Raw genomic sequence first — 57,671 nt, 5'->3', positions numbered from 1 at the left:
CAAAAATCATCCCGAATGGTTTAAGATTCGCCCTGACGGAACGATTCAATATGCCGAAAATCCACCAAAAAAATACCAAGATATTTATCCCATCAATTTCGAAACGGAAGCTTGGGAAAGCTTATGGTTGGAGCTTCGTCGCATTATTTTTGTGTGGGCTGAGTGGGGCGTGCGTATTATTCGGGTGGATAATCCCCACACAAAAGCGTTTGCGTTTTGGGATTGGGTAATTGCCGAAACCAAGAAAAAATATCCTGATATGATATTTTTGGCTGAAGCGTTTACGCGTCCGAAAGTAATGCAACGGTTGGCTAAAGGTGGTTATAATCAGTCTTATACGTACTACACTTGGCGAACGTCGAAGGAGGAGTTAGTAGCGTACATGACCGAGCTAACGCAAACGGAAATGAAACACTATTTCCGCCCCAATTTCTGGCCTAATACCCACGACATCAACCCGCCGTTGTTGCAGTCGGGACATGAGCCAAATTTCTTGATTCGCTATTTTATGGCCGCGACGTTGTCGTCGAACTACGGAATTTTTGGCCCTACCTATGAATTTATGGTACATGAGGCTTTTCCAGGAAAAGAAGAATACTGGAACTCCGAAAAATACGAAATCAAACACTGGGATTGGAACCATACCAACAAACTTACTTACGTCATAACGCAAGTAAACCGCGCCCGAAAAGAGAATGCGGCTTTACAACAAACCAATAACATTACGTTTTGTGACATCAATGACGACCAACTTTTGGCCTATCTCAAAACGCACCGCGATGGCAATCGTATTTTGTGCGTGGTGAATTTGGACGGGTACAACCGTCGAGGCAACACTGTGCGGATTCCGTTGCATAAAATTGGGAAAGCAGGTTGGGAAGATTTCATTGTCCACGATTTGCTAACGGGTTCCAAGTACGTTTGGAAAGGGGAGTATAACTACATCGAACTTGACCCGTATCTATTACCTTTTCATTTATTCCGAATTGAAGATTTATAGAAAATTTAATGAGCACATTAAAAGACAAGCTACTAAGATATTGCTCCAGAGGAGCAACATCTTAGTAGAAAGACAGGTTAAACTTATTAAAAAAAGTAGCCTCAGCGAGGCTAAATCTTAGTAGAAAAAAGGGGGTAAAAGCAATTCAAAAGCCCCATCGGGGTGACATCTTTCACCGAATGTCGACCGCCCAGATGGGGCTTTGTGGGGGATTTGATTCATTTTCCTACTAAGATTTAGCTCCTCTGGAGCAATCAATAGCTACTCTATATTTTAATGCATTCATTCAATTTGAAAATTTGTTAATTTACTCAATACAATCATAATTCACCGCGACAGAGAACTGTGCAAAGCTATTACTCACCCTGATTTCTTTGCGTCTTAGCAACTCTGCGTGATAGCCTATTCCCCAAATGCGTTTACAAGAGGCGTATTCTTCCGAGCATTTCCGAAAAGAAGCTCATCAATTAGTTGATCAACTGGCCGACTATTTAGCGGCAGTGCAAAGCCAAGAAGTCGAAACCGTCATTCCCTATCAAGCCCCCGAAGATAGCCTGCTTTTTTGGCAAGAAAACTTTGAAAACGGAGTGGGCGATGCGGCCGATTTTTTTGACGAAGTCATTAAAAAATCGACGCACCTACACCATCCACGGTACATGGGGCACCAAGTGTCGCCGCCGTTGCCGATGGCAGCCATGGCGGGAATGCTGACTAGCTTGTTGAACAACGGCATGGCAGTCTATGAAATGGGACTGGTGTCCAACCCCCTTGAGCGCATTTTGAGCGAATTGTTGACTCAAAAAATCGGGTTTGGGGCGGAGGCCAGCGGGCTATTGACTTCGGGAGGGACGTTGGCGAACCTCACCGCGCTGCTCACCGCTCGCGCTACCCAGACAGAGGTGTGGGAAAATGGCCACGAACAACCTTTGGCGGTATTGGTGTCAGAAGAAGCACATTACTGCATCGACCGCGCGGCAAGAACCATGGGGATGGGGAGTGATGGCATTATTAAAATCCCGACCAACGCACGTTTTCAGATGCGAACAGAGTTGTTGGAAGATTATTACCAAAAAGCGGTTCAAAGTGGTCGAAAAGTGATTGCGGTCGTTGGAAGTGCTTGCTCGACCTCAACAGGCGCTTACGACGACTTAGTAGCCATTGCCGATTTTTGTAAAAAACACCAATTATGGTTTCATGTGGACGGAGCACACGGCGGGGCAGTGGTTTTTTCTGAACGCTATAAACCATTGGTAAAGGGCATCGAGCGAGCGGATTCGGTGGTGATTGATTGGCACAAAATGTTATTAACACCCGCCTTGGCAACGGCTTTGCTTTTTAAAAGAAACCAAGATTCGTTTCAGACATTTCACCAAAAAGCGCAGTATTTGTGGGCAAATCAAGGCTCGCAAGAATGGTTTAACTCAGGCAAGCGGACTTTTGAGTGTACGAAACTGATGATGAGTGTAAAAATATACGCCATTCTTAAAACCTACGGAGAGGAGATTTTTACCGAAAATGTAGAGACATTACACGACCTTTCCATTCGTTTTGCGCAAATCGTAAACGAACGGAAAGGTTTTGAATTGGCCTTAGCGCCCGAAAGCAACATCGTGTGTTTTCGGTTTGTGGGAGAAGGGCGCACAGCGGAGCAAATCCAAACGTTGAATGCCGCCATTCGCCAAAAATTACTGGAAGAAGGAGCTTTTTATATTGTTCAAACAACGCTTCGCGATAAATTGTATTTGCGGGTTTCGTTGATGAATCCACTGACGACTGATGCTGATTTGACGACATTGCTGGATGCGATTGAGCGCTTGGCGATGAAAATGTAGGGTAGCTTTTGTAAAGAAAGAAAATATTGTCGTATTTTTCTGAAAACCAACGATATGGACTCAAATTCTTACGACAATATTGCCAACGAATACCGTGATTCGAAGCAATTAGATTTCCGAAAATACATTGAAGAATATACCCTTCACCAACTGCTTGGAGAAGCGACAGGGCTGAATATTCTTGACGTAGCTTGTGGAGAGGGCATCTACACCCGCAAGCTTAAAAAACGTGGGGCTGCCACTATTTTGGGCGTGGATGTATCGACTCGGATGATTGAACTTGCACAAGAAGCAGAAGCCAAAGAGCCTTTGGGCTGCGACTATTTGGTGCAGGATGCACTCACGATGAACCTTGGACGGCAATTTGACGCGGTGGTGGGCATGTATTTGCTGAATTACGCGCAATCGGCCGATGACTTACAGCGGTTTTGCCAAGTAGTGTACGAACACCTCCCACCTTCTGGCCGATTTGTAGGTTTTAATGACAATCCTCATAACCAACTCCATCATTATCCCAATTATCGCAAGTACGGTTTTGTCAAAGAATCGACCAGTCAACGAAACGAAGGCGATTTTGTCAGGTACCGAATGTTCAATTTAGACGGGACGGAGTTCAGCTTCAATAATTTCTATTTTCATCCACACACCTACGAACGTGCCTTTGCCAAGGCAGGTTTTCGAGATTTTCAATGGCAAGGTCCTTTTTTAGACCCGTCACAAGCCTCGTCGGATTACTGGTACGAATTTATGACTCATCCGCCATTAATTGGTTTCACGGCGGTGAAATAGGATCAAGAGCAAAAGTTGTGGAGCAACTTGGACTGCAAGTAGCAAAAAAAAGCACTTAACATTTCTGCTAAGTGCTTTTTTTTGAGGCTCTCGAAGCTGGGCTCGAACCAGCGACCCTCTGATTAACAGTCAGATGCTCTAACCGACTGAGCTATTCGAGAGTTTGACCGTTATCGTTTCCGATTTTGGTGGTGCAAAAGTAGTAGCTTCTGCAATTAGACGCAAGAGTTTTTTGATATTTTTTTGCTGTTTTTTTGATTAAACAGCCTTTTGCTCTTAAAATCAGTTAATTATACTCGCTCCAAAATCAGTTCTTTGATGCGTTGAGCATCCCCTTTGGTGAAGTTCTCAATCACAATTTCGGGCCTTGCGCGTGGAATGACGCGTATTGTTGCGAAAAACATACCGCTGTCAATCTCTACGCCTGAGATGTCGCTGTAAAACACAAACTGCTCAGTACCCCCAATGAGCTTCTTTAATTTAAAGCTTACTCCTTTGTCGGTTAGGTGTACTTCGTTGGGACGAACAGGATCTTTGATGCTACTTGATTTGAATATTTCGTTCATAGTGTATGAGAAATTTATGGTGTTGAACAAGTTTAGTTGGGAACGTAAACGATCTTTTTGGTTTCAAAAAAATCTTCCTCAAAAAAGTCTTGTAAGTTGTAGATTTTGTATTTGCGCTTGAGCTCGCTCATTTCTTCGTCTAAATCGCCCCCTTTTAAAGCTAATACGCCGTTGGAGATTGAATGAACGTGGTTGCGACTAATTTTATTTTTGACCCAACTGTGTAAAGGTGTAATTCGGGCTACAGCGCGCGTAACAACAAAATCATAGTCGCTATCGGCCTGTTCGGCGCGGCAGTGCTGGGCACGGACATTGGTGATGTTAAGTGCTTCGGCCACTGCTTCTACCACTTTTATTTTTTTCCCAATGCTGTCAACCAAATGAAATTCAGCTTCTGGAAACATAATGGCCAACGGAATGCCAGGGAAGCCACCTCCTGTACCGACGTCTAGGATGCTGGCAAATTCGGCAAATTGCACCACTTTGGCAATCGCCAGCGAATGCAAAACATGGCGCTCATAAAGATTTTCAACGTCTTGCCGTGAGATAACGTTGATTTGGGCGTTCCAAAGAGCGTATAATTCCTTCAAACGTGCAAAACGGTCGTGTTGAGAAGGAGTGAGATGGGGAAAATATTTTTCGATGATTTCCATGATCAAATGGCTTTACCGCCAGCGTACTTTTTTGCGTCGATTGGTCCACATCACCACCGACATAACGATGTAATAAATAAATAAAACAAAATCCATGAATGGAATCGCAAACCAGCCTACAGATTTGTACAGCTTACGCGAAGCAATTCCTAAAACAATCCATTGGGATAATAAGCGTATTCCAAAAATAGCGGCAATGATGATAAGATAGCCTAATTGCAAAGGTGGAAACGATACGCCTCCCCAGATTCCTAAACCAATAAAGAACACCCAACTGAGCACATGTGTTCCCGATAAAACTGATAGCCGAACTTTATTGGGAAATTTGTAGTACTTACTTACGGAGAGGTGACGTTTCTTTTGCCAGTACCACGCCGACCAAGTACTTTTGGGAATAGACACCATAAAGGCGTCGGGGTCAAGGCAAACAGCGGTGTTTTGGGCAGTTGCTATTTCGTTCATCAAAAGGTCATCGTCTCCTCCCGTTACCCGCAAGTGACTATAAAAGCCTTTGTTTTGAAGAAATAGTGACTTACGGTACATCAAATTCCGACCAACGCCCATGTAGGGTTTTCCTGCCAAGGCCAAGGATAGGTACTGAACCGCCACGTAAAATGTCTCAAAGCGAATAAGTCGATTGAGAAACCCTGGTTGCTTTTCGTAAGGTGAAAAACCTACAACGATTTGTTTGTCCGAAGTCAAACACGCAACCATCCCCTTGATCCACTGGTCGGTGGTAGGGCGACAGTCGGCATCGGTCAGTAAAATAATGTCATGTTTGGCACTGCGTATGGCCGTCGTGATGGCGTATTTTTTAGGAGTGACGTGGTCGTATTCCTGCTCGATATGTAAAAAACGAACACGTTTCCACGTTTGGGCTTCTGTTTCGGCAAGATCAACCGTGCCATCCCAGGAGCGATCATCCATGACAATCACTTCATAGTTGGGATAGTCCTGCTCATTAAGCATTGGGAGCAATGCACGTAAATTTTCGAGTTCGTTGTGCGCACATACTACAACAGACACCGCAGGAAGCTGGGTAGGAGGCTCGGTAGAGCGCCTAAAGAGCAGTCTTGAAAAAACGCCCAAAATGTAATAAAGCTGAACGACGACCACGGCGCCGAATATGCCTAACGATAGATTAACAACGGGATGTGAAGACCAATCAGGGAAATAAAGTATATCCATGCATTCTCAATAAGTGCGCAAATATAACGGGGTATTTTGGCATACAGAAAGTTGCGGGACTAGATAAACCAATATTGACCTTTATTTTTGCAGAAAAAGTGCATCAAGTGCGCAAAAAATTAATTAAACGAACACGGATGAAATTTGACTTAGTGACCAACGACCCGCATTCAAAAGCCCGCGCAGGGGTTGTTCATACTGACCACGGGGCGATTCAGACGCCTATTTTTATGCCAGTAGGTACGGCGGGAACTGTAAAGGCGGTACACCAACGTGAATTAAAAGAAGACATCAAGGCGCAAATAATTTTGGGAAATACCTACCACTTGTATTTGCGTCCAGGACTGGATATACTCGAAAAAGCAGGAGGACTACATAAATTTAACGGTTGGGATTTTCCTATTTTGACCGATAGTGGGGGCTATCAAGTGTATTCGTTGGCAGGGACGGGGCGAAAGATTACCGAAGAAGGGGTGAAATTTAAGTCGCACATCGACGGGTCTTTGCACTTTTTTACGCCTGAAAGCGTCATGGATATTCAGCGGCGAATCGGAGCCGATATTATCATGGCGTTTGATGAATGTACCCCTTATCCGTGTGACTTCTCGTACGCAAGGAAGTCTATGGAAATGACGCACCGCTGGCTGGCACGCTGCTGCGAGCGATTTGATGCTACGGAGTCGATGTATGGTTATAGCCAGACATTGTTCCCGATTGTCCAAGGAAGTACGTACAAAGACTTGCGACGCCAATCGGCCGAATTTATTGCGAGCATGGGGCGAGAAGGAAACGCCATTGGTGGGCTTTCGGTAGGAGAGCCCGCCGAAGATATGTACGAAATGACGGAGTTGGTGTGTGATATTTTACCCAAAGACAAGCCTCGGTATTTGATGGGTGTAGGAACCCCCGAAAATATATTAGAGTGTATAGCCCTTGGTATTGACATGTTCGACTGTGTACTTCCTACACGCAACGCCCGCCACGGTATTTTGTACACCACGCAGGGAGTGATTAACATCCGAAATGAGAAATGGAAGGATGATTTTAGTCCAATTGATGAAACATTGGGAGGTTATGTGAGTTCTTTTTATTCAAAGAGTTACCTGCGCCACCTGATTAAATCAGAAGAAATCTTAGGTTCGCAAATTGCCAGTGTTCACAACCTAACTTTCTACTTGTGGCTTGTGGGTCAGGCTCGTGAGCAGATTTTGGCAGGTACCTTTGCCCAGTGGAAGAACGAAATTTTAAAGAAAATCAACCAGCGGCTTTGAAAATTGGGCAAAAAGAATTTTCTTTAGAAAGCCAAAACATTTTTGAAATAAAAATTGAATCTCTACTTTTGTTGTCGAATTTGGTTCGGAAAGACTATTTTTGCCGTAGTAGAAGTCATTAAGATAAAGATAAACGTATCCCCCTTATTCAACATTACAAAAAGGTTTATTATGAAAAAAGTATTTCTGCTTGTCACGTTCTTAGTGTTGGGAACATGCTTGCTTGAGGCTCAAGCACAGTATAATCCGAAAGCTCCTTATGAAGGTCCCTACAAAATGAACACTTGGTCATTAGGAGTCTATGCGGGTCCAAGTCAGTTCTATGGTGACTTGCGTGAGTATGACTTTTGGTCCGTTGGGACGAACAATTTCGATAGCCAGTCGGAACGTGGAACCATGCACGTGGGTCTAACACTTGGCAAACAACTTACCTACCTTTTTGGAGCACGCCTCGATGTAGGCGGAGGTAACCTCAAGGGAATGAAGCGCCGTATTTACCAATCGTACTTCAACGCCAACTATTTCCAAGCGGATGTAGCTGCAACTGTTAACTTGAAAGGGTTGCTCTTTGGCCCTACCAAGATGAAGCGTTGGAAAATGGACGTTTATGGTGGTGTGGGTCAAATCTGGTTCCGTTCAACGGCTTATCAGTTAGGCTCAGGTCGTTTGCAACGCCGTTCGGATGATTCTCCGACTTTGCGTAACGACATTACAGCGTTGAACAAAAAAGCTTCTGCCTATACGCAGGAGTGGGTGATTCCTGTCGGGTTCACTACTTCGTATGAACTGACGAAAAACCTTGATTTAGGTTTGGATTTCCGTTTGAACAACGTAAATACTGAAAAATTAGACGCTACCGTAGGTGGTGATCCATCGGCCATATATGATGGTGGAGAAGGTGGCCGCTTGTACCAAGGAGGAACTGCTACCAGTTTCTTAGGAACTCCTAAAGGCAACTCGGCGCTTGATAAGTATGGCTTCTTTGCTATTAGCTTGACCTACAAATTGGGCAAAAACCCACTTCGCGTAGAAAAGAAAAATGGCAAATGGGCGTATGATTTCAATGCTTTGGATGCTGGAAAAGGCTTTTACCATTTGCGTTATACCGATCCTAAGTTGTTGGTTAAACCACCAAAAATCCTTTCATTGGCCGAAATCGATTCGATTGCTAAAGCCAACAAGCCAAAAGAAATCGACCCTCGTTTGTTGATAGATACCGACAACGACGGTGTGTCTGATTACTTCGATAAAGAGCCAAATACCCCTGCTGGAAGTATCGTAACGGGTGCTGGTCAGAAAATTGATTTCGACAAATACGTGAAAGATGCCTTGCCAGGTATGGCTTGTTCAGAAATTTTTGCCAACGTATTGTTTGATACTGACAAAGCCATCATCAAACCAGAATTCTACGACTTGTTGAACAAAGTAGTAGAGTTGATGAACAAAACACAATGCCGCCTCCAAATGGCTGGTCACGCCGACCGTCGTGCATCTGACCGCTACAATGTAGCTTTGTCTGAGCGCCGCGTAAATGCCGTGAAACAGTACTTGTCACAAGCAGGTTTGAAAGATCCAAACCGCATTGTGGTGGACGCTTACGGTGCATTCAAGCCAATCGCTGACAACGGTACAGTAGATGGATTGAAGAAAAACCGTCGCGTTGAATTGAAATTGATGCCATAGGCACTCAAAATAGCATAATTTGAAACGGCCCTGACCCCAAATGTCAGGGCCGTTTCATTTGGTACTCAGTGGAGTAGTATGCTATATTTGTGGATTCATTAAAGAACAAAATGTATCAACAACTCCTCAGGAAAGAAAATCAGATAGCTGTCATTGGTTTGGGGTATGTAGGTTTGCCTATTGCCCTAGAATTTGCAAAGTATTTTCGGGTCATTGGTTTTGACATTAACCATAGCCGTGTTGAGCTGATGCAACGTGGTATTGATCCTTCACAAGAAGTAGAGGCGTCGGTGTTTGATGGGAAGGATATTGTTTTTACCTCAAATATGGAAGATTTGCGGCAAGCCCAATTTTTTGTGGTAGCTGTTCCGACCCCCGTTGATGATTACAAAGTGCCTGACCTGAAACCATTGATAGGCGCATCGCACACCATTGGTAAAGTTCTAAAAAAGGGAGACTACGTGATTTATGAATCAACCGTCTATCCAGGGTGTACTGAGGAAGATTGTTTGCCGATTCTAGAGAAAGAATCTGGTTTGAAACTTGGAGAGGATTTTAAAATAGGCTACTCACCCGAGCGAATTAACCCAGGAGATAAAGACCGTACCATTGACAAAATTCTAAAAATTGTGTCGGGGAGTGATGCCGAGGCGTTAGAAGAAATTGCCCAAGTCTATGGCCAAATTATTTCAGCGGGAATTTATAAAGCCCCGACAATTAAGGTTGCCGAAGCGGCTAAAGTGATTGAGAATACCCAACGAGATTTGAACATTTCGCTGATGAACGAATTGGCGATTATCTTTGACCGTATGGGGATAGATACCAAAGATGTGATAGAGGCGGCAGGGACGAAATGGAATTTTATCAAATTTTACCCAGGCTTGGTAGGAGGACATTGCATTGGCGTTGACCCTTATTATTTACTTTATAAAGCCAAAAAATTAGGTTACGACCCACAAGTTATTCATAGCGGGCGCCGGATCAATGATGGAATGCCTGCCTTTATCGCCAAGCGTTTGATACAAATGCTGATTCAGAAAAGTAAGAGCCCACAAAACGCCAAGGTGCTGGTGATGGGAATTACCTTCAAAGAAAATGTGTCAGACATCCGTAATTCGAAAATAGCGGACTTAATCAAAGAATTGATGAGCTTTTCGGTCAATGTTCACATCGTTGACCCGTATGCTTCTCCCAATGAAGTAGCGCACGAATATGGCCTTACGCTGATGGACAAGCCTTCAAACGATTATGATGCAGTGATTGTGTCGGTGGGGCATAATGAATACAAAGCACTAGATATTGATTACTTTAAACAAATCATGAAAGAAGCCCCCATTCTGATGGATTTGAAAGGAATGTATCGAAATACGGACGAGAAAATAACTTATTGGAGACTTTAACTTCAGTCGATAGTCGGTAGTTGATAGTCCATAGTTCATGGTTTATAGCCTACAGTGATTTTCTGTTGGCTGCTGACCATCGACCATTGACCATCGACCATTGACCATTAACTGCCAACTTTAAACAAAATGTACGATTATCTAATTGTTGGTGCTGGATTGTTTGGAAACATTTGGGCGCACGAAGCCACTAAACGCGGGAAAAAATGCTTGGTCATCGACCGCCGAAACCACATCGGTGGGAACACTTACTGCGAAAATGTAGAAGGAATCAATGTGCACTACTACGGCGCGCATATTTTCCACACCAACGACAAAGAGATTTGGGACTACGTAAATTCGTTTGTGGAGTTTAATCGCTACACCAATTCGCCCATTGCTAATTACTACGGGGAGTTGTACAATTTGCCGTTTAATATGAACACCTTTTACCAAATGTGGAAGGTGAAAACGCCTGAAGAAGCAAAAGCTAAAATTCAGGAGCAAATTGAAGCGGCGAATATCAAAGACCCTCAAAACTTGGAAGAACAAGCCATTTCGTTGGTAGGAACAGACATCTACGAAAAACTTATTAAAAGCTATACCGAAAAGCAATGGGGGCGTAAATGCGTTGATTTGCCAGCATTTATTATCAAGCGTTTGCCCGTTCGCTTTACGTTTGACAATAACTATTTTAACGACCGCTACCAAGGAATCCCGATTGGTGGATACAACAAGTTGAACGAAGCCTTGCTTGAAGGAACGGATGTGCGTTTGGGCGTAGATTTTTTTCAGAATCGTGCTGAATTAGAGGCGTTGGCGAAACAAGTCGTCTATACGGGGCAACTGGATGAATACTTCGGTTTTCAATTAGGGTATTTGGAGTACCGTAGCTTGCGTTTTGAGCACCAAACGCTGGATACTGCTAACCACCAAGGAAATGCCGTGGTGAACTATACCGACGGCGAAACAGCGTTTACGAGAATCATCGAACACAAGCATTTTGAGTTTGGAACGCAAGAGAAAACGGTGATTACGCACGAGTATCCGCAAGAGTGGACGCCAGGACAGGAGCCTTATTATCCTGTCAATGACGATAAAAACGACCGTTTGTTGAGAGAATACCGCAAATTGGCGGAAGCTGAAACCAACGTGATTTTCGGAGGGCGCCTAGCAGAATACCGCTACTACGATATGCACCAAGTGATTGGCTCGGCTTTAGTGAAAGTACGTAAACATTTCGGCGAATAAAACAGGGAAGTTTTACCCAACAAAAAAGCGGAGCAAATACTTGTTCCGCTTTTTTGTTGGACAATTTTCTGACTATAGAAAAGTAAGTTGCTGATATTCAGGATGGCGTTGGATGTAGGTTTTGATAAAGGGACAAAGCACGCGCACTTTTAAATGGTGCTTCTGGGCGTAATCCAATACGTGTTTAGCCAAACCCGACCCTATCCCTTGCCCTTCCAACGATGGAGGTACTTCTGTATGATAAAAGGTGATTTGCTCGTCTTCGGTTTGGGCATAATCGACAAAAGCCACTTGTCCATCAATCCACCATTCAAAGCGATTTTCTTCGGTATTATTTACAATAGGGACGTTCATTTGTTGTTATTTTAAGTTATCAGTCCAGTTGAAGCGGTCACTTGGTGAAAACTTCCACGGAGCCTGATTGGTTTCAAGGTTGTTAAACATGGCGTTCCATGAGCTTGGTGCTTGGGCTTCGTCCATGATTTTATAACGGCGTAATTGAAGAATAATGTCTAACGGACTAATAAGAACGGGGCATTCCTGGACGCAGGCGTTGCAGGTTGTGCAGGCCAAAATCTCCTCTTCGGAGATATAATCACCGAGCAAACTTTTGCCGTCGTCTTTAAATTCGCCACCGTTGGCCAGCATGATTTTGCCTACATCTTCCAAACGGTCGCGGGTATCCATCATGATTTTGCGCGGTGAAAGGGCTTTACCTGTAATATTGGCGGGGCAAGAAGATGTACAGCGCCCACATTCGGTACAAGAATAGGCGTCCATCAAGTTTTTCCAACTCAAATCGGTAACGTCTTTTGCGCCAAAACGACCAATTTCGGCGGGAGCCTCAGTGGCATCAGGTTGGTCTAAACCGAGCATGATTTTTACCTCTTTGGTGATTTCTGGCATATTTTGCATTTCTCCTTTGGAGGTAAGATTGGCAAAATAGGTATTGGGAAAAGCCAAAAAGATGTGGAGGTGCTTTGAGTACGTTACGTATAAGGCAAAGGCGAAAATTCCTAAAATATGGAACCACCACGCCCCCCGCTCAATGGCAATGAGGACGCCGTCTGATAAACCTGAATATAAAGGTTGCAAAAAAGTACTAAAGAAGAAACCACCTACCAGTGGATAATGCTCCGCGCCACGTTCTTGCAACAAGGCATCGGCCGCATTCATGCTCAAAATAGCGAACATCAAGACAATTTCCGTTACTAAAATAACGTTGGCATCCAGCGCAGGAAAACCATTTAACTCGCGGTGACGCGAGGGTTGTAAGCGTTCTACGTTGGTGATATTGCGGCGAATCAAGAAAATAACGCAGACGGCAAGGACGCCAACGGCCAAAAACTCGAAGAAATTGATAAGTGTGTGGTAAAAACTTCCAAGTACGGGAGCAAACAAACGGTGCGTACCCAAAAGCCCATCTAAGACAATTTCAAGCACTTCGAGGTTGATGAGTAGGAACCCCGCATAAACGACAAAGTGCATGATTCCAACAATGGGTCGGTCAAACATTTTCTTTTGGCCAAACGCTACGCGTATCATGGTACTCAGACGTTCGTTGGGGCGGTCAGTGCGGTCGTCGGATTTGCCTAGCTGAATCGTTTTTTTGATGATTCCTACCCGTTTTGACATAAGCCATGCCGTTACTCCTAACGCCACGGCAAAAAGAACTTGTTGAGCTATCTGCATTTCGGTTTTTAGGGTTGATTATATTTTGTCATTTCGTCGGTGGTCTGCAAGCATACCATTGACAAATATCGTGAAAGTTTACTGAACTCAAACAAGGAGGTGTATATTTGTTTTACGCCCTATTTCTCCCTCAAAGAATGAATTTGACTCCTGATATTCTTAAAAAATACCTGCGCCGTTTGACCAATCTGAGCAGTCGAAACCGTTCGTTGTTGTTATCAACGCTTTCGGCTGACCAGTTTTTGGATTGGAAGGCGTTGGATTTTGTGGACAATCGCTCGGCATTTGATGTTTTGAGCGACCTGATTGCCCAGAAAAAAACGGTTCGGTTGGGACAAGTGATTGACCCGCGTTCGGAAAAAGGCAATGAAGTGAGCAAGCGGTTGCGGAAATTGGCCCGTACGGAGCGATTTATCGAGGAAGAACGTGGTTCGGAAGATTTGTACGTGGGCTATCCGTTTGTGAGAGGAAAATTGATGGACGGAACAGTGATACATGCGCCTTTGGTATATTTTCCCGTAACGCTTCAAAAAAACGAAGAAAATGTCGCCTACTGGGAGCTTCGTCGTCGCCCCGAACCAACCTTGCTCAATCGTAGTTTTTTGTTGGCCTATGGGTATTTTAATCAGATAAATATTCCCGATGAGTTGTTGGAAAAAAACCTAGAAGAACTAAGCCGAGACTCGTTGGTATTTCGGACGGAGTTGTACGAACTGCTCAAAGAAAGCGCGCTTAAACTCAACTTCAACCAAGCTATTTTTCAGGATACGTTGCAGTATTTTGATGAATGTTCAAAAGCAGATTTGGAGCTTTTGGAACAAAATGGCGAACTAAAACTCTTTCCTGAGGCAGTTCTGGGGATTTTTCCGCAAGCGGGGAGTTATTTAGCCCCCGACTACGAAGCGCTTATTTCGCAAGAGGGACAACTGGGTAATGATGAAGAGGCAAAGGTTTTTTTAGCCCCAATTAAAGAAGCCAATACGTTTACGGCTTTTCCGCAGGATGCGTCGCAAGAACAGGCGCTGCTGAGGGTAAAGCAGGGGGAGTCTTTGGTGGTAGAAGGGCCGCCAGGGACGGGTAAGTCGCAGTTGATTGCAAACCTCATGACCGATTTTGCTGCGCGTGGTAAACGTGTACTTTTGGTATGTCAAAAACGGGTTGCGTTGGATGTGGTGTACGAACGACTTCGACAAGTGGGCGTAGCGCCTTTTGCGGCGCTTATTCACGATTTTAAAAACGACCGAGCGGATTTGTACGCCCAACTTGATGCCCAAATTGGCCAAGTCGATGAGTACCAAAAGCAGAATTATGCGCTGGATTCGATTGTGTTAGATAGGCAGTTTTTGCAAGTAAGTCGCTCGATGGAACAGCTTTGTAGTGAGCTCAATGCCTTCAAAGAGGCGCTTTTTGATGCTAATGAATGTAGTTTGTCGCCCAAAGAATTGTACCTCACCAGTTCGTCGCAGGCAGTCAATATTCCCGTTCCTCAGTTTCGACAGTTTCGGTTTGACGATCGCTTGGAAGCATTTTTACAAAAACTGCGCCGCTTGGAACAATATCACCGTTTTTTGCCTTCACCGCATCCTTGGGAAGAACGAGTTGACTTTTCACGCATTGGTTTTCAAGAAATAACAGGGGTAAAAAATACCATTGAAGAAGCGGTTCAAACCTATGAATATACCCAAAAATCGACCAGCGAGTGGTTGGGACAAACACTAAATGCGGCTCATTTATGGCAACTTCATCGGCTAGATACCCAAGTAAGAACATGGCAAGAACGATTGCAATTCCCCCTGAATTGGGATTTTTTTGAGCGTAGCGTCAGCGGAAAAATGCCCAAATCGCTCACACAATGGTTAGCTAAGGCACACAAAAGTGAGCAAAAATTAGTGGGAGGGTCAGTTTTAATGGATGAACTTTCAACATCCGAACTGCCTCGTTTTGAACACCGCCTTGAGGCATTGATACAGGCCCGTCAGTCGGTAGTAAAATGGCTATTTTATTCGGATAAAGACTATTTTCGAGACCTTACGGCTTCTCTTGGTTTAACCCTAGAGCTGACTGATTTGTACCAACTGCGGCAACGACTCGAAAACCGAAAAGCATTGGAGCAGTGGGTGGACGAGGTTGAAAATAAGTTAGCGATTTCGATACGAGAAAGAAGTATGAGTCAGACCCTGCTTCGGTGGGAGGAAGTGGTAGCTGCAATGGAACAAACGGCACAGCTACAGTTTGAAATCCAACAAAATGCCCCTTTTCTGGACAATTTGGCTTTAAAAGGAAAAGAAGAATGGGAGAGCGTGACAAAGCAGTTATTGACTTTGGCCTCGGAATTTTCGGGTAAGTACCAACGTTGGCAACGTTATTTGACCGAAGATCAGTTGTCGCGGTTGGAGGAGTCGGCTGCGTACGGAGCAGAACTAAAAAAAGCGCTTGAGGCAAATTTTGATGCTTTGGTAGAAATGGATTCGTTGAAAAATGAATTGTCCGAATCAGAACGAGAAATATACGAAAGGCTGCAAACCGAAACATCGCATTCTTGGATAGATGTACTTCAAAATTCGCTACGGCTGGCTTGGCTGGCGTATTTGGAAGAAAAAAATCCTGTGCTTAGGGCGGTTTCATCCTTAAAAATGAGTCAGTGGGAAGAAGAACTCCAGCAGCTTATTGAACAAAAACAAGCGCTGAGTAGAGAGATATTGGGGATGCAACTGCGTGAGCAAACCTACAAAGAAATTAGCTTTAATCGCTTGCAAAACCGCACAACCTACCGCGAATTGCAGCACCAAGTGACCAAAAAGCGGAAGATTTGGCCCGTACGAAAATTGATGGAACACCAGGCCGAAGAGGTTTTTCACTTGATACCGTGTTGGATGGCGTCGCCTGAAACAGTTTCGGCGGTTTTTCCGCTTCAGAAAGGGCTGTTTGATGTGGTGATTTTTGACGAAGCCTCTCAATGTTACGCCGAATATGGCATTCCCGCGATTTATCGGGCAAAGCAGGCCGTGATTGTGGGCGATAGCAAGCAATTGGCACCGTACGATTTGTATCGAGCCCGTTATGAAGACGAAACCGAAGAAGAGCACGTTGCATTGGAAGTGGAGTCGTTGTTGGATTTGGCCAAACATTTCTATTCGGATACGTTGCTACAAGGGCATTACCGAAGCCGTTCTTTGGATTTGATTGATTTTTCAAACCAACATTTTTACAAAAACAAACTTCGGCTACTGCCTCATTTTCAGGATATAAACGAAAACATCCCAGCGATTGAATACGCCAAAGTAGATGGAGTTTGGGAACAAAACCGCAATACGACAGAGGCTGAGAGGGTGGTAGAGTTGGTGAAAATGTTGCAAAATGAGCAACCGAACGCGTCGGTGGGTGTAGTGACGTTTAACTATCCGCAGCAACAGTTGATTGAACAGCTCCTGCAAGAAACGATCGAACAAGGCGAGGTAGGATGGAAGAAGTCATTTTTTGTCAAAAACATTGAGAATGTACAAGGAGATGAGCGTGATATTATTATTTTTTCGGTGGGATATGCGCCTGACGCTCGCGGACGATTTCGTGCTCAATTTGGGAGTTTGAATGCCCGTGGTGGAGAAAACCGATTGAATGTGGCGGTCACTCGGGCGCGGCAAAAGGTGTATGTGGTGACGAGCATTTGGCCCGACCAGCTTCAGGTAGAAACAGCGGTGCATTCGGGACCTAAACTGTTGAAGTCGTACTTAGCGTATGCGCTGAATGTGTCTTCGGGGGCCTACCGTCCACGGCCATTAGAACTTAATAAACGACCGTCGAGCTGGCTTTTGAAACATCGTTTGCAGCAAACTGCATTGGAAAAAGGGGACACTTTGTTAGAAGAGCTTCCTTTTGCGGATTTGACGGTGAAAAGAGGAGAGAGCTACGAAAAAGTTGTTTTGACTGACGATGAGTTGTACCAACAAGCGATTTCGGTCAAAGAATCACATGCTTACATCCCGTTGCTGCTGCGAGCCAAAGGATGGGGTTTTGAACGTCGTTGGAGCCGCGAGTGGTGGCGGGGAAAATAATTTTTCACGCAGATGTTCTGTGTGCCAGAATTTTTTATTTGAGTTCCAACGCAATAGCACAGAAAAGCGTCATTGGGGTATAAACACCTTAAACCCCCACGCTTGCCATGAGACGTTTACTTTTACCTATTCTTTTTATTGTTGGTCTTGCGCAATGGTCGTGTACCGACCGCTGTACCGAAACGCGTAAGTACAAACGCTTCACGCCCGTGACCATTTCATTGGCCGAAATTCGTCAAGGCGTACGTACCGAAACGGCGCACGCACTGGAAACGCCAGGGAAAATCTACACCAAAGGGAATTATCTATTTATCAACGAGCAAAAAAAAGGCTTACACATCATTGATAATTCTAACCCTGCCGCACCCAAAATCATTTCATTCATTACCATTCCAGGCAATGGCGACATGGCCGTTCGTGGGAATATTTTATACGCCGACAGCTATTCTGATTTGGTGGCGTTGGATATTTCTAATCCATTGGAGGTGAAAGAAATAAGCCGTCAAAAAGATGTGTTTCAGACGGGTCAATTCGATGGCGCTTGGTGGTCGCTCAACACAACCACGGGAGCGATTCACGACCAAAAGATGCAGATTGTCACCGAAACCATTCAAACCAACTGTGAAAATAGCAACGGTTCGTGGTGGGGAGGTACATTTTTGGCGATGGATAGCCGCAGTGCCGCTCTTCAGTCTAGCACTGTTCCGTCGAACTCAAATGCGCAAGGACAAGCAGGGTCGATGGCGCGTTTTGCTTTATATGACAAGTATTTATACACGGTAAGCCAAAGCGATATGCAGCTTTTTGACATTGGCATACCGTCGCAGCCCAAAGCTTCAACAAAAATCAGATTGGGTTGGGGAATCGAAACTATTTTCCCGTACCGCGACAAGCTTTTTATTGGTTCTACGACAGGAATGTTTATCTATGACAACAGCAATCCTGAAAACCCGCAGCACATGTCAACCTTCCAACACGCCATGTCGTGCGACCCTGTCGTGGTGACTGACAACCGTGCTTACGTCACGTTGCGTTCGGGAACTAATTGCAACCGTGGGCTAAATCAACTCGACGTGATTGATATTACTGATTTGCGGACTCCTCGCTTGTTGAAATCGTACCCGATGCAAAATCCACACGGTTTGGGGGTTGATTACCCTAATTTATACTTGTGTGAAGGCACGCACGGACTTAAATCATTGAACATTGCCAATGATTTTGACGTCAAGCAATTACAACATTTGAAAGACATGGACGCGTACGACGTGATTCCGTTGTCTAACAAGACACTTTTGATGATTGGCAAAGATGGACTTTATCAGTTTGACGTTTCAAACCCGTCGGGACTTCGTGAAATCAGTAAGATTCCAGTAAAACGGGTTGAAATTTAAACCAACTCCTGAAAACATGAAAAAAATACGGATTGCTTTGATATTCAGCTATTTACTGACTTGTGCATTCGTCGCATCCGCCCAGTTTAAACCGCATTATGTCAACATGACGGAAGTGGGAGGGTTGTTTGGGCGAGTGGTGTATGATATTCCGTGGAGGGTTCCCGTTCAGCAACAAGTCGAAAATCGCCTTAGTTTAACGTTACAAACATTCAACGGTGTCCAACTAAAGCCACGCATGGCCGTGGGACTGACAACGGGGTTGGATTGGTACCAATCGGCCTTATTGATGCCCGTTGCGGCAGGCATCCGCTACGATTTAGCCAAAAGTAAAAACAACGTGACCTTGTTGGGAATGCTGGATGCGGGCTACGGGTTTCAGTGGCTACATGCCGATGCAACGGGCTACAAGACCGACGGCGGAATGATGATTAGTCCAGGGTTAGGTTTAAAGTTTGGTTTAAAATCAGGAAGTGCGTTGGTGCTTTCCCTCAGTTACAAGCGACAGCACGCCAAATCCACCGAGCCTTTGGGTTGGGGAGAAATAGAGAAGTGGGAAAACCGCGTCTATAACCGAATGGCCGTGCGATTTGGCTTCGTATTTTAAAAATATGGATGGCGCGGGCGTCCTGCGCTCGCTCTCAGTAGTCGCTCGTGTCCCACGAGTGACTACTATTTCAAGGCTTCCAGCCTGTGACCTCAAAGACCATCCCATCGAATTTTCACTCCACCCCGCGAATAGGTTGCAAACATGACAGGAGGGTCAAAGGATAGCATTGAAACCGCTGTTACTCCACCGCCTGCATCCTTTTCAGTATAACCCCACATCAGGTATTTCTTCAATTTTTTCGTAATGTGTTTGGGAAATTGCTCATTTCCTTGGAACATACGGCCTACCCCGTTATCAATCAAAAAATAGTAGCCTTTGTGCTCGAATAAAAAAAAGGGCTTATAATAATCCGTAATTGCTTCAAAAGTGGCAACAGCTTCAAAACGGTAATAAATCGTGTCTTTGACCGCACCAATAGATACGTGAACCACTTTTTCTTTTTCCTTCTGTACTTTATCAATGTACTCATTGAAAATAGATAAGGTAGCACTGTCTTTAATGGTTACTTCCCGAGAAAAACGGGAGGCTTTACTATTTTTCTGGGCAAAGCCATTTTGAATCATCAAGAAGCTGATAGAGAGAAAGATAATTATTTTCATGCTGTAAATTGTAGTCGTTACCGATGGCGCGAGTGTTTCGCTCGTGTCGCTTATTCCAAGGCTTCCAGCCTATTTATAATAAAAGTTAGCCAGTAGCTTCAATCAAGAGCAGGTACTTATTGTAAAGTAGTAGTAAGAGAGGAGTACTTAGGGGAGGATAGAATCTTTTACTGGATTCTTGGTATTTAGTATTATATTTTCTTTTTGAGTTTTGGGGCCATAAATTGCTTGAGCATTCTTTTGGCTTAAAATCTCAAAAACTTCTAAATCAGAAAAATTTATATTTTTTAAATTTTTGATTTTTTCACTTGGTACTTCTATTCCGTTGTATATGAATAGCTTATCTTGAGAATGCTCATACTCAGAGATTTTTTGCTTTAAAAGCGAGAGGTTTGATTTTTGCTTTTTTTCGTGATAAGCTTTGGTCTCAATTATAAGAATACTATTCTTGGTGAGATTGGTGTATTTACCAGGGATAAACTCCCCCAAAAACCTATGTTCAGAGTGTATTTGGTCTTGATTTAAAGATAAAAAATCTAATTCTGAACTTACTTTTTCATCTATGACAATCACAGACTTATTATAGCATGATAAAATGAAGAAGACCATTAAACTATATATGAGTAATTTTAAATGATGGATCATATATAATTGCGGTAAGAGGTTACTTCAACTCCAAAATCTCGCAAGCTTTTTCGGCGGCAGATTGTTCCGCTTTTTTCTTAGAATAGCCATTTCCTGTGGCAAACACTTCACCATCAAGGGTAACCTGTGAAATAAACTCGCGGAAGTGACGGCTGCCGTTCTCTTGGACAATCGAAAAACGCACTTCTTTACCTTCACGTTGCGCCCATTCGATGAGGCGGCTCTTGAAGTTGGCGTTGTTATTGATAAGAGCGTCTAGGTCGTAGTGAGTAAGGAGCTCTTTGGTAATGAATTTCTTGGTAAACCGAAATCCTTTGTCCAAATATACCGCTCCGACGAGTGCCTCAAGGGCATCGCCATACATAGAAGAGTTGGGGGGCATTCCCCGACGGTTGCCGTCAAATTCAATCAGACGGTCGAGGCCGATTTTACGGGCAATGCCATTGAGCGTCTCACGATTTACGATGCGTGAGCGAATTTCAGTAAGGAATCCTTCGTCTTTGTAAGGGAATTTTTTGAAGAGATATTCCGCAATGACCATGCCCAAGACCGAATCGCCGAGGTACTCAAGACGCTCGTTCGATTCTCTAAATCCCTTAATCGACGTCTCCTTAGACGCGGAAGTATGGCGAAAAGCTAACTGGTAAACCTCTATATTAGAAGGTTTTGCGCCGATGATTAGCTCCACGGCCTTTTTAAACTTCTTATCTGGGGATAAGTTCCCAGGCTTGAAGAAATCAATTATGGGATTTAATACCGTAGGCAATTGGGATGAATTTTATCCTTCAAATTTACGAAATATGACGCAAGTATTATGTCCACCGAAGCCAAAAGTGTTACTAAGTGCAATTTTCACTTCGCGTTCTTGCGCTTTATTGAATGTCAAGTTTAAGCGAGGGTTGATGTCTGGGTCATCCGTAAAGTGGTTGATGGTTGGCGGGATAATTCCGTGCTGAATAGCCAGAATCGATGCCACCGCTTCTACCGCTCCTGCTCCGCCCAACAAGTGCCCAATCATTGATTTGGTTGAGCTAATGTTGAGTTTGTAAGCGTGTTCTCCAAAAAGTCGTTCAATCGCTTTAATCTCTTGAGGGTCTCCAATCGGTGTCGATGTTCCGTGGGTATTTACATAGTCCACGTCCTCAGGGTTGATACCAGCGTCTTCAAGGGCATTTTTCATGCACAAGTAAGCGCCGATACCATCAGGGTGGGGAGCAGTGATGTGATACGCGTCCGAAGACATACCACCACCGATAAGTTCCGCGTAGATTTTAGCTCCACGGGCAATCGCATGGTCATAATCTTCGAGAATCAATCCTGCACCACCTTCGCCCAACACAAAACCGTCGCGGTCTTGGTCATACGGGCGAGATGCCGTTAAATAATCGTCGTTACGTTCCGAAAGGGCTTTGAGGGAGTTGAATCCACCCACGCCTGCTTGCGTAACGGCTGCTTCTGACCCACCCGTCAAGCAAAAATCAATTTTGCCCAAACGAATGTAGTTAAAAGCATCGATGATAGCGTTGTTAGAAGAAGCACAGGCCGAAACGGTTACGTAAGTAGGCCCACGGAATCCGTGACGCATCGAAAGAATCCCCGAAGCACTGTCGGCAATCATTTTAGGGATAAAGAATGGATTAAAACGAGGAGTACCGTCGCCTTTCCCAAAAGAAAGCACTTCTTCTTCAAACGTTTTAAGACCTCCAATTCCTGAACCCCAAATAACGCCAGCACGGTCGAGATTTTCCTTTTCAAGGTCTAGCCCGCTATCTTTTACCGCCTCATCGCCAACGACGACAGCAAATTGTGTAAAAAGATCCATTTTACGAGCTTCTTGACGAGGAATAAACTGGGCCATGTCAAGTCCCTTCACTTCGCAAGCGAAGCGGGTTTTGAATTTGGTCGCATCAAATCGGGTGATGGGGCCAGCTCCGCTGACACCGTTAAACAACCCTTCCTTGTATTCCGATAGTGTGTTACCGATGGGAGTCAACGCCCCCATACCTGTCACTACCACTCGCTTTAGAATCATAAAATGGATCTATAAGTTACAAAAAATATGCTTATTTGACGTTTTCTTCGAGGTATTTTACTGCTTGACCTACAGTGCCGATGTTTTCAGCTTGGTCATCAGGAATTGATACGTTGAATTCTTTTTCGAATTCCATGATCAATTCTACCGTGTCAAGCGAATCCGCACCAAGATCGTTTGTGAAGCTTGCTTCATCAGTCACTTCGGCTGCATCTACGCCTAATTTGTCAACAATAATCTGTTTTACTTTGCTTGCAATCTCTGACATTTTTGTGAGAAGTTTGGTTCAAAATCGCTGCAAAGTAATGTATTTCAAAGCATATTGTCAAATATAAAATTTCTTCCTTGAAATCATTTCTTCGACAATGTCAGGCACCATGTACCGAATAGAACGATTGTTTTTGATACAATCACGAATATATGTTGCGGATATGTCGAGTAGCGGGGCCGAAATGAATTGTACGGCAGGGTGATTGCCAAATTCGTGAGGAGCCGAATTTGGACGTGGATAAACGTATAAACCGTAGTACTGAAGGATGGCTTCGTGGTTTTTCCAGTTCTTAAATTGCTCCAAATTGTCTTCTCCGATGATTAATTTGAAGGTATGCTGCGGGAATTTTTCTTGCAATTTCGTCAGAGTATCAATGGTATAGCTCGGGCGAGGCATCGAAAATTCTATGTCGGTTACTTTTAATTTAGGGTTGTCCGAAATCGCGCGGTCCACCATGTCAAAACGGTCAAACTCGTGCAGCAGACTCTTGTTTTTTTTGAACGGATTTTGGGGCGAAACCACAAACCATATTTGTTCGAGGTCGGTTGCCGTGGCCATGGTATTGGCAATGATGAGGTGTCCCATGTGAATGGGATTAAATGAGCCGAAGAATAGTCCGATTTTCATGCGTCAGCGTATAGAAAAATAGAATTTATCTGCGAAAATCGCCCGTATTTGCGTCTTCCGATGTTCTATTTTGTAGTTTTGTCTGGTCAAAGTTAAGACTAATTACCATGTTAGAAAAAATCAAAGCCTTGTCGAAGGCCTACGCCGCAGCTACCGTGGCTAACCGACATTACTTACATACAAATCCAGAGTTATCGTTTCAAGAGTACAATACGGCAAAATTTGTGGCCAATGAATTGAAACAAATAGGAATTACGCCCCAAGAAGGTGTTGCTGCGACGGGGGTAGTAGCCCTTGTTGAAGGCCGCAACCCAAGTAGCCGAGTGGTGGCACTACGGGCCGACATGGACGCCCTTCCGATTGTTGAAGCAAACGACGTTCCTTATAAATCACAAAATCCTGGCGTGATGCACGCTTGTGGGCATGATGTGCATACGTCGTCGTTGTTGGCAACAGCACGTATTTTGCACGAACTCCGCGACGAATTTGAAGGGTCGGTAAAGCTGATTTTTCAGCCTGGCGAAGAAAAAATTCCTGGAGGTGCCTCGTTGATGATCAAAGAAGGAGTGCTTCAAAACCCTAGTCCAGCAAGTATTTTAGGACAACACGTTGCGCCTAATATTCCCGTGGGAAAAATTGGTTTCCGTGAAGGTATGTACATGGCCAGTACGGATGAATTGTACTTGACCGTCAAAGGAAAGGGTGGCCACGGCGCGATGCCCGATACCCTTATCGACCCCGTGTTGATTGCTTCGCACGTTATTGTTGGGTTGCAACAAGTCATTAGTCGTAACCGTAAACCCGCCGCGCCGTCGGTCTTGTCGTTTGGAAAAGTGATTGCCAACGGTGCAACCAACGTCATTCCGAACGAAGTATATATAGAAGGTACGTTCCGTTGTATGGATGAAGAATGGCGCGAAGAAGGCTGGAAGCGTATTACCAAAATTGCGCAAGGATTGGCCGAAGCCATGGGCGGAAGCTGCGACGTGGAAGTGCGTAAAGGCTATCCATTCCTCAAAAACCACCCCGAACTCACGCGCCGTACCAAAGCAGCGGCGGTGTCGTACATGGGAGCTGAGAACGTAATTGACCTCGATTTGTGGTTGGCAGGCGAAGATTTTGCATTTTATTCGCAAGTAACTGATGCTTGTTTTTACCGTTTAGGAACGCGTAACGAGGCAAGAGGAATTATTTCGGGCGTACACACGCCTACGTTTGACATTGACGAATCGGCATTGGAAATAGGGCCAGGCTTAATGGCATGGTTGGCGTTAGAGGAATTGAAACTCAGCTAAATTTATGAAGCAGTTATTGATTATAGTCATTTTGATTGTGGGGGTAATTTCGGTGGCTTTGGGACAAGAAACGCCACCGAAACCGACGCCTTTTGCCGTGTCAAAACACCCCTTTACGTATGAAGGTCAGCAGTTGATTGTGGGTCAAAGCATCGGAAATTTAGAAAAAGAATACCGTTTGTTGGAAGACGGAGGGATTTATCGCCGCATCAATTCTGCCAAAGAATTGGAGGTATTGGGTGGACAAACACCCAAAAATGTAGCCACGGCGTTTCAATCGTTGAAAGACATTGATTTTGAAAAAATAGCCTTTCAACACCCAAGCCGTATTTCGTATTTCCTGATTTACAAAAAAGGAAAAAAAGAACACAAAGTAAGCTGGGGCGACCCCAAACACCCCGCACCTGAGGGTGTGGTACGGGTCTATAAAGCATTTATGGGAATGATTCCTAAAGAAATGCGCTTGTGATTTAAGTACGCAATTAAATCGAAACAAATAATCAGTGCCTTAGCATTCTACTTCATCAATGAATCTTTTTTTACGTTTTGCCCTGCTTTTATGGAGTGTTGGTAGCTTTCATTCGCTCTACGCACAGAAAGTAACTTTTACCGTCGCAGTTGATGACCCAGCAACGCACTTGTTTCAGGTTGAAATGAAATACACAGGAACAAAGGCAGGAAAAATTGATTTTAAAATGCCGATATGGTCACCTGGGTATTATCAACGAATGAACTATGCTGAAAAGCTCTTGCACTTTAGTGCGACTACCGCCGACGGTAAGCCGCTGGCCTGGCAAAAGAAAAGTACTACAACGTGGGAAGTAGATGCTCCCAAAGGTGAAATTCGTTTAAAATACGCCATTTTAGCCGATCGTAAATTTGTGGCCAATAGCTACTTAGATGAAGAACGAGGCTACATTGTTCCGACAAGCGTTTTTTTGTACCCTGCTGGAGCGTTGAATTTGCCAAGCACTGTGAACATCTTGCCTTGGGCTAAGTGGAATAAAGTAGCGACAGGGCTAGAACCTGTTGACGGTCGGCTACACTCTTTTTATGCTGCCAACTACGATGTTTTGTATGACAGCCCGATTTTAATGGGGAATTTAGAAGAATTGCCTTCGTTCAAAGTAAAAGGCATTGCGCATCGATTCATTGGGTACAAGCTTGGGGAGTTTGACCGAGCGAAGTTTGTCGATGATTTGAGTAAAATCATTGACAAAGCCTCCGATATTATTGGGGATATTCCGTATAAACATTATACTTTTTTAGCCATTGGGCCAGGACAGGGAGGAATTGAGCACGCTAACTCAACGGCCATAAGTTTTGATGGCTCGGCTCTTAACAGTCCAGAAGGGCGAGTGCGGATGCTGAATTTTTTGGCTCACGAATATTTTCATCATTACAATGTTAAACGCATTCGCCCTGTGGAGTTGGGGCCGTTTGATTACGAAAATGGCAATCGCACCAAAATGTTATGGGTATCGGAAGGATTGACGGTGTATTATGAATACCTGATTCTAAAAAGGGCAGGAATTACGGACGAAAAACAACTCCTGCAGTCGCTTCGAACCAATATCCTTGCTTTTGAAAACAAACCTGGGCGAATGTATCAGTCGCTGGCCGAAGCAAGTTTTGAAACATGGTCGGATGGGCCTTTTGGACGAACTGGTGAGGAGGTAAACAAAACCATTTCCTACTATGACAAAGGCCCCGTAGTGGGGTGGTTGCTGGACTTGAAAATAAGGCACGAAACCCAAAACAAGAAGTCGCTTGATGATGTCATGCAGGCATTGTATCGGCGGTATTATCAGTCAAAAAAGCGTGGTTTCACCGAAACAGAGTTTAAAGATGTGGCGGAGAAAATAGCAGGTACGTCCATAGATGATATTCTTAGGTACGTTACTACTACCCAAGAATTGAAATACCCTAGTTATTTGCATTATGCGGGTTTAGAAATAGATACCACAACCAAAACACTGCCAGGGGCATGGCTTGGGGTATCGACACGGATGCGAAACGATACGGTGATTGTGTCAAATGTTGAGTGGCCATCGCCCGCGTGGGATGCAAAGTTGCGCCGACAAACAGTCTTGCTAGAAATAGACGGACGTCCAGCACGATTGTGGAACGAGGTAATTGCTCAAAAGAAGCCAACCGAGTCCGTTAAGATCGTGTACCTACAAAAAGAAGAGCGAAAAGAAGTAATCGTGCCATTGGGAATAAAAAAAGAAAAAGAGTATCCCATTAGGCGCACTACCAATCCTACGCCTTTGCAAAAAGCAATTTATGAGGATTGGGCGCGATAGAAGGCGCTAAGAATTCCATACCGAATCTATTTTTGTTATATAACACCAATTTAAAATCATCTGTACAACATGCGCTTAAAAGACAAAGTAGCCCTTATTACTGGAGGAAGTAGCGGAATTGGCCGTGAGACGGCATTATTGTTTGCTCAAGAAGGAGCAGCAGTAGTGGTAGCTGACGTAAATGATACCGCAGGGCAAGAAACTGCTGACCTCATCAAAGCTCAAGGCGGTCAAGCGGTCTATGTACGTGCCGACGTATCGAAAGCGGCAGACTGTGAAAACATGGTCGCGGTTGCTGAACAAACATTCGGCAAATTGAATGTTGTTTTCAACAACGCTGGTATCATGCACAGCGACGACGACAACGCCGTTACGACCGAAGAATCAGTTTGGGACTTGACCATGAATATCAACGTAAAAGGGGTGTTCTTTGGTTGTAAATACGCCATCCCAGCGCTTCGTCGCGCGGGTGGAGGAAGCATCATCAATACGGCGTCATTTGTAGCGTTGTTGGGTGCTGCTACACCACAAGTAGCTTATACGGCAAGCAAAGGAGCGGTTCTTTCGATGAGTCGCGAGTTGGCAGTGATTCACGCCCGTGAGAACATCCGCGTAAACGCACTTTGCCCAGGGCCACTACGCACTGAATTGTTGATGAAGTTTTTGAGTACTGAAGAGAAAAAACAACGCCGTTTGGTACATATCCCAATGGGACGTTTTGGCGAAGCCAAAGAAATGGCGTACGCTGTCTTGTACTTAGCGTCGGACGAATCTTCGTACGTAACAGGTACTGAGTTTCTTGTAGATGGAGGTATCACAGCGGCGTACGTAACGCCTGAATAATATCAAAGCTATGAGGTCTGATTACTACGATAAACAGACCTCATAGGTTTAAGAGGTTATCAAAACCTATAAGGTCTGACTGCTTTAATAATTAGACCTTATAGGTTTAAAAAATTATATCACCTGAAACCCGTGTGCATACGGGTCATCTTCGTCGTCGATGGTGATGGTATTGAGGCCATATACTTTGGCCCAACCTTGAATACCAGGCACAATAGCCTCAAAATTACCTACTTTGGCCGTGTCTTCTACCGTGCCAATGAATTTACTTCCAATGATGCTTTCGTGGACGAACGTATCACCTTTTTTTAGTTTACCCTGAGCAGCCCACTGCGCCATACGAGCCGACGTACCTGTACCGCAAGGAGAGCGGTCGATTGCCTTATCGCCGTAGAAAACGGCATTTCTGGCTGATGAAGTAGGGTCGATGACTGCGCCTGTCCACTCAATGTGGCTTAGTCCGTTGATGGTAGGGTCGTTGGGGTGAACAAACGTGTGGTTTTCGTTGATACGTTGACGTAAAACCCGTGCCCAAGCTACCAGTTGTTCGGCCTTGAAGTGTTCAAGCCCTGGGAAGTTTTCTTGCACATCCACAATGGCGTAAAAATTTCCTCCGTAGGCAACATCCACTTTCAATAGCCCCAAATCGGGACATTCGACTTCGATTCCCTCAGCGGCAAGATACGCTGGGACGTTGACCAGTTTTACCCATTTTACTTTGTTACCTACTTGTTCGTAGCTAATAAGTACCAAGCCCGCAGGTGCTTCCATACGCACGATTCCTGGGGTTTTGGGTTTAATGAGCCCGTGTTCGATGGCAATGGTGATGGTGCCAATCGTTCCGTGACCACACATGGGAAGGCAGCCGCTGGTTTCGATAAAAAGCACCGCAACGTCATTTTCGGGGTCGTGAGGTGGGTACAAAATACTTCCCGACATCATATCGTGGCCGCGCGGCTCAAACATTAAGCCTTTACGAATCCAGTCGTATTCACGAAGAAAGTGTTGGCGTTTTTCGCTCATACTGCGTCCTTCCAATAAAGGACCGCCCCCCGCAACTAAGCGTACGGGGTTGCCGCAGGTGTGGGCATCAATGCAGAAAAAGGTTTTTGAAGACACAGCGTAACAGAAATAGTAGTAAAATACTTAAATAAATGTTTGTGTATGAGACGATCATACGAAGCCATAAAAGTAGCTAAAAAACACGACCTAGGCTGCTACAATTGCCACAAAGGTTCATCTTGCCAATGGGGCTTCATCCCTAAGGCATTAGGATCGACAGAGGGGTATTGGCCGAACAAATCGCGTAGTTTGGTAGAAAAAGAATTTTCAGGAGCGATTAGGTTCAATAAGTACCTCATAATACACAAGTGTAAATACAGTTTTTGAGTATCAGAGGGGACATCTTTGACCCACTTGTGCGGAGGACGTGGCAATATTTTAGGCGTTCCTGGTAAATTTCTGTTCCACAAACGGCTATGATGAGCGCAGTGATTTCGAATTTGAGCGATTGATTGTAACCAGCTAGGTAAGTAAGTGTGATTGACAGCTCCCAGCTCTTGGGCAATGGTGTCTTTTGCGCGAACAGTATTTTTTAAATTTCCATAAAGTTTGGATAACGAACCAAAACTGGTTAATTCAAGCGTTTTCCAAGCGGGGGGGAGTCTTGAATCATCCTTGTACTTTTTCTTGTGTTCTTTAATGAAAATGTCTTTCGACCGATCTAATTCCTCTTTGATGCTTGCTAACGTTTCGATAAGCGCTCCTGTATCTTGGAAAATTGCGGTATTTTGGAACCACCAAGGGTCAAACTCATGAGACAAGTGATAGATTAATTTGGTTCTCAAACTAATCTCAATTTTTTCAATGGCATCAAAAAGAATAATTCTCAATTCTCGGTCAAAATTGTACAAATGTACTACGTCTTCAAACTTACTATTTGGTTTAAAGAGGTGGGTTTCTTTGTCACTCTGCATCGGCCACCAGTATCCTGCAAGGCGGTAGTAACTTACTTGAGAAAGGTAATGCTTGGCATAGTCATCGTCATTAAATGTTAGTCCTCTTTCTTTTAACTGAGCGATGTGTTGTTCTATTGTTAGGGCATTTTTATCGTAAATCATAAATAAAATACATCGAAAAATAAGATAAAAACCGAAGCTAGCGATTTAGAAAAACCAAAAATGATAGAGGTGAAGAGACGAACTGAATGGTTATAAAAACAAAAGACTCGCCCTGGTACGCAGTCTTGGAAGACTTTAGCGTGGCGAGTACTGTTGATACAAAGGTACTATAGTTCTTCGATTTTAAAAACTTTAAACCTCGCCTCAAAACTATTCAAATACGATGGCTGTTACTTATCTATTGAAACAAACCAATCTTTAGAACGTATGGCCTACCGCGATTTAAAGCCCAAACAGCTTCTCCAGCTCCACACGCTTGGCGAACTGAAAGCTGCGGGCTACCAGCCCAAATCCATTAAGCAAGAACTCCGCGACAACCTTATTGAGAAATTACGGGCAAAAGAAACTGTTTTTCCAGGCATTTGGGGATACGAAGATACGGTCATCCCTGACGTAGAACGGGCAATTTTGTCGATGCACCATATCAACCTTTTGGGGCTACGGGGACAGGCTAAAACCCGCATTGCGCGATTGATGGTAAACCTCCTCGACGAGTACATTCCTGTGGTGGCAGGCTCTGAACTAAACGACGACCCATTGCAGCCACTATCGCGTTTTGCGCGCGATCTTGTGGACGAGAAAGGTGACCACACGCCGATTGCGTGGGTACACCGTCAGGAGCGATATGCTGAAAAACTAGCCACCCCCGACGTATCGGTAGCCGACCTTATTGGGGACGTTGACCCCATCAAAGCGGCTACGCTCAAATTGCCTTATTCCGACGAACGCGTGATTCACTTCGGACTCATTCCGCGTTCGCATCGTTGTATTTTTGTTATCAACGAATTGCCTGATTTACAGGCGCGTATTCAGGTATCCTTATTTAATATTTTGCAGGAAGGCGACATCCAAATTCGTGGATTTAAACTGCGTTTTCCTCTTGATATTCAGTTTGTTTTCACGGCAAATCCCGAAGATTATACCAACCGTGGAAGCATTGTGACGCCGTTGAAAGACCGTATCGACAGCCAAATTGTGACGCACTATCCTAAGACGCTAGAAATCGGGAAGAAGATTACGGCGCAAGAGGCGGTGGTGAAAACTGAGCAGAAGGGCATGGTCAAAATCAATGAAATCATTAAAGACCTTGTGGAGCAAGTTGCTTTTGAAGCACGTGAAAGTGAATACGTGGATTCGAAAAGTGGGGTGTCGGCACGTTTGACGATTGCGGCTTACGAGAACTTACTTTCAGCCGCCGAACGTCGGGTGTTACTCAACGGTGAAAAAGAAACCTACGTGCGTATTTCGGATTTGTACGGAGCTGTACCTGCGATATGTGGAAAAGTAGAATTGGTCTATGAAGGCGAAGTAGAAGGTCCTGTCATTGTGGCGCAGAACCTGATTGGCAAGGCGATTCGTACGCAGTTTTTGACGTATTTTCCCAATCCTGAATCTCTAAAAAAGAGAAAAGGAGCTAAGAATCCGTTCCAAAAAGTGCAACAGTGGTTTGGAGAAAACGAAATGGATATTTTGAGCGAACTCACCAACCGCGAATACGAAGCCCGTTTAAAGACAATTGAAGGATTAGACGATTTGGTGGATGATTTTCACCGTGGCTTGAGTCGCGAAGAAAAGCTATTCATGATGGAATTTGCATTGCACGGAATGGCCGAACATTCACTCATCGGTAAACAAATGCTCGACCGTGGATTGCACTTCAAAGACTTGTTGAGTAGTATGTTCTCGGGCCCCGACCAAGAAGATGACGAGGACGATGATGTGTTTTAACGTGTCCGTGGATTCTCAAATCCACGGGAATAAGCTTTATTAAATCTTTAAAACAACAGGCCGAAAGTGTAAAAACTTTCGGCCTGTTTGTTTTAACACGAATATGTTGGTGCATTCGGTTTTGAGAAACCGCTGGGTTGGGTATGAGTACCCAACCACACAGGTTTTTTTCGTGCTCGTGGATTCTTTTCGTGTTCGTGGATTCTCAAATCCACGAAGGAGGTTTCTCAAAACCTCATGATGTCTTAGTATTTTGATTCATTCGGTTTTGAGAAACCGCTGGGTTGGGTATGAGTACCCAACCTCACAGGTGAGTACCCAACCACACACGTTTTTTCGTGCTCGTGGCTTCTTTTGGTGCTCGTGGATTCTCAAATCCACGAAGGAGGTTTCTCAAAACCTCGTGATGGCTCAGAATTTGGTCACAGCACTTACGATGGGGATAATTCCGTTTTCGTAACGCTGTTGAAGAAAACTCTGACGTAAGTACGAAGGCAATTCCTCAATCCACTGTTGATAGGCTTTTAAACCCATTACTTTGGCCACATAACATTCGTGGATAAAGTTGAGGTACTTCACAATATTGAGCAATGACTGATGAAACTTTGGCACGTCGATGTCAGCTTCCACAAAACGCTCAATTTCTCGCTGGGTACCCGAAATTTTCAACCGACTCATGAGGTCAAAATAGGTCGTTGGCCCCGTGTGTTTGGCGATTTCTTCCCAGTGTGTTGCACCAAATTTGGTGATAATTTTTCCCGTTTTTGAGCGCAATGCTTTTTCTGGGTTTGCTTGTAAACGGCGGCGGTAAGCCCGTAAGCGTAAGTCACGCGTTGTCTTTAAAAACTGAGCAATGTGCGCTTCGGCTTGTTTCGGCGTTTCGAGCGGTTGGAGCAATGCTTGTTCGGTAGTTTGCGGTAATTGATGATAGGTATAGTGTCCTAGCGGCCCATCGACATAAAATCCAATGGATTCGGGATACCAGCCTTTGGCAACATACCCATTAATAATTTGTCCCACGACGGCTTCAATCGGCACGTCAATTCCTTGGATGGCTAAAAACGCTTTGGCTCCGTATAAGACACTATAGTAGGCTTGCGGAAACGTCCAGTGGAGGGAGTGCTTTTGATAGTTTTCGTCGGTATGATTGGCGGCGGTTCGGAGCGTGTATTCGGCGCTCCATGCGTGCAATAACCATTTTTTTGCGGCACCTACGCGTGCTCCTTCTCGTTTGGGATTGAAGCGTTGAAGGGTACTTAATTGGCGAACCTCTTCTAATGGGGTGGTGTGGCGGATGTAGTAGTCGATACTACGAAAATGGTTCAAGAATACCTGCGCAGGAATGGACTTCTGCCACTCGTCGTGCGTGTTTGTTGGTATATTTTGTTGGTTACTTATCATGGCTTTTTGCATTATTCTATTAATAGAATCTGTTACAAATAAAACGAAAATGACGCTGTTTTAGTTTGTAAAGTGGTGGCGATAAGCTGAGTTTAAGTGGTTGTATTCCATAAAGTTGCTGACAATTGATAGACAATAACTGTGCCAAAAGGGTATGTCTAATTAAGGAATTTTAATTTTGGTATTTTTTTTATTTGAAATGCTAGGCACGTTAGAAGCCTGTATCTTTGCAGTTAAAAGTCTCTTTATTTCTCATTAAGCCACTTTTTGTGATGATATTTTATAAAATGAAAGGGTTTCACTGGAGCATGATGCTCTGTATTTTTTTTGCGATAAGTTGGATGGGCTGCTCCGAACAAAGCCAAACGGAGGCTGCTCAGTTTTTTTTGAAAGGAAATCTTAAACTTGAAAAAAGAGAGTATGCCGAGGCGATTCGCTACTATGACGAAGCGATTCTAAAACAAGGTGACATGGCCGATGCGTTTTGTAATCGAGGCATTGCTTACTTGCATGTCGGAGAAACGGAAAAGGCGTTGGAAGATTTTAACAAAGCCATTGAACTAGATAAAAAACTCGACGAGGCATATTTCAATCGAGCGGGGGCTTTGGTAGATCGTAAAGCGTTTACCCAGGCAGCAGCAGACCTCGAACAGATTCGTAAGAATTACCAAGACTCCACCAATTATTACCTGCGCTGGGGCGACCTAAAGTTTAATCAAGGTTATTACGACCAAGCGTTGGCCGAGTATGATCGGGCTATTACGCTTCGTTCTGACAACGTACAGGCATTGGTCAACCGAGGCGTAGCGTATTTTGAAAAGAAGGACTTTAAAGCTGCTCAGGTTGATTTTGAAAAAGCCCTCAAACTTGATTCACAGCAACAACTTGCGTACAATAATTTGGCACTAATTTTTGCGCGGCAGAACCAACTCGACCAAGCGGTGAAAATGGTAGAACGCGCCTTGGATTTTGACCCTGTCAATCCTATTTACCTTAATAATAAAGGTTACATCTTACTTTTACAGAAAAAAACAGAAGAGGCGAAAAAGTTGGTAGAACGTGCCTTGGAAAAAGATCCTCAAAACAGCTACGCACACCGCAATTTGGGATTGTACTGGGTGCAAACGGGTAATAAAGTAGAGGCATTGGCTGAATTGAAAAAAGCGTATGACCTGAACCCTTCCACCGACCAGATTCATTTTTGGTTAGGTAAAGCCCAAGCCGATAACAATCAAAAAGCCGAAGCCTGCCGTACGTGGCAAAAAGGAGAAGCCATCGGCGATGCAGAAGCAGCCTCCGAACGGAAGAAAAACTGTCATTAGTTAAAAATGAGCTTAACAACCTCCCGAAAGTTTAAACTTTCGGGAGGTTCTACCAATGAAAAATACAATTATAGGAATCCTTTTTGCGATGCTTTGGGCATCAGCTTCGGTGGCGACCAAATTTGGAATTCGGTCGGCCGACCCACTCATTTTGGCCAATGTTCGGTTTTTGTTGGCAGGTACGCTTATGCTGACGTTTGGTTACACAATGGCTCGTACCGAAAAGACCCTCCCGCGCGGCAAAGAGTGGGGTCAACTGGCCATTTTTGCCCTGTTCAATACAACTTTATATTTGAGTGCCTTTGTGCTTTCGATGCGCGAAGTATCGGCAGGGATTGGAAGTTTATCCACGGCTACTGGGCCGTTGTTTGTCATTGTGTTATCCGCAATATGGTTACAGCGCAGTCTCAAGTGGAACGAAGCCGTAGGGGTCGTATTGGGGCTTTCGGGAGCGGGATTAGCTACTTGGCCTTTGCTCCAAAATAGCTTTGCTACTCCGCGCGGGCTTACCATTTTGATGGCAGGAATTGTGTCGGTATCGGCAGCGAGTGTGTACTACGCCCGCATCTCGTGGCGTTTGCCCAACGTGCTCATCAATGGTTGGCAGGTGATGCTAGGAGGCATCATGCTATTACCTTTCACGATTTATTTTGCTGATTGGCAAAATACCCGCTGGGACGCGCAATTTTGGGGAGCAGTCGGCTGGTTGATTATCCCGGTCTCGGTTATTTCGCTGCAATTATGGTTCTATTTACTGCGGTTGGATGCCGTGCGAGCTTCGATGTGGCTTTTTCTTTGTCCTGTTTTTGGGTTTACGTATTCTTCCTTTTTTCTGGGCGAACCCCTTTCTTGGCATACGTTTGTAGGGACTGCCTTGGTAGTGGCGGGGCTGTATGTTGCTCAACGCATCCGTGCGAAGGGTATCTCAAAACCCACTTTTGACGCCGAAAAAGGAGAAAGGATATAAGTATCCTTTCTCACGCGCCGTGCGAAGGGTTTCTCAAAACCCGCCTAGTGCTGGAAAAAAGCAAGGATATAAGTATCCTTTCTTACATGTTCCAAGTTATGCCAAACCCCACTGCGGGCCGAGACAAAGGTGTATTTTGCAGCGAGAGACCAACTCTGGGCTGTGCTAAACGACTGTTATAGACACCGACCGCTCGACGAATTTTTAACGTAGAAATGATATTGGCCGTCAACGAAACGCCGATGGAGGCAAGGTAAGTAGCCCAGAACGTCCGACGGCTTACATTGGCCGAACCTCCTTCCAACAAATAATAAATGGTAGGAAGCACCGAAACAACGGTTCCGACTGTCCGAATAACACGCGCACTTTTAAAATAGTGATTCACCTCGGGGTCGTCGAGCTCGCCGAAGGGGATTTCTAACGAATAATTGCTGCGCAGACGAACCCCGCCGTAATAATACCTGCCGTTGACTCCTACTACAATCGGTTTAAGGTGCGCAAACTGATACTTTTTGAGCAACGCCATCGTGCTGTCTATGCGAGAAACTTGGGCTTGAATGCCAAGACTGAACGTCAGGAGGAGGAAAAGAAGCAGATACTTTGTTTTCACGGCAGAGGTTGTATTTTTGTTGAATTACTAACGTTTTTCTGTTATAAATGGTAAAGATACTAACGGTGAAAGTGCTCAAATATAGTCTTTATTTATTGATTTGCTGGGGAAGTCTGGCAGGTGTGGAGGCCCAAAAAACCAAAGCAAAACCTGCTGCAAAGCCCATGACCCTAAAAGTGATGACGTTTAATATTCACCACGGAGAAAATAACGTAGGTAAAACCAACCTGAACCGGGTGGTGGAGTTGGTAAAAGAATACAAACCTGATTTTGTGGCGTTGCAGGAGATAGACAGCGTGGTGCCTCGGTCGGGGAAGTTGAATCAAATGCGGATTTTGTCGCTTCTTTCTGATTATCATTCGGCGTTTTCGGCCGCGATAGATTTACAGGGAGGAAAGTACGGCTTGGGGATATTGTCAAAACGGCCGATTGAGCACGTTCAAAAATTAAAGTTACCCAATCCAGACTCAACCGAACAGCGCATTTTGATGTGTGCATTGGTGCCTTTATCGGAAGGGAAATCTATTCGGTTTTGCAACACCCACCTCGATCACAAATCGGCTCTGAATCGTGGATTACAAGCGGCGATTATCAACGAAAGCCTTCAAAATAGCATTTATCCCGTGATTTTGGGAGGGGATTTTAACGCTACTGCCGACAATCATACGCTGGAGGCACTCACCAAATATTGGAACGACGCAGGGACGAACTCAACCCAAGCCACTTACCCAGGCAACGGAAAACGCATTGATTATTTTTGGACGCACCAGTCAGCTCCTTTTAAAGTCGTAGAATATAAGGTGCTGGACGAGCCCGTCGCGTCTGATCATTTACCCGTGTTGGTCACTTATTCGTTTAGCAAATGAAAGCACTTCTATTTCGAGTTCCGACCGTGGACGACCGCTCGTTTCGGGTGCAGGTGGACGAAGGGGCGCATTTTTACGAACGACTCCATTTTCACCCCGAATTTCAGTTGACCCTCATTTTGGAAGGAACGGGCACGCTGGTCGTCGGTGACCGCATCGACCGTTTTCAACCGTTGGATTTGCTGTTGTTAGGGGCCGATGTGCCGCACGTTCTCCTCAGCGACCCTGCTTATTTTGAGCGAAAGGCGGAGTTACAAATTAAGGCGTGTACCTTTTTTTTTAGAGAAGAATTCTTCTTGCAATTTTTTGAAAAAACGCCAGAGTTGCGGCACATTCACGCCATTCTACAAGACGCAAAACGCGGGGTGCGGCTGCGGTTTGGGCAACCTACTGATGTAACAAATCAGTTTGAGCAAATAGCTCAAAAACGTTCTTTTGAACAATTTACGGCCTTATTGACCTTTCTTGATTTTCTGACGTTGTCGCAGGACTACGAACTGCTGGCGGGGGCATCGTACCGAAAGCCTAAGCAGCCCGTGGACCAACAGCGGTTAGAAAACGTCTTCAATTTTATCTTAGGACATTACGCCGACCCCATCACGCTGGAGGACGTGGCCAATGTTGCTAATTTGACTTCGCCTGCTTTTTGTCGGTTTTTGCGTACCCACACGCGCAAAACATTTTCGGAACTATTAAGCGAAGTCCGCATTGAGCACGCGTGTCGTTTGCTCAAAGACTCCACCAAGAGTGTCAGCGAAATCGCCTTTGAATGTGGGTACAGCAATTTATCCAATTTCAACCGTCAGTTTAAACAAATTACCAAACTGACGCCCCGAGAATACGTAAAATCGGCGGGAGAATTGGGTCAATAAAGAGTAAGGTAACGTTTCCAGAGGTAGTAGTTGGTGGCCATGATGGCAAGTACTACCAACGGAAAAATGGCAAAAGCCGTGTGCTCGCCCACAAACGCCCACGAAAGGGCAGCGCAGATAAAATTGAAGGTAAAACCTGCATATGCCCACTCTTTTACGATGGGCGAATAGGTCTGTAATAAGCCTATGACGCCGAGCAGTTTGGCCGAACCTACGATGAGTAAAAGGTACATTGGGTAGCCGAGCATTTTGAAGGCTTCTTGCCCATCTTTTTGTTGGCTAACTCCGCCAATACCATCCATTGTCATAAACAAAACAAAAATAATTGTAGTGGTCCAGTAGCTGATTTTTAGGGTTTTAGGGCTCATGAGTTGGGGTGTTTAGAAAAGTGAAATATCCAGTGATTGCCAAATTTATCGGTAAGCATTCCGAGCGTTGCTCCCCAAAATGTTTGATGGAGAGGTTGGGTAACTACTCCGTTTTGGGATAATTTTTCAAAGGCAACTTGTGTTTCGTCGAGCTGCTGAAAATAAATAGAAAGGGTGATTGAATTTCCTCCAATCCGTTTATTTTCAAGCATATCAGAGGCCAAAAGCAATATTTTTCCTTCTTTTTCCAAGACAGCATGTAAAATTTGATTCCCAGTTTCGGCGGGCATTTGAGCCGACATCGGCGACTCTGCCACGGGTTGTAGCCGTAGTTCTCCTCCCAAACACTGTTGGTAGTACAGCATAGCTTCGCGGCAATTTCCCTCAAAGTTGAGGTAAGGTGTAAGCTGTATCATGCTGTAGATAAGATGTTTTCATGGATGTTATGCGATAAATTGATACTGCAAAGGTACCGACGGAATCTGTGACCAAAGCTGTGTAAAAACGACAATCTGAGGGGTTGATTCCGACACGAGCGGCTTGTACTTTTGTGAAAAACTTTGACCATGAAACACGTCTCAATTTTAGTACCCGAAACGGCAGTATCTGCGGCTATCGTTGACCCACGTTATATGTTTACGGCCGTCAATGAATTTATCAAAGGCCAAGGACGCTCCCCGCTGTTCAATGTGCAATTGGTGGGTATGACCAAAGAAGTGCGGCTTAACGACGGCCTGATTTCAATCCATTGTGACGCCGTCATTAGCGATTTAGCCAAAACCGACCTCGTCATTGTTCCTGCCATCAGTGGGCATATCGCGCACGCCTTGGAGCGAAATCAAGCCTTGGTACCGTGGATTGTTGACCAATACAAGCGCGGCGCCGAAGTAGCGAGTTTGTGTTTGGGGGCATTTTTGTTGGCATCAACGGGATTACTGCAAGGCAAATCATGCTCAACGCACTGGCTTTTTGCCAACGAGTTTCGACAGATGTTTCCCGATGTAAACCTCACCGACGACAAAATCATTGTTGAACATAATGGCCTGTATTCGAGTGGTGGGGCACATTCGTATTGGAATTTGCTGTTGCACTTGGTCGAAAAATACGCAGGTCGTGAAATGGCTATTTTGGCAGCCAAGTTTTTTGTACTCGATATTGGGCTCGATAGCCAGTCTCCATTTAGTATTTTTAAGGGCCAAAAAATGCACGAAGACCTCGAAATCAAGAAAGTACAAGATTTTATAGAAACCAATTACCAAGATAAAATTACCGTGGATAATCTCTCCGACACCTTTGGGATTGGCCGAAGAACATTTGAACGGAGATTTAAGAAGGCTACCAACAATACAGTAGTAGAATACCTGCAACGCGTCAAAATCGAAGTAGCCAAGAAACAGTTTGAACTTACCCGTAAAACAGTCAACGAAGTGATGTACGATGTAGGGTATTCTGATACGAAGGCATTTAGAGATGTATTTAAAAAAGTGACGGGACTGTCGCCCATTGATTACAAAAATAAGTACAACAAAGACGCTGCCTGATTTTGACCAAAATAGTATCAGAAAGTATTAATCTAAGCCAAAGCAGCGAATGTATAGCTTGTACCTTTGTCTTACTAATTATGGGAAAAAGAAATAAACCAAAAATATGAAACCAAGCTGGATTGGAGTTTACCCCGCCGTCACGACGAAGTTTTTCGAGGACGAGACATTAGACATCAAGATGTTTACGTACAACATCGACGAGCAAATCAAGGCAGGCGTTCACGGGATTATCATTTGTGGGTCGTTGGGCGAAAATAGTACCCTAACGTACGATGAAAAATTAACACTCTTGGCAGCGGCGCGCGAGGTGATTGCCGACCGTGTACCGTTGGTGATTGGCGTAGCTGAAAATAGCACCCGAGTAGCGGTGAATTTCGTAAAAGAAGCCGAAAAAACGGGCGCTGATGGAATCATGTTGTTGCCGCCAATGCGCTACCCTTCCGACGACCGCGAGACCCTCCACTTCATGCACACCGTAGCCGATGCTACCGACCTTCCGTACATGGTATATAACAACCCCGTGGCGTACAAGACCTTTGTAAGTATTCCGATGTTCAAAGATTTGGCTCAAAATGCGCACTTTGAATCCATGAAGGAATCGACGGGGGATGTGCGTTATATGACGGATATTATCAACGAATTGGGCGGACGTTTCAAGATTATGTCGGGAGTAGATGATCTAGCACTTGAGAGCCTGTTGATGGGTGCGGATGGTTGGATTGCTGGATTGGTGGACGCTTTCCCGCGTGAAACAGTAGTTATTTATGAATTAGCGAAACAAGGCCGTATCGCGGAAGCACGCGAGATTTACCGTTGGTTCTTCCCACTATTGCACCTTGATATTTCGACGAAGTTTGTACAAAATATCAAATTGGCCGAAGTCGCTACGGGTCTAGGAACGGAGTACGTTCGTCAGCCACGTTTGCCATTGGTAGGTGAAGAACGCGAGCATGTATTGAAAGTTATCAATGACTCGTTAGCAAAACGCCCCGTATTGCCACAGATTTAAGCATTTATATCACTTTACCCTACCCTAAAAGGCAATAATCAGCAATGGTTATTGCCTCTTTTTTCTTGCAATTAACACTTGGTAGTTAGATAAACACATAGTTCATATAGAATTTTTCACAATAGATACATAGCTACATCTTATGTTTTCTATGTGTTTATTCTCATGTGGCCTATGTGTTTTAAAATGAATGCCATCATTCATAATTCTCAGCACCCTCCTTCAAACGCTGCTGAATGCGTTTACGGAGCGCATCGGGCGATAGGACTTTGATGATTTCTCCGAATCCCAAAATTTCTTTTTCTAATTCAAAATTGAGTTGGACAAACAGTTCAATCACCACTCCTTCTTGTTGGCGTTCCAACGTTACTTGTGAACTGTGCAGTGGCTTGGTTTCTAAGTAAGGTGCGTGGGCCGCAGCCACCCAAAGCCGCACTCGTCGGGGGCGTTGGTTAGGCTGAACTGTTACTCCGATGACGTGTTGATAAAACTCCTCTGGTGTCAATTGTTCATTGGCGCGAAAGGGCGTATTTTCGTCGATGACACATTCGATGATTCTATCAAGAGCTAAGTTGAACACTTCGGTTTGAGTATGGCGTACCCCCACGGCAAACCAACGATTTTTGTACTCTTTGAGCCACCATACATGAAACGTAAAATGATTTGCTTCTCTGGCTCGAAACGACTGGTAAGTCATCGAAACTGCCTTCTGTTGCACCACGGCTTGGTATAAAGTTTCTAAAAACGACAACCCCCGCAAATTCTCATTCTTTTCAAAATCAATCACCGTTCGTTGGTGGTGTTTGGCAGCGTACACGTGCCCTTCTAACTTTTGAATGACGTCGGTAAGCTGTTGGAAATGTGAAAACCCTTTGAATTGGCGCAGTACTTCCACGGCTTCGTTCATCCGTTGTAAGTCCAATTCCGTCAACGGGATTTGCGTAATGCTGTAGGTGGGATCTTCGTAGGTGTAGTATTTTTTATCCACGACGATAATGGGGGCAAAGTAGCCAAGCTTATCGCTTCGCATCATTTGGAGGTCGGCCTGAATCGTGCGGCGACTGATGCCTTTGTCCATGCCTTCGTATTCATACATGGCTTCGGAGACTTTTTCAATGAGGTCTTCGAGCGTCCATTTGCGGTATCGGTTGCGTAAACAAGCGTCAATCGTCTTGTATCTTATGAGGGCGTTGCGGTTGGCGGGCATAGGAAAATCAGAATTTTTGAAAATTTCCGAAAATAATTTCAACTGCGCAAAAAGACTGCGCAGGAGGTATAAACCTTTGTATCGTCAAGTTAATGATAACGAACCTGATGCTGGTGTTCATCGCCACATAGTGCCGCCGACGTATCGCACGGTATGCTGTCGAAAATCACCCTAATTTGACTTTCACACTGTGGGTCGAGGGTTCGAATCCCTCCTTGGCGCAAGCCATGTAACTCAGCTGGGTAGAGTAACAGACGTAGAAGAAGGCCACTTCACCAAAAACGGCCACCATCGGGCTAATAAGGGCAAAAAATACTTCTGTGAAGGGTCAACCTCGTCACAGTTTGGAGAAAGCCAGTAAACGGGACAATGCCGTCTTTCGCGTTTGAGGTTCTTTTTGGCGAGCAAACTTGATTTGATAAACACAGTATTGTGCTGTTTGGAAAATCAAGGTAAAACGTTGAAAACAACCCTAGACAAAGAAGACAAAAACCTGCTTCCGCCTTCAAAAAACGAAGTGTTTTTTGCCCTGAAGCTAAAAATAAAACAGTCATCATTAATGCTTAAAATCATGAAAATTGTTCGCATCAACGCTTATCAAGTAGGGTTAGTTTTTCGGGATGAAACGTACGTAAAAGCAATTACAGAGGGCACACACTGGCTGTCGCCCTTCACGACTGTGAAAATATACAATACCACCCAGCCTTTCGTAGCGCCTTGTGCGTTAGATATTTTGCTGAAAGACAATGTGTTGGCCGCTATGCTCGACGTGGTAGAGGTAAAAGATAACGAGATTGTGTTGCAGTACGAAAACGAGCTATTCAAAACGGTGCTTAAACCAGGGCGTTATGCGTTTTGGAAAAGCATCATCCACTACCGCTACGTACGGGTAGATTTAAGCAAAGTAGAGATTACCGAAGAGATTGATTTGGCCGCACTTGCTGCCAAAGAGGTGCTAACGTATATGCGTACTTATACCGTAGAATCTTACGAAAGAGGATTGCTTTTTGTGGATGGCAAGCTCCAAAAGATGCTAGAAGCAGGAACCTATTACTGGTGGCGAAACAACCTGTCGGTTTTTGTTTCAAAAGTCGATATGCGCCAGCTACAAGTAGAGGTAGCGGGGCAGGAGATTTTGACCAAAGACAAAGCGTCGTTGCGCGTCAACTTTCATGTTCAATACAAAGTCGCTGACGTTATGAAGGTACTTGTGGAGAACAAAGACGTTGATAAACAGCTGTATGTTCTCATGCAATTGGCGTTGCGCGAGTACATCGGGACGCTGTCTTTGGACGAATTGCTTGAGAAAAAAGAAGTGATTTCTGAGTTCATTTTGGCCGCAACTGCCGATAAAGTAGCCAAACTAGGTTTAACCCTTGTAGGCTGCGGTATTCGGGATGTGATTTTGCCAGGCGATATGAAAGAAATCATGAACCAAGTGTTGGTGGCGGAGAAAAAAGCCCAAGCCAACATCATCATGCGCCGAGAGGAAACTGCTTCGATGCGTAGCTTGCTCAACACCGCCAAACTGATGGAGGAAAACGAAATGTTGTTCCGCCTGAAAGAAATGGAGTATGTGGAGAAAATCGCTGATAAAATCAATACTATTTCGATTGCGGGAGGTGGGCAAGTACTCGACCAACTGAAGCAGCTTTTCGGAACTGCTAAGTAATGTCTTTTGACTCTTTGATTTTAAAACACATAGGGCACATGAGAATATACACATAGAAAACATAGTATATGGCTATGTACCTATTGTGAAAACTCCATGTGAACTATGTGTTTATCTTAGGTATAAAAGGTGATTTTGTACTTTTAAAATAAGAACCTTACACCTTTCTTTCCTTCGTATGTTCAGAATTGTACTTTTTGCGCTGGGCTTTTTTGTGGCCAATCAAACATTGGCGCAATCTCCTAAAACCAACATTTTGTTTCTTTTTGCCGATGACCTCCGTGCCGATGCCCTAGGGTGTTACGGAAATCCTTACGTCAAAACCCCGCAACTGGACCAGCTTGCTCAAAATGGTATGCTGTTTAGCGAAGCACACATTTTGGGTGGTTTACACGGAGCGATTTGTGCCCCGAGTCGGGCGATGCTGATGAGCGGAAAAGGGTATTTTCGAGTAACCGATAGGCTCAAAGGCGTAACTACGTGGCCCATGCTCCTGCGTCAGCAAGGGTATCATACGTTTATGACGGGCAAATGGCACAACGAACCAGAAGCAGTAGGTGCCAGTTTTATGGAGGCCAAAAATGTGATGCTGGGTGGAATGGCGGATCATTATCAAACGCCCATGCGCGACCTCAAAGCCGATGGGACTTTCACCGAACCCGTAAAAAAGGGATTTTCAACCGATCATTTTGCCCAAACAGCGATTGACTTTTTGGATAAACAAACTGCCTCGAAACCTTTTGTGACTTACGTGGCCTTTACGGCGCCCCACGACCCCCGCTCGCCCCTGCCCGAGTACCTCAAACGCTATGGAACTTCGCCGCTGCCGCCCAATTTTATGCCTGCTCACCCGTTTCATTTTGGTAGTAGCATGACCGAACGCGACGAAATGTTGGCGGCTTTTCCGCGTACGCCCGAGGTCATCAAAGCGCAGTTGACCGAATATTATGCCATGATTACCCACCTCGACGAAGCCATTGGCAAAATCTTGGCCAAACTCAAAGAAAAGGGGCTGGATAAAAATACCCTCATTGTTTTTGCGGCCGACAACGGTCTGGCGATGGGAAGCCATGGGTTGTTGGGTAAACAAAACCTATACGAACACAGTATGCGCGTGCCGTTGATTTTGAGTGGAAAAGGCATCCCCAAAGGACAACGCAGCGATGCTTTTGTCTATTTATTTGACCTCTTTCCTACTTTTTGTCAGCAGTTAGGAATAACCGCGCCGAAAGATTTGGAAGGAAAGGACATCTCTGGCATTTTACAACAAAAAACCAAATCGGTGCGAGAACAAGTATTTACAGCCTATCGGGCCTCCATCCGTACCGTCCGTGACCGTCGCTGGAAGTTGATTCGGTACCCGCAAGTGGATTATACGCAGCTTTTTGATTTACAATCAGACCCGTATGAACTCAATAACCTAGCAGGAAAGCCTGAGTTTGTGGATAAAGTAAAAACGATGACCGACGACCTACGGAAACATCAGCAGTTTTACGGCGATACGGCACCACTAACTGCTTCAGAAATTCTCCCACAAACCTTTGATTATAAAGGCATTGCGCGTAAGCCTGATCAGTGGCAACCCAAAGAAGTTTTGGACAAATACTTCAAAGACTAACTTCCGCGTCAATCTGCGGGTATTCCATCTGCGCCCATCTGCGAGAAAAACATTTTCACACAGAAACCCACAGATGGAATGCACACAGAAATCTGTGAACATCTGCGGGTATTCCATTTGCGCCCATCTGCGAGAAAAACATTTTCACACAGAAACCCACAGATGGAATGCACACAGAAAAACAGTAAACGTTACTAGAAAATACCTTTTGTAGCAAAAGCTCTTAACTTCAAAAATGATGAAAAAACTAAGCATAATGGGAGGCGTAATGCTCTCATTGATGGGCATTGTCGGCGAGGGCCTAGCCCAAAAAGGAAAATTATATTCATTTCCCATTGGGATGCAAGCCTATACCTATCGGGCGAGTTTTCCTAAAAACGTAGCTGCGACGTTGGATACCCTCAAATCGCTGGGTATTACCGAACTCGAAGGTGGAGCGCAAAAAGGTACAACCCCTGCGGAGTTTCGTAAAATGTGCGAAGAACGAGGAATCAGCATTGTTGGAACGGGCGGAGGCTACGAAGAACTGGCCAAAGACCCCCAAAAAGCAGCCGAAACGGCCAAGGTTTTGGGCTCAAAATTCTTAATGTGCGCTTGGATTCCGCATAAAGTAAAGGGAGGTTTTACGTTTGAAGAAGCCAAAAAAGCGGTGGAAGACTTTAATCGAATTGGTAAAGTTTTAAAAGAAAATGGCATTACGTTTTGTTACCACAACCACGGCTATGAGTTTCAGCCGTACGAAGGAGGAACGCTGTTTGACTATATTGTCAAAAATACCAACCCCGATTATGTGTCGTTTGAAATAGACATTTTATGGGCGTTTCACGGTGGTGCAGAGCCTGTAAGTCTATTGAAAAAATACGGAAACCGCTTCAAACTCGTTCACCTCAAAGACCTTCGCAAAGGAGTAAAAGGTGACCTGACGGGAGGCACAGCGCTCGAAAATGATGTCGTTTTAGGAACGGGACAAGTGGATGTCGCTGGGGTGATTCGTGAGGCAAAAAAGATTGGTATTAAGCACTATTTTATTGAGGACGAAAGTCCTACGTGGAGCCAGCAAGTTCCTAAGAGCATTGCTTATTTGAAAAGTTTGTAACTAAATTATGCCTTTTATTGAAGCGCCTTTGTTGAAACAAGGGCGCTTTGCTTTTTTTTGACGTTTGCCATATTCTCTTCTACCTGGAATATAAATTTAGTTCAAATCTTTCTTTAAATAAAAATATTTGAATATTATTGCCTCTGCAACTCTCCCGCAACAGCATAAAATTCTTCGATGATTTAAAACCAGATGGGTGTTAAAACAATTAAGCATTCGCTATTGTTGTTGAGTTGACTATACTAACTAATTAACTAAACTAAACACCAAATCTATGTTCAAATCTACTGATTCCTCAGTAGCAAAACTCGCTTTTGCTATGGGGATGTGGCTGCTGTCGGTCGTTGCAGTAGCTCAAACCAAAATCGGCGGAACGGTAAAGTCGGGAGATGGGTCTCCTATCCCTGGAGCGAATGTGGTTGTCAAAGGAACCACCATCGGAACTGTCAGCGGGGCAGATGGGACTTACTCTATTACCCTTCGTCAAAACAATGCCATTCTGGTCTTCTCGTCTATTGGATTTCAGTCAAAAGAGGTGGCCGTTGGAAACAACAGCACCGTTGATGTAACCCTGATGGAAGACGTGTCAAATCTCCAAGAAGTGGTCGTTACGGGTTTGGCATCGAGCATTAAGCGTTCTAACTTAGCCAATGCGGTGGCAACCATTTCGGCCAAAGAATTGATGGGAACCACCCAAATCCAGACCGTGGACAATGCTTTTTACGGAAAACTGGCAGGGGTCAACATGAACACCAACGGTGGTGCGCCAGGTGGCGGGGTGTCGATTCAGCTTCGTGGGATTTCGTCGCTTGTGGGGGCATCGCAACCGCTTTACATCATTGATGGAGTTTATGCAAACAATGCCGTAAACCGCTCTGGGCGCGCTTCGGTGACGGGGGCAGGGGTGGAAACCCAAGACGACGCCTCCAACCGTATTTCGGACATCAATCCCAACGACATCGAAAACGTAGAGGTGCTCAAAGGGCCTTCGGCGGCAGCTATTTACGGAACGCGCGCCAACGCAGGGGTAATCATCATCACGACCAAACGCGGAAGTGCAGGAAAAACCAAAGTGTCGTTTGCCCAAGACTACGGAATGGCGACGCCGCAGCGTTTGTTTGGGGTAGATAACTGGACGGAAGCTAAAATCAACACGTTTTTTGCGGCTGCTCGTCGCCCCATCGAACTTGAACGTTTCCGCGCGGCCAATGGCCAAACGTGGGACTATGAAAAGTATTTTTACGGAAATACCGCTCCACTTTCTAACACACGATTGGGAATTTCGGGTGGGAATGACAAAACCAAGTTCTTTATCTCGGGTGCACTGACGGACGAAAAAGGAATCATTCGTCGTACGGGTTTTAAACGCTATTCGCTACGGGTCAATATCGACCACAAACTCACCAACGACATTACACTTTCTGTAGGCTCCAATTATATCAATACTATTTCTGATCGCGGTTTTACGGGAAACCAAAATAACTCTGGAGCGAGTATTGGCTACAACATTGCGTACGTGCCAAACTATTTCAATCTGTTCCCAGATGCAAGTGGCCGCTATCCCGATAACCCTTATTTTGCCGAAAATCCTGTAGCTGTGACCGACCGTGGAATTAACAACACCAACGTCAACCGCTTTATTCAGTCATTTAACCTCACCGCTAATCTTTACAAGTCAGAAAAAGCATTGCTCAAACTCGTAGGGCAAGGAGGTTTTGACTATACCCAGGGAACTACGTTTGTGTATCTTCCAGAAGATTTGCAGTACCAACGCGCTCAAGGAAACCCTGGGGACGTGATTTGGGGAAAAACCGAAAATGTCAATACCAACTTGCAGGCAGCCTTGGTGTATAATTGGAACATAGGCAAGCTAAACCTCACGTCGCAGGCAGGAGCGGTTCGTCTTAATTTCCGCGAAGACCGTTTGTTGAACCGTTCGCGTGGTTTGGCAGGGGGACAAACCAACTTGCGCCAAGGAACGGTACAAGAGATTTTTGACCAACGTTTTCAAAGCATTACCGACGTAGGCGCGTTTGTGCAACAAGAAGCCAACTGGGACGATAAAATCATCGCTACGGCGGGGGTACGTTGGGATAAATCAACGCTTATCGGAGATGCGAACAAGTTTTGGGCTTTTCCAAAAGCATCGTTGGCCATCAACTTAGCCAACTTTGACTTTATTCGCTCTTCTAGTTTGTCTTCTGTTTTCTCGCAAATTAAACCCCGCGTAGCCTACGGTGAAACGGCGGGGGTACCAGGTTTTGGGACAACTTTTACGCCGCTTAACTCGGCAAACATCGGTGGTTTGCTTGGGTCGGTTGTAACAACGGCGGCAGGAAACGCGGCCATCGAGCCTGAGCGTGCAGGAGAGTTGGAGTTTGGGTTGGACTTAGGGCTGTTTAATAACCGTATTCAACTCGAAGCCACTTACTACGACAAACAAACACGTAGCAATATCCAAAACTTACAGCTCTCACCAGCGGTGGGTATCAGCACCATTCCTACGAACTTAGCTCAACTTCAAAACCGTGGGGTAGAACTTTCGTTGGGGGCAACCATTGTTCAAAAAGAAAAAATTCGCTGGAGCTCGCGCGTATTGTGGTGGAAAAATGACATCCTTTTGACCAAATTGGGTATTCCAGCCTATAATTTAGGAGCGTTTGGGGTGACACTTGGGACGTTCTTGTACCAAGAAGGATTCTCGCCAACAACGATTGTGGGAACGCGACCTGCGCGCGATGCCAATGACACGCCTGCCGCTGAAGGTGTGAGTACAGGAGCTTATATTTTAGGAAATAATCAACCCGATTTCCAAATGTCATGGAACAATGAAATCAACTTCCTCAAAAACTTCGATTTTAACATGCTTTGGCACTGGAAAAAAGGTGGCGATAACATCAACCTAACTGAGTTTTTGTGGGATGGTGGTGGAACCTCTCCTGACTGGGACGATGACGACAACAACGACGGTACTCCTAATGGCCGTCAGCGTGGTTTGGCGCCGCACAATGGAGCTGATCGCTGGGTACAAGATGCTACCTACCTTCGTCTGCGCGAGGCGGCGTTGTACTACACTGTGCCTACCAATTCATTGAACAAGTGGTTTAATAATAAAATATCACGGGTGAAAGTAGGTTTCTCTTGCCAAAACCCATTGACATTTACTAAATACCGTGGTTATGATCCCGAAACTTCAACGTTTGGGTTGCAGGCGGTAGCATCGGGAGTTGACATCGCTCCATATCCTACGCAGCGTCGCTTTTTTGGTCATTTAGTTGTTGAATTTTAAAACATGATAAAGACAATGAAAAATATAAACTCGGTTTTTGTAGGGCTGTTGTTGATGATGAGTTCGTGTAACTTTTTCACCCTAGATACGCCCAATGACCCCAACAACCCTTCTTTGGGAAGCGTGAGCCAAAATGCGTCGCGGACGCAAGTGCAAAACTTAGTAACGGGGTTGGAGTCACGTCACCGTGATTACCTTTTTACCGTAACAGCGTTGTTTGGTACGTTGGGGCGTGAATTGTGGTATCTAAACGCTTCTGACCCACGCTGGCAAACTGACTGGCTCGGAATGAATGGGCGTCAAGCAACCCCAAATATGTTTGGATACTTGAATACGTACCAACAACCCTACTTTGCCATTCGCCAAGCGCAGACGGTTATTGATGCGGTGAATAATACCAATACGTTTACGACCGAAGAAAAGAATGCGATTTCGGGCTTTTCCAAAACCCTTATGGCGTATCAATACCTGATTGTGGCCATGGGCCAATACGAAAATGGCATTCGGATTGATGTCAAAGATGTACAAAACCCAGGGCCATTTTTGCCGTTGGCGGAGTCGCTTACGCAGATTAAGCGTATTTTGGACGAAGGCAACACCGAACTCGGCGCTGGCGGAACAGGAAATTTTCCACTTCGTTTGACAACAGGATTTACGGGTAATGGTTTCGGGACAATTGCGGCGCTTCGCCAAATGAACCGTGCGATTGCAGCCCGCTTGGCCGTTTATCGTCAGGATTGGCAAGGAGCTTTGGATGCCGTGAATGCGTCGTTTTACAGTGCCACGGGTAACCTAGAAGCGGGGCCTGCCCACACGTACGGCGCTCCGCCAGACGCGTTTAATCCGTTGTTTTTTGTTAGAAATGCCGCTGTAAGTACGCTATTGGTGGTACACCCGTCGGTCATCAATGATACAATTGCGGGCGATGCTCGGGTACGGGCTAAGTTTTTCCGTCGTACAGCACCTGTTTCGGTAACATCTGATGGAACGCCGCTTGCGGGGCAGTATCAAGACAACCGATATGCGGCGAATACCAGCGAAATCAAGTTTTTCCGTAACGAAGAACTGGTACTTATCGCTGCCGAAGCCAATGCGCAGCTCAACAAAACTCCCGAAGCCGTAGCAGCCATTAACCGTATCCGCACGGCAGCAGGAATCGGGAACTACACAGGAGCTACGACCAAAGATGCGCTTATTAACGAAATTTTGTTCCAACGCCGCTACTCACTTTGGGGTGAACCTTGGGGGCACCGTTGGGTGGATTTACGCCGTTACGACCGCCTCAACGCCACCAACGTGGACGTGAGCCTCGACCGTGGTACTATTTTCAAACAACTAGCCCGCCCACAAGCCGAAGTTAACTGGGACGCATACGTGCAAACACGCTAGTTTTTGTAATACTTTGCTGACGAAAATCCCTGCTACTCGAAGTGGCAGGGATTTTTTGTGTGCATTAGGTAAGTATATATTATTTTTTGAAGATTTTTTAAAATCATTCTAGGGATTTTGGCGACTTAATTGACTATACACTAACCGAACACCATGCGATGAAGTACCAAACCTTTTCCGATGACCAATTAGTCGATTTTCTGAGGAGCGATAGCCAAGCCGCTTTTGAGGAGATTTACAACCGCTATTGGTATAAATTATTGGGAGTGGCCTACCACGAAACAGGCACCCGCGAAGAAGCAGAAGAATTGGTACAAGACCTGTTTGAAAGTCTTTGGCAAAAACGCCACGTAAGTGTGATACGTCATTTGAGTGCGTATTTGGTGGTTTCTATCAAACACCTGAGCACCAATTACATCAAGTCGCAAATCACCCAGCGAAAATTTCAAGAATACTTGATTTTTAACGAAATCCGTCAGTCTTACGTAACCGACGAAAGCGTCCAATTTGCCGATTTGTCGAAAGCCGTGGAAGAAGCAATGAAAAAATTGCCCGAAAAAAGTGTGGAAGTCTTCAAGTTAAGTCGCTTCGAGAACCAATCGGTCAAGGAAATCGCTCGGCAATTAAACCTATCCGAAAAGGCGGTTGAGTATCATATTACCAAATCGCTAAAAGTGCTCAAAGAACATTTGAAAGCTTTTCATTCTGACAATTAATCCACCCATTTCTTCATAACAAACCAAACACATGAACCAACACGAATTTAATCAGTTGCTCGAAAAGTACCTCGCGGGGGATTGCACGCCCGACGAGGAAAAACTGATTCATGATTGGCAGGCTCATTTACTCCAGAATACATCGCTCACGTTGGAAGAATCAGAAAAAAACGGTGTTAAAAAACGGCTTTGGCAAAATATTCAGCAAACAGTTTGGGCACCCGAAGCGGAGATTGTTCGCCCACGGTGGCGTTGGGTGAGCTGGGCAGCGGCGGCATCGGTGATTGTTGTGGCAGGCGTTTTTTGGTGGAATACCCGTCGCATAGACGTAAACGATGGGGCGATTAGCCCACGAATAGAAACACCCAACGGCATTGAAGTAAAAAACACTGCGGCCAATCCGCGAGAAATAAAACTCGAAGATGGCAGTATTGTGTTGTTGAAAACCAACAGCAGCGTTACCTACCCTGAGCATTTTGGGCAAAAAAATCGCAGTGTTTTTCTGAAAGGAGAGGCATTTTTTAAGGTAAAGCATGACCCAACCAAGCCCTTTGTGGTACACGCTGGCGAGCTAGTGACCGAAGTACTTGGGACAAGTTTTACGGTGAAGTCGTACGAAGAAGCGCAGGCCATTGAGGTGGTAGTAGCTACGGGGCGGGTGTCGGTTTATGAAAACTCTTCTAAGAAATCATTGCAACGGAACGGGGTGATTTTGACGCCGAACCAAAAAATTACGTTTGATAAAACCTCTCGGAAGCTCACGCCCAGCCTAATCGAACGGCCCGTGGTGATTCATGTGCCCACCACCCCGTCTTTGTTTGTATTTGAAGAAACGCCCTTACCCAAAGTCCTCAAAAAACTAGAAAATGCGTACGGGGTACAAATAATCGTTGAAAACCAAACCCTTAATCAGTGTGTGTTCACGGCCGATTTGAACGAACTCCCACTCCATACCCAACTCGATTTGATTTGTAAATCTATCAATGCCACTTATGAACAGCGCGGTACCAGTTTGTTCATCAATGGCGAAGGTTGTAAGTAAGTGTTTTAAACAGGTCTTATAGGTTTTCAAAACCTACAAGGTCTAAAAAAAGCCGACAATGCTCGTAACACTGTCGGCCTAGAGTGACCCGCAACCGAATTGGCGTTCGGTCGGTGCAAATTCATTGGCGTGAAGCACCACCGCGGGTAGTTTTTGTCTTTCTAAACCAAAAACATGTTAAAACTATGCAAAAAAATGGACGAACCAAAGCGTTCTTGCTCAAAGCAATGAGAATGACGGTTACTCAACTTGCCCTGCTAATCCTGTTTTGTGGGTTGGCCAGTGCCCGCGACACCAAAGCGCAGGAAGTACTGAACACGACCATCTCGCTCAAAATTGAGGCGGTCGAAATCAAGCGCGTATTTAGTACCATCGAAAAACAAGCTGGGGTGAAGTTTGTGTATAGCCCCAACGCCATTCGAGCCGACCAAAAAGTCTCATTGGCTACGACCAACAAACTTTCGGAGGTGCTCAAAGAACTGTTGCAGCCTCTTCAAATTTCGTATGAGGTCGTTGGGTCACGGATTTTATTGCGCAAAAAAATGCCAGAAAAAGCCGCTCTTTCCGACGAAATATCCACGCCAGTCCCAAACGCTACCGTTCCTTCCGACCAAGTCGTAAAAGGAACGGTGGTGGACAATGAAAAAGGGGAGCCGCTGCCAGGCGTCAGTGTTTTACTGAAAGGTACCCAACGAGGTGCTACCACCAACCCCAACGGAGAGTTTTCACTCAGTGTACCTAATGGCGATGCGGTGTTGGTATTTAGTTTTGTTGGATACGAACCTCAAGAACTCGTTGTCGGGAACCGTACTCAAATCAACATCAAACTCAAAGTCGATACCAAAGCACTCGAAGAAGTGGTGGTAGTGGGGTATGGGGTGGTGAAAAAGAGCGATTTGACGGGTTCGGTAGCCCAGGTCAAATCCAAAGAATTAAATTCTTTTCCGACGGCCAACGTATTGCAAGCCTTATCGGGGCGCGCAGCGGGTGTACAAGTAACCCAAAACACAGGAGCACCAGGAGGCGGAGTGAGTGTACGGATTCGAGGGACAAATTCTATCCAAGGAAGTAACGAACCATTGTATGTAGTGGATGGATTTCCGACTACGGGGAGCAATCCTACCATTTTGAACAACGTTGATATTGAAAGTATTGAGATTTTGAAAGACGCATCGGCAACGGCAATTTATGGCTCACGCGGAGCAAATGGCGTTGTGCTGATTACAACCAAGCGAGGTAAATCTGGTAAAACAAAAGTGGATTTTGAAACAAGTTTTACGTCTCAAACCCTCATTCGTAAACTTGATTTGATGAATGCCAATGAGTATGCCACGTTTTATAACAAACAAGCCGCTAACGATAATCTAGCGCCGTATTTTACGCAAGCACAGTTGGATGGCTTTGGACAAGGGTTCGATTGGCAGAATTTAGTGTTCCAGAAGGCGCCAATGAAGACCACTTCTTTGAACATTAGCGGAGGAAATGACAAAACCCAGTTTTCGGTTTCAGGGAGCTTTTTTGGGCAAGATGGTATTATCAAAGGCAGCGATTATAAACGTTATTCACTTCGTACAAATTTAACTCATAAAGTAAGCGATAAGTTTAGTGTCAACCTTTCTACCACACTTTCAAGGCTAAAAACCGACCGTCGCGACAGTGAAGGAGGGTCGCGCGGAAATTCCATGATTTCGGCGGCTATCTCAGCACCTCCTACCCTCATGCCGTACAATGACGATGGCTCGTACCGCGTATTAGCGATTGCCTATCCATTTGTGGCCACAGACTTAATCAATCCGCTCAACTTTATCAATGAGCAGACCAACCGAATCAAAGCCAACCGCGTATTGGCGAATGCGGCATTGATTTATAACCCTATTCCTGAAATCACGGTCAGAATATCGGGAGGAATTGAAAATGCCGATGACCGTACCGACAACTACACCACGCGCAATTACATCAATTCGCTCGGCCGTGCGAGCGTAAGCACAACGCAGCAAACAAGCTTACTGAACGAAAACACCATCAGTTATAACAAGACGTTTGGACAAGGGCACAACATCTCGGCAGTAGCAGGGGTTACGTACCAAGATTTTGTGACAACGACGCTTTCGGCTTCGGGCACAGGCTTTTTGAGTGATATTATTGAAACGGGAGGACTTGGTTCAGCCATTACGCCAGGCATTCCAGAATCGGGCTATTCCAAAAGTGTGTTGCTGTCATATTTAGGGCGAGTCAATTATAACCTTAAAGATAAATACCTGATTACTGCCAGCATTCGCCGCGATGGCTCGTCTCGCTACAGTGAGGGCAACAAGTGGGGGTATTTTCCGTCGGGAGCCGTTGCGTGGCGGGTTTCGAGCGAAGAGTTTATGAAAACTATCCCGTTTGTCTCTGACCTAAAACTTCGTGCAAGTTGGGGGCTAACGGGTAGCCAAGCCATTAGCCCGTACGCTACCCTCAACCAGCTTTCGTCTTTCCGCACTGTATTTGACGATGCGCTTTTTACCACTTTTTCTCCAGGAACTCGCCTACCAGGAAATCTGAAATGGGAGACAACGGAACAAAAGGATATAGGGGTGGACGTGGGAATTTTAAATAACCGAGTACTTCTAACGGCTGATTATTACATCAAAAACACCCGCGATTTGCTTAATACGGTTGTTTTGCCTTCGTCGCTTGGTTTTACGTCCACCATTCAAAACATTGGTGAAGTCCAAAATAAAGGTTTTGAATTTGGCATCGATAGCCGACTATTTACGGGTGCTTTTAAGTGGGATGTCAACGCCAATATTTCATTTAACCGAAACAAAGTAGTAAAGCTTTACGGAGGAGGGGATATTCTCACGGGTAATGTCAACGTAGTCGTTATCAATGACGTGACAAGCATCTTGCGAGAAGGACAACCTATTGGGCAGTTTTGGGGATATGTAGAAGACGGTTATACCGAAAAAGGGGCGATTAAGTTCAAAGATTTAGATGGAAACGGTACGATTACCCAGACGGATAAAACCTACATTGGCGACCCTAATCCTAATTTTATCTATGGTTTTAACTCGACCATGTCTTACAAAAACTTCGACCTGTCGTTGTTTATTCAAGGGGTTCAGGGCAATGATTTGTTTAATGTAAGTTCGATTGTTAATACAATGGATTATGGTTTTGGGCTGAATATGCCTCGCGAAGTACTTTATAATCACTGGACGCCAAGTACGCCCAATGCGAAGTACCCGATTATTAGTCGCAACACCACTACGCGCGTTTCCAATCGCTTCATTGAAGATGGCTCATATCTGCGCCTTCGTACCATTCAATTGGCGTATAATTTACCACTCGAAAAATGGGGTATCAAGTGGGTTCGTAGCGCACAAGTATATGGCAGTGGTCAAAACTTGCTCACTTTTACCAATTACTCATGGTGGGATCCTGAGGTCAACTCACGCGGCGGCTCTAACTCAACCATTCAGGGGATAGACCACAACAGTTACCCAACGGCTAAGTCGGTGACGGCTGGGCTTCGTGTTAGTTTTTAATTTTTTCAGTTCACTGCTTAATTCCCTAGCAATATGAAAAAGTCATTATCTTCTTTTATAAAAATACCTTCAACCCTGTGGAATAAAAAATGGCTAGGAGTCGTGTTGGTACTTGGCCTGTCTTCGTGCGAACAGTTATTGAAGGAAGAACCCAAGTTTATCGTTGCCGAAAATTTCTTTAATACTGCGGCAGAAGTAGAGGCTGCTACCAATGCCATTTATAGCCCTTTACGCAGTACGAATTACGCCGTTTATGAAACGTCGTTGGAATGCCAAGCAGACTACGCCTACGGGCGGGGAAGCTGGGCACCTCTTCACGAACACCAAGGACTCAATGATGCCAACATCAGTCGGGTAGCTGGTTTATGGAATGCGTTTTATCTAAGTATTCGTAATGCCAACTTGGTGATTCAGAATGCCCCCAAAGGGAAGGCAATTAGCCCTGCCGACATCAATAAGTACGTAGGTGAAGCCAAGTTTTTACGCGCATTTAACTACTTTCAACTGGTGCGCAACTGGGCAGGAGTACCGCTTCGTACGGAGGAAAATATGACTCAGATTGATTTACGTCGTAGTAGCGTAGAAGAGGTATATACACTTATCCAAGCCGATTTGAAAGAAGCAGAAACAAACCTTCCCGATAAGCCTGCAAACGTGGGCCGTCCTTCAAAATGGGCTGCTAAGACGCTCTTGGCCGATGTGTATTTGACTTTAGGTAAATACACCGAAGCACGAGACAAAGCTGATGAAGTGATAAAAAGTGGTAAGTTTTCGCTAGTACCCATTGCCTCAAAAGCTGATTTTCAAACAAAAGTCTATGGCCCAGAATTAGTATCGACGACTGAAGAGATTTTCTATTTGAAATACACTCGTCAAGTGGATCAAGGAAATTATATGCTCTGGATTACCAACCATCCGAGTACGAACCTGTTCAATTTCGGGGGGGCGTATGTGGTCTATGGCCAAACCACCGAGCCGCTCTATAAAGGCTGGAATGATGCTGATATTCGCAAGTCGCTTTGGGAAAAAGTTAACATTGGGCTAGGAGCCAATACGGTGATTAGCTCCAAATTTGCTGACCAAAAGGCTATTAGTCAAACAGGAGCAGGAAACGATGACCCCGTGTATGCCTACGCCGATGTATTGTTGATATACGCCGAAGCGGCCACCCGTGTCAATAATGCCCCAACAGCTCAAGCATTGGAGGCGCTGAACCAAGTTCGTCGCCGTGGTTATGGTAAAACTCCTACCGCAGTGTCTTCGGTCGATT

At 45.0% G+C, this 57,671-nt stretch carries 48 protein-coding genes and 1 tRNA gene (2 of these 49 cut by a window edge); 30 read left to right on the top strand and 19 right to left on the bottom strand.

Translation table 11 applies throughout. The annotated features are described in order from the left end of the window. The 3 genes from K339_RS0102190 to K339_RS0102180 all read left to right on the top strand — a co-directional run. On the top strand, nt 1–1,000 hold the 3' portion of the coding sequence (locus tag K339_RS0102190) for an alpha-1,4-glucan--maltose-1-phosphate maltosyltransferase (RefSeq protein ID WP_028522141.1). It extends 959 nt beyond the left edge of the window; only the last 1,000 of its 1,959 coding nucleotides appear in the window; its start codon lies off the left edge, out of view; the stop codon is at nt 998–1,000. 413 nt (nt 1,001–1,413) lie between these two features. Next, nucleotides 1,414–2,832 (top strand): pyridoxal phosphate-dependent decarboxylase family protein, encoded by a 1,419-nt coding sequence (locus K339_RS0102185; protein WP_037298997.1) that lies wholly within the window; start codon nt 1,414–1,416, stop codon nt 2,830–2,832. A gap of 54 nt (nt 2,833–2,886) precedes the next feature. After that, a complete protein-coding gene (locus K339_RS0102180) occupies nt 2,887–3,621 on the top strand; it encodes a class I SAM-dependent methyltransferase (RefSeq protein WP_028522139.1) in 735 nt (244 codons plus the stop codon). A gap of 87 nt (nt 3,622–3,708) precedes the next feature. Here K339_RS0102180 and K339_RS0102175 read toward each other — a convergent pair. The 4 genes from K339_RS0102175 to K339_RS0102160 form a co-directional block, all read right to left on the bottom strand. Further along, a tRNA-Asn gene (locus tag K339_RS0102175) sits at nt 3,709–3,782 on the bottom strand. 129 nt (nt 3,783–3,911) lie between these two features. Next, a complete protein-coding gene (locus tag K339_RS0102170; RefSeq protein WP_028522138.1) occupies nt 3,912–4,187 on the bottom strand; it encodes a PH domain-containing protein in 276 nt (91 codons plus the stop codon). Nucleotides 4,188–4,219: 32 nt separating this feature from the next. Next, nucleotides 4,220–4,840, bottom strand: coding sequence for a 16S rRNA (guanine(527)-N(7))-methyltransferase RsmG (gene rsmG / locus K339_RS0102165; protein WP_028522137.1), 621 nt, complete (start codon nt 4,838–4,840; stop codon nt 4,220–4,222). 12 nt (nt 4,841–4,852) lie between these two features. Beyond that, the gene (locus K339_RS0102160) at nt 4,853–6,028 is read right to left on the bottom strand and encodes a glycosyltransferase (RefSeq protein ID WP_051397752.1); all 1,176 of its coding nucleotides are present in this window, start codon (nt 6,026–6,028) and stop codon (nt 4,853–4,855) included. 137 nt (nt 6,029–6,165) lie between these two features. Between K339_RS0102160 and tgt the strand changes: the two genes are divergently transcribed. The 4 genes from tgt to glf all read left to right on the top strand — a co-directional run bounded on the left by tgt (nt 6,166) and on the right by glf (nt 11,612). Next, on the top strand, nt 6,166–7,299 hold the full coding sequence (gene tgt, locus K339_RS0102155) for a tRNA guanosine(34) transglycosylase Tgt (RefSeq protein ID WP_028522135.1): 1,134 nt from the start codon (nt 6,166–6,168) through the stop codon (nt 7,297–7,299). A 171-nt stretch (nt 7,300–7,470) separates the two neighbouring features. Continuing rightward, a complete protein-coding gene (locus K339_RS0102145) occupies nt 7,471–8,982 on the top strand; it encodes an OmpA family protein (protein ID WP_028522134.1) in 1,512 nt (503 codons plus the stop codon). Nucleotides 8,983–9,092: 110 nt separating this feature from the next. After that, nucleotides 9,093–10,382 (top strand): nucleotide sugar dehydrogenase, encoded by a 1,290-nt coding sequence (locus tag K339_RS0102140; protein WP_028522133.1) that lies wholly within the window; start codon nt 9,093–9,095, stop codon nt 10,380–10,382. Between the two features lie 129 nt (nt 10,383–10,511). Continuing rightward, nucleotides 10,512–11,612 (top strand): UDP-galactopyranose mutase, encoded by a 1,101-nt coding sequence (gene glf / locus K339_RS0102135; protein WP_028522132.1) that lies wholly within the window; start codon nt 10,512–10,514, stop codon nt 11,610–11,612. 72 nt (nt 11,613–11,684) lie between these two features. Here glf and K339_RS0102130 read toward each other — a convergent pair whose 3' ends face one another. Both K339_RS0102130 and K339_RS0102125 read right to left on the bottom strand, forming a co-directional pair. Then, on the bottom strand, nt 11,685–11,966 hold the full coding sequence (locus K339_RS0102130; protein ID WP_028522131.1) for a GNAT family N-acetyltransferase: 282 nt from the start codon (nt 11,964–11,966) through the stop codon (nt 11,685–11,687). A gap of 6 nt (nt 11,967–11,972) precedes the next feature. Continuing rightward, nucleotides 11,973–13,304, bottom strand: a complete 1,332-nt coding sequence (locus tag K339_RS0102125) for a 4Fe-4S dicluster domain-containing protein (RefSeq protein ID WP_028522130.1) — start codon at nt 13,302–13,304, stop codon at nt 11,973–11,975. Between the two features lie 137 nt (nt 13,305–13,441). On the opposite strand from K339_RS0102125, the gene K339_RS0102120 reads away from it, so the two are divergent. From K339_RS0102120 to K339_RS0102110, 3 genes are all read left to right on the top strand, one after another. After that, nucleotides 13,442–17,356 (top strand): AAA domain-containing protein, encoded by a 3,915-nt coding sequence (locus K339_RS0102120; protein ID WP_028522129.1) that lies wholly within the window; start codon nt 13,442–13,444, stop codon nt 17,354–17,356. A gap of 107 nt (nt 17,357–17,463) precedes the next feature. Continuing rightward, nucleotides 17,464–18,747 (top strand): LVIVD repeat-containing protein, encoded by a 1,284-nt coding sequence (locus K339_RS0102115; RefSeq protein ID WP_028522128.1) that lies wholly within the window; start codon nt 17,464–17,466, stop codon nt 18,745–18,747. A 16-nt stretch (nt 18,748–18,763) separates the two neighbouring features. After that, entirely contained in the window at nt 18,764–19,354 is a 591-nt protein-coding gene (locus K339_RS0102110; protein ID WP_028522127.1) for a hypothetical protein, read from the top strand. Nucleotides 19,355–19,446: 92 nt separating this feature from the next. On the opposite strand, the gene K339_RS0102105 is transcribed toward K339_RS0102110, so the two are convergent. The 6 genes from K339_RS0102105 to nadD all read right to left on the bottom strand — a co-directional run bounded on the left by K339_RS0102105 (nt 19,447) and on the right by nadD (nt 23,531). Continuing rightward, complete coding sequence (locus tag K339_RS0102105) at nt 19,447–19,956, bottom strand: hypothetical protein (protein WP_157607449.1); 510 nt, start codon at nt 19,954–19,956, stop codon at nt 19,447–19,449. 147 nt (nt 19,957–20,103) lie between these two features. Continuing rightward, on the bottom strand, nt 20,104–20,529 hold the full coding sequence (locus K339_RS0102100) for a hypothetical protein (protein WP_157607448.1): 426 nt from the start codon (nt 20,527–20,529) through the stop codon (nt 20,104–20,106). A 91-nt stretch (nt 20,530–20,620) separates the two neighbouring features. Next, nucleotides 20,621–21,367, bottom strand: coding sequence for a ribonuclease III (gene rnc, locus K339_RS0102095; protein ID WP_028522124.1), 747 nt, complete (start codon nt 21,365–21,367; stop codon nt 20,621–20,623). 12 nt (nt 21,368–21,379) lie between these two features. Then, nucleotides 21,380–22,633 carry a beta-ketoacyl-ACP synthase II gene (gene fabF, locus K339_RS0102090; protein WP_028522123.1) on the bottom strand — a complete coding sequence of 418 codons (1,254 nt, stop codon included), beginning with the start codon at nt 22,631–22,633 and terminating at the stop codon, nt 21,380–21,382. 31 nt (nt 22,634–22,664) lie between these two features. Continuing rightward, complete coding sequence (locus tag K339_RS0102085) at nt 22,665–22,901, bottom strand: acyl carrier protein (RefSeq protein WP_028522122.1); 237 nt, start codon at nt 22,899–22,901, stop codon at nt 22,665–22,667. Between the two features lie 57 nt (nt 22,902–22,958). Then, complete coding sequence (gene nadD, locus K339_RS0102080) at nt 22,959–23,531, bottom strand: nicotinate (nicotinamide) nucleotide adenylyltransferase (protein ID WP_028522121.1); 573 nt, start codon at nt 23,529–23,531, stop codon at nt 22,959–22,961. A 107-nt stretch (nt 23,532–23,638) separates the two neighbouring features. Here nadD and K339_RS0102075 point away from each other — a divergent pair, with 107 nt between their 5' ends. The 4 genes from K339_RS0102075 (at nt 23,639) to K339_RS0102060 (ending at nt 27,975) form a co-directional block, all read left to right on the top strand. Next, nucleotides 23,639–24,826 (top strand): M20 metallopeptidase family protein, encoded by a 1,188-nt coding sequence (locus K339_RS0102075; protein WP_028522120.1) that lies wholly within the window; start codon nt 23,639–23,641, stop codon nt 24,824–24,826. A 4-nt stretch (nt 24,827–24,830) separates the two neighbouring features. Next, nucleotides 24,831–25,295: a hypothetical protein gene (locus K339_RS0102070; protein WP_028522119.1), complete on the top strand. Its 465-nt coding sequence runs from the start codon at nt 24,831–24,833 to the stop codon at nt 25,293–25,295. A gap of 58 nt (nt 25,296–25,353) precedes the next feature. Next, nucleotides 25,354–27,132: a M61 family metallopeptidase gene (locus tag K339_RS32365; protein ID WP_037298992.1), complete on the top strand. Its 1,779-nt coding sequence runs from the start codon at nt 25,354–25,356 to the stop codon at nt 27,130–27,132. A 69-nt stretch (nt 27,133–27,201) separates the two neighbouring features. Beyond that, nucleotides 27,202–27,975, top strand: a complete 774-nt coding sequence (locus K339_RS0102060; RefSeq protein ID WP_028522118.1) for a glucose 1-dehydrogenase — start codon at nt 27,202–27,204, stop codon at nt 27,973–27,975. A 114-nt stretch (nt 27,976–28,089) separates the two neighbouring features. Here K339_RS0102060 and K339_RS0102055 read toward each other — a convergent pair whose 3' ends face one another. Both K339_RS0102055 and K339_RS0102050 read right to left on the bottom strand, forming a co-directional pair. Continuing rightward, nucleotides 28,090–29,094 carry a 4-hydroxyproline epimerase gene (locus K339_RS0102055; RefSeq protein ID WP_028522117.1) on the bottom strand — a complete coding sequence of 335 codons (1,005 nt, stop codon included), beginning with the start codon at nt 29,092–29,094 and terminating at the stop codon, nt 28,090–28,092. Between the two features lie 98 nt (nt 29,095–29,192). Continuing rightward, entirely contained in the window at nt 29,193–30,095 is a 903-nt protein-coding gene (locus tag K339_RS0102050) for an Abi family protein (protein WP_037298991.1), read from the bottom strand. Between the two features lie 267 nt (nt 30,096–30,362). Here K339_RS0102050 and K339_RS0102045 point away from each other — a divergent pair, with 267 nt between their 5' ends. Beyond that, on the top strand, nt 30,363–31,883 hold the full coding sequence (locus K339_RS0102045; protein ID WP_028522115.1) for a P-loop NTPase family protein: 1,521 nt from the start codon (nt 30,363–30,365) through the stop codon (nt 31,881–31,883). 411 nt (nt 31,884–32,294) lie between these two features. Here the strand turns inward: K339_RS0102045 and K339_RS0102040 are convergent, their stop codons facing one another. Continuing rightward, nucleotides 32,295–33,284 carry a hypothetical protein gene (locus K339_RS0102040; RefSeq protein WP_064750943.1) on the bottom strand — a complete coding sequence of 330 codons (990 nt, stop codon included), beginning with the start codon at nt 33,282–33,284 and terminating at the stop codon, nt 32,295–32,297. 287 nt (nt 33,285–33,571) lie between these two features. Between K339_RS0102040 and K339_RS0102035 the strand changes: the two genes are divergently transcribed. Together K339_RS0102035 and K339_RS32360 are read left to right on the top strand one after the other, a co-directional pair. Beyond that, nucleotides 33,572–34,606 carry a tetratricopeptide repeat protein gene (locus K339_RS0102035; protein ID WP_037298989.1) on the top strand — a complete coding sequence of 345 codons (1,035 nt, stop codon included), beginning with the start codon at nt 33,572–33,574 and terminating at the stop codon, nt 34,604–34,606. 55 nt (nt 34,607–34,661) lie between these two features. Beyond that, nucleotides 34,662–35,573: a DMT family transporter gene (locus K339_RS32360; protein ID WP_051397750.1), complete on the top strand. Its 912-nt coding sequence runs from the start codon at nt 34,662–34,664 to the stop codon at nt 35,571–35,573. An 82-nt stretch (nt 35,574–35,655) separates the two neighbouring features. Here the strand turns inward: K339_RS32360 and K339_RS0102025 are convergent, their stop codons facing one another. After that, a complete protein-coding gene (locus K339_RS0102025; protein WP_028522112.1) occupies nt 35,656–36,183 on the bottom strand; it encodes a hypothetical protein in 528 nt (175 codons plus the stop codon). A 47-nt stretch (nt 36,184–36,230) separates the two neighbouring features. On the opposite strand from K339_RS0102025, the gene K339_RS0102020 reads away from it, so the two are divergent. Both K339_RS0102020 and K339_RS0102015 read left to right on the top strand, forming a co-directional pair. After that, complete coding sequence (locus tag K339_RS0102020; protein ID WP_051397748.1) at nt 36,231–37,049, top strand: endonuclease/exonuclease/phosphatase family protein; 819 nt, start codon at nt 36,231–36,233, stop codon at nt 37,047–37,049. Next, nucleotides 37,046–37,921 carry an AraC family transcriptional regulator gene (locus K339_RS0102015; protein WP_028522110.1) on the top strand — a complete coding sequence of 292 codons (876 nt, stop codon included), beginning with the start codon at nt 37,046–37,048 and terminating at the stop codon, nt 37,919–37,921. The genes K339_RS0102020 and K339_RS0102015 overlap by 4 nt, the downstream gene beginning before the upstream one ends. Here K339_RS0102015 and K339_RS0102010 read toward each other — a convergent pair. Both K339_RS0102010 and K339_RS0102005 read right to left on the bottom strand, forming a co-directional pair. Then, nucleotides 37,915–38,289 (bottom strand): DoxX family protein, encoded by a 375-nt coding sequence (locus tag K339_RS0102010; RefSeq protein WP_028522109.1) that lies wholly within the window; start codon nt 38,287–38,289, stop codon nt 37,915–37,917. The two genes, K339_RS0102015 and K339_RS0102010, sit on opposite strands and share 7 nt — an antisense overlap. Continuing rightward, a complete protein-coding gene (locus K339_RS0102005) occupies nt 38,286–38,705 on the bottom strand; it encodes a VOC family protein (RefSeq protein WP_028522108.1) in 420 nt (139 codons plus the stop codon). Before K339_RS0102005 ends, K339_RS0102010 begins: the two co-directional genes overlap by 4 nt. 150 nt (nt 38,706–38,855) lie before the next feature. Between K339_RS0102005 and K339_RS0102000 the strand changes: the two genes are divergently transcribed. Further along, nucleotides 38,856–39,830, top strand: coding sequence for a GlxA family transcriptional regulator (locus K339_RS0102000; RefSeq protein WP_028522107.1), 975 nt, complete (start codon nt 38,856–38,858; stop codon nt 39,828–39,830). Nucleotides 39,831–39,936: 106 nt separating this feature from the next. Next, the gene (locus K339_RS0101995) at nt 39,937–40,842 is read left to right on the top strand and encodes a dihydrodipicolinate synthase family protein (RefSeq protein WP_028522106.1); all 906 of its coding nucleotides are present in this window, start codon (nt 39,937–39,939) and stop codon (nt 40,840–40,842) included. Between the two features lie 196 nt (nt 40,843–41,038). Here the strand turns inward: K339_RS0101995 and K339_RS0101990 are convergent, their stop codons facing one another. Next, a complete protein-coding gene (locus K339_RS0101990; protein ID WP_028522105.1) occupies nt 41,039–42,049 on the bottom strand; it encodes a helix-turn-helix transcriptional regulator in 1,011 nt (336 codons plus the stop codon). 460 nt (nt 42,050–42,509) lie between these two features. Between K339_RS0101990 and K339_RS0101985 the strand changes: the two genes are divergently transcribed. The 9 genes from K339_RS0101985 to K339_RS0101945 all read left to right on the top strand — a co-directional run. After that, on the top strand, nt 42,510–43,721 hold the full coding sequence (locus tag K339_RS0101985; RefSeq protein ID WP_229598679.1) for a slipin family protein: 1,212 nt from the start codon (nt 42,510–42,512) through the stop codon (nt 43,719–43,721). Between the two features lie 178 nt (nt 43,722–43,899). Further along, on the top strand, nt 43,900–45,339 hold the full coding sequence (locus tag K339_RS0101980; protein ID WP_037298986.1) for a sulfatase family protein: 1,440 nt from the start codon (nt 43,900–43,902) through the stop codon (nt 45,337–45,339). Between the two features lie 235 nt (nt 45,340–45,574). Then, the gene (locus K339_RS0101975) at nt 45,575–46,435 is read left to right on the top strand and encodes a sugar phosphate isomerase/epimerase family protein (protein ID WP_374754606.1); all 861 of its coding nucleotides are present in this window, start codon (nt 45,575–45,577) and stop codon (nt 46,433–46,435) included. Between the two features lie 274 nt (nt 46,436–46,709). Next, complete coding sequence (locus tag K339_RS0101970) at nt 46,710–49,724, top strand: SusC/RagA family TonB-linked outer membrane protein (RefSeq protein ID WP_028522101.1); 3,015 nt, start codon at nt 46,710–46,712, stop codon at nt 49,722–49,724. A 15-nt stretch (nt 49,725–49,739) separates the two neighbouring features. Further along, nucleotides 49,740–51,113 carry a RagB/SusD family nutrient uptake outer membrane protein gene (locus K339_RS0101965; RefSeq protein ID WP_051397747.1) on the top strand — a complete coding sequence of 458 codons (1,374 nt, stop codon included), beginning with the start codon at nt 49,740–49,742 and terminating at the stop codon, nt 51,111–51,113. 158 nt (nt 51,114–51,271) lie between these two features. Continuing rightward, nucleotides 51,272–51,829, top strand: a complete 558-nt coding sequence (locus K339_RS0101960; RefSeq protein ID WP_028522099.1) for an RNA polymerase sigma factor — start codon at nt 51,272–51,274, stop codon at nt 51,827–51,829. 31 nt (nt 51,830–51,860) lie between these two features. Further along, nucleotides 51,861–52,871, top strand: a complete 1,011-nt coding sequence (locus K339_RS32355; protein ID WP_051397746.1) for a FecR family protein — start codon at nt 51,861–51,863, stop codon at nt 52,869–52,871. Between the two features lie 185 nt (nt 52,872–53,056). Beyond that, nucleotides 53,057–56,401, top strand: a complete 3,345-nt coding sequence (locus K339_RS0101950) for a TonB-dependent receptor (protein ID WP_028522098.1) — start codon at nt 53,057–53,059, stop codon at nt 56,399–56,401. 33 nt (nt 56,402–56,434) lie between these two features. After that, a protein-coding gene (locus K339_RS0101945) for a RagB/SusD family nutrient uptake outer membrane protein (protein ID WP_084332082.1) crosses the window boundary here: on the top strand, nt 56,435–57,671 show its 5' portion. The gene runs 245 nt beyond the window's last position; only the first 1,237 of its 1,482 coding nucleotides appear in the window; it begins with the start codon at nt 56,435–56,437; its stop codon lies off the right edge, out of view.

This window comes from Runella limosa DSM 17973 (assembly GCF_000482465.1).
Lineage (GTDB): Bacteria > Bacteroidota > Bacteroidia > Cytophagales > Spirosomataceae > Runella > Runella limosa.
This window is presented reverse-complemented; position numbering and strand designations above follow the sequence as displayed.

Bases quoted from the DNA above. Each gene is read 5' to 3' on its own strand.
- K339_RS0102185 (WP_037298997.1), top strand. From the start codon at position 1,414: ATGCGTTTACAAGAGGCGTATTCTTCCGAGCATTTCCGAAAAGAAGCT.
- K339_RS0102180 (WP_028522139.1), top strand. From the start codon at position 2,887: ATGGACTCAAATTCTTACGACAATATTGCCAACGAATACCGTGATTCG.
- K339_RS0102170 (WP_028522138.1), bottom strand. From the start codon at position 4,187: ATGAACGAAATATTCAAATCAAGTAGCATCAAAGATCCTGTTCGTCCC.
- rsmG (WP_028522137.1), bottom strand. From the start codon at position 4,840: ATGGAAATCATCGAAAAATATTTTCCCCATCTCACTCCTTCTCAACAC.
- K339_RS0102160 (WP_051397752.1), bottom strand. From the start codon at position 6,028: ATGGATATACTTTATTTCCCTGATTGGTCTTCACATCCCGTTGTTAAT.
- tgt (WP_028522135.1), top strand. From the start codon at position 6,166: ATGAAATTTGACTTAGTGACCAACGACCCGCATTCAAAAGCCCGCGCA.
- K339_RS0102145 (WP_028522134.1), top strand. From the start codon at position 7,471: ATGAAAAAAGTATTTCTGCTTGTCACGTTCTTAGTGTTGGGAACATGC.
- K339_RS0102140 (WP_028522133.1), top strand. From the start codon at position 9,093: ATGTATCAACAACTCCTCAGGAAAGAAAATCAGATAGCTGTCATTGGT.
- glf (WP_028522132.1), top strand. From the start codon at position 10,512: ATGTACGATTATCTAATTGTTGGTGCTGGATTGTTTGGAAACATTTGG.
- K339_RS0102130 (WP_028522131.1), bottom strand. From the start codon at position 11,966: ATGAACGTCCCTATTGTAAATAATACCGAAGAAAATCGCTTTGAATGG.
- K339_RS0102125 (WP_028522130.1), bottom strand. From the start codon at position 13,304: ATGCAGATAGCTCAACAAGTTCTTTTTGCCGTGGCGTTAGGAGTAACG.
- K339_RS0102120 (WP_028522129.1), top strand. From the start codon at position 13,442: ATGAATTTGACTCCTGATATTCTTAAAAAATACCTGCGCCGTTTGACC.
- K339_RS0102115 (WP_028522128.1), top strand. From the start codon at position 17,464: ATGAGACGTTTACTTTTACCTATTCTTTTTATTGTTGGTCTTGCGCAA.
- K339_RS0102110 (WP_028522127.1), top strand. From the start codon at position 18,764: ATGAAAAAAATACGGATTGCTTTGATATTCAGCTATTTACTGACTTGT.
- K339_RS0102105 (WP_157607449.1), bottom strand. From the start codon at position 19,956: ATGAAAATAATTATCTTTCTCTCTATCAGCTTCTTGATGATTCAAAAT.
- fabF (WP_028522123.1), bottom strand. From the start codon at position 22,633: ATGATTCTAAAGCGAGTGGTAGTGACAGGTATGGGGGCGTTGACTCCC.
- K339_RS0102085 (WP_028522122.1), bottom strand. From the start codon at position 22,901: ATGTCAGAGATTGCAAGCAAAGTAAAACAGATTATTGTTGACAAATTA.
- nadD (WP_028522121.1), bottom strand. From the start codon at position 23,531: ATGAAAATCGGACTATTCTTCGGCTCATTTAATCCCATTCACATGGGA.
- K339_RS0102075 (WP_028522120.1), top strand. From the start codon at position 23,639: ATGTTAGAAAAAATCAAAGCCTTGTCGAAGGCCTACGCCGCAGCTACC.
- K339_RS0102070 (WP_028522119.1), top strand. From the start codon at position 24,831: ATGAAGCAGTTATTGATTATAGTCATTTTGATTGTGGGGGTAATTTCG.
- K339_RS32365 (WP_037298992.1), top strand. From the start codon at position 25,354: ATGAATCTTTTTTTACGTTTTGCCCTGCTTTTATGGAGTGTTGGTAGC.
- K339_RS0102060 (WP_028522118.1), top strand. From the start codon at position 27,202: ATGCGCTTAAAAGACAAAGTAGCCCTTATTACTGGAGGAAGTAGCGGA.
- K339_RS0102050 (WP_037298991.1), bottom strand. From the start codon at position 30,095: ATGATTTACGATAAAAATGCCCTAACAATAGAACAACACATCGCTCAG.
- K339_RS0102045 (WP_028522115.1), top strand. From the start codon at position 30,363: ATGGCCTACCGCGATTTAAAGCCCAAACAGCTTCTCCAGCTCCACACG.
- K339_RS0102040 (WP_064750943.1), bottom strand. From the start codon at position 33,284: ATGATAAGTAACCAACAAAATATACCAACAAACACGCACGACGAGTGG.
- K339_RS0102035 (WP_037298989.1), top strand. From the start codon at position 33,572: ATGAAAGGGTTTCACTGGAGCATGATGCTCTGTATTTTTTTTGCGATA.
- K339_RS32360 (WP_051397750.1), top strand. From the start codon at position 34,662: ATGAAAAATACAATTATAGGAATCCTTTTTGCGATGCTTTGGGCATCA.
- K339_RS0102020 (WP_051397748.1), top strand. From the start codon at position 36,231: ATGGTAAAGATACTAACGGTGAAAGTGCTCAAATATAGTCTTTATTTA.
- K339_RS0102015 (WP_028522110.1), top strand. From the start codon at position 37,046: ATGAAAGCACTTCTATTTCGAGTTCCGACCGTGGACGACCGCTCGTTT.
- K339_RS0102010 (WP_028522109.1), bottom strand. From the start codon at position 38,289: ATGAGCCCTAAAACCCTAAAAATCAGCTACTGGACCACTACAATTATT.
- K339_RS0102005 (WP_028522108.1), bottom strand. From the start codon at position 38,705: ATGATACAGCTTACACCTTACCTCAACTTTGAGGGAAATTGCCGCGAA.
- K339_RS0102000 (WP_028522107.1), top strand. From the start codon at position 38,856: ATGAAACACGTCTCAATTTTAGTACCCGAAACGGCAGTATCTGCGGCT.
- K339_RS0101995 (WP_028522106.1), top strand. From the start codon at position 39,937: ATGAAACCAAGCTGGATTGGAGTTTACCCCGCCGTCACGACGAAGTTT.
- K339_RS0101990 (WP_028522105.1), bottom strand. From the start codon at position 42,049: ATGCCCGCCAACCGCAACGCCCTCATAAGATACAAGACGATTGACGCT.
- K339_RS0101980 (WP_037298986.1), top strand. From the start codon at position 43,900: ATGTTCAGAATTGTACTTTTTGCGCTGGGCTTTTTTGTGGCCAATCAA.
- K339_RS0101975 (WP_374754606.1), top strand. From the start codon at position 45,575: ATGATGAAAAAACTAAGCATAATGGGAGGCGTAATGCTCTCATTGATG.
- K339_RS0101970 (WP_028522101.1), top strand. From the start codon at position 46,710: ATGTTCAAATCTACTGATTCCTCAGTAGCAAAACTCGCTTTTGCTATG.
- K339_RS0101965 (WP_051397747.1), top strand. From the start codon at position 49,740: ATGAAAAATATAAACTCGGTTTTTGTAGGGCTGTTGTTGATGATGAGT.
- K339_RS0101960 (WP_028522099.1), top strand. From the start codon at position 51,272: ATGAAGTACCAAACCTTTTCCGATGACCAATTAGTCGATTTTCTGAGG.
- K339_RS32355 (WP_051397746.1), top strand. From the start codon at position 51,861: ATGAACCAACACGAATTTAATCAGTTGCTCGAAAAGTACCTCGCGGGG.
- K339_RS0101950 (WP_028522098.1), top strand. From the start codon at position 53,057: ATGCAAAAAAATGGACGAACCAAAGCGTTCTTGCTCAAAGCAATGAGA.